The 57,671-nt window shown below is 40.9% G+C and carries 43 protein-coding genes (1 of these 43 running past the window's edge); 37 read left to right on the top strand and 6 right to left on the bottom strand.

The features are described from left to right. From rplL to sdbB, 18 genes are all read left to right on the top strand, one after another. Positions 1 to 136: part of a 50S ribosomal protein L7/L12 coding region (rplL, locus tag RYK49_RS08490; protein WP_314865436.1), annotated on the top strand (this coding region is incomplete at its 5' end). The annotated region extends 166 nt beyond the left edge of the window; the window shows 136 of its 302 annotated nt. 140 nt (positions 137 to 276) lie between these two features. Next, the gene (locus tag RYK49_RS08485) at positions 277 to 2,745 is read left to right on the top strand and encodes a dynamin family protein (protein ID WP_314830485.1); all 2,469 of its coding nucleotides are present in this window, start codon (positions 277 to 279) and stop codon (positions 2,743 to 2,745) included. 27 nt (positions 2,746 to 2,772) lie between these two features. Continuing rightward, positions 2,773 to 6,219 (top strand): ATP-binding protein, encoded by a 3,447-nt coding sequence (locus RYK49_RS08480; protein WP_314830486.1) that lies wholly within the window; start codon positions 2,773 to 2,775, stop codon positions 6,217 to 6,219. Positions 6,220 to 6,221: 2 nt separating this feature from the next. Beyond that, positions 6,222 to 6,866 carry an HNH endonuclease gene (locus RYK49_RS08475; protein ID WP_268701502.1) on the top strand — a complete coding sequence of 215 codons (645 nt, stop codon included), beginning with the start codon at positions 6,222 to 6,224 and terminating at the stop codon, positions 6,864 to 6,866. Next, positions 6,856 to 7,233 carry a hypothetical protein gene (locus tag RYK49_RS08470; protein ID WP_314830487.1) on the top strand — a complete coding sequence of 126 codons (378 nt, stop codon included), beginning with the start codon at positions 6,856 to 6,858 and terminating at the stop codon, positions 7,231 to 7,233. Before RYK49_RS08475 ends, RYK49_RS08470 begins: the two co-directional genes overlap by 11 nt. Positions 7,234 to 7,440: 207 nt before the next feature. Beyond that, positions 7,441 to 12,885, top strand: coding sequence for a ZmpA/ZmpB/ZmpC family metallo-endopeptidase (locus RYK49_RS08465; RefSeq protein ID WP_314865434.1), 5,445 nt, complete (start codon positions 7,441 to 7,443; stop codon positions 12,883 to 12,885). A gap of 374 nt (positions 12,886 to 13,259) precedes the next feature. Then, positions 13,260 to 14,996: an ABC transporter ATP-binding protein gene (locus tag RYK49_RS08460; protein WP_125407285.1), complete on the top strand. Its 1,737-nt coding sequence runs from the start codon at positions 13,260 to 13,262 to the stop codon at positions 14,994 to 14,996. 13 nt (positions 14,997 to 15,009) lie between these two features. Further along, a complete protein-coding gene (locus RYK49_RS08455) occupies positions 15,010 to 16,788 on the top strand; it encodes an ABC transporter ATP-binding protein (protein WP_314830489.1) in 1,779 nt (592 codons plus the stop codon). Positions 16,789 to 16,844: 56 nt separating this feature from the next. Further along, positions 16,845 to 17,399, top strand: a complete 555-nt coding sequence (locus RYK49_RS08450) for a GNAT family N-acetyltransferase (RefSeq protein ID WP_314830490.1) — start codon at positions 16,845 to 16,847, stop codon at positions 17,397 to 17,399. A gap of 413 nt (positions 17,400 to 17,812) precedes the next feature. Beyond that, positions 17,813 to 19,141, top strand: coding sequence for a branched-chain amino acid transport system II carrier protein (brnQ, locus tag RYK49_RS08445; RefSeq protein ID WP_314830491.1), 1,329 nt, complete (start codon positions 17,813 to 17,815; stop codon positions 19,139 to 19,141). Positions 19,142 to 19,298: 157 nt separating this feature from the next. Beyond that, positions 19,299 to 20,009, top strand: a complete 711-nt coding sequence (gene ccdA2 / locus RYK49_RS08440) for a thiol-disulfide oxidoreductase-associated membrane protein CcdA2 (protein ID WP_314830492.1) — start codon at positions 19,299 to 19,301, stop codon at positions 20,007 to 20,009. A gap of 27 nt (positions 20,010 to 20,036) precedes the next feature. Beyond that, positions 20,037 to 20,357 carry a hypothetical protein gene (locus RYK49_RS08435; protein WP_314830493.1) on the top strand — a complete coding sequence of 107 codons (321 nt, stop codon included), beginning with the start codon at positions 20,037 to 20,039 and terminating at the stop codon, positions 20,355 to 20,357. 70 nt (positions 20,358 to 20,427) lie between these two features. After that, on the top strand, positions 20,428 to 20,991 hold the full coding sequence (locus tag RYK49_RS08430; protein WP_314865432.1) for a redoxin family protein: 564 nt from the start codon (positions 20,428 to 20,430) through the stop codon (positions 20,989 to 20,991). 15 nt (positions 20,992 to 21,006) lie between these two features. Next, the gene (gene msrB, locus RYK49_RS08425) at positions 21,007 to 22,116 is read left to right on the top strand and encodes a peptide-methionine (R)-S-oxide reductase MsrB (RefSeq protein ID WP_314865430.1); all 1,110 of its coding nucleotides are present in this window, start codon (positions 21,007 to 21,009) and stop codon (positions 22,114 to 22,116) included. Between the two features lie 59 nt (positions 22,117 to 22,175). Further along, positions 22,176 to 22,910 (top strand): response regulator, encoded by a 735-nt coding sequence (locus RYK49_RS08420; RefSeq protein ID WP_314865428.1) that lies wholly within the window; start codon positions 22,176 to 22,178, stop codon positions 22,908 to 22,910. Continuing rightward, positions 22,907 to 24,610, top strand: a complete 1,704-nt coding sequence (locus tag RYK49_RS08415; protein WP_314865427.1) for a sensor histidine kinase — start codon at positions 22,907 to 22,909, stop codon at positions 24,608 to 24,610. The genes RYK49_RS08420 and RYK49_RS08415 overlap by 4 nt, the downstream gene beginning before the upstream one ends. A gap of 222 nt (positions 24,611 to 24,832) precedes the next feature. Beyond that, positions 24,833 to 25,540, top strand: coding sequence for a thiol-disulfide oxidoreductase-associated membrane protein CcdA2 (ccdA2, locus tag RYK49_RS08410; protein WP_314865425.1), 708 nt, complete (start codon positions 24,833 to 24,835; stop codon positions 25,538 to 25,540). A 14-nt stretch (positions 25,541 to 25,554) separates the two neighbouring features. Then, positions 25,555 to 26,130, top strand: coding sequence for a thiol-disulfide oxidoreductase-associated lipoprotein SdbB (gene sdbB / locus RYK49_RS08405; protein ID WP_314865424.1), 576 nt, complete (start codon positions 25,555 to 25,557; stop codon positions 26,128 to 26,130). A 204-nt stretch (positions 26,131 to 26,334) separates the two neighbouring features. Here the strand turns inward: sdbB and RYK49_RS08400 are convergent, their stop codons facing one another. From RYK49_RS08400 to RYK49_RS08390, 3 genes are all read right to left on the bottom strand, one after another. Next, positions 26,335 to 27,579, bottom strand: a complete 1,245-nt coding sequence (locus tag RYK49_RS08400) for an NAD(P)H-dependent oxidoreductase (protein ID WP_314865422.1) — start codon at positions 27,577 to 27,579, stop codon at positions 26,335 to 26,337. A 17-nt stretch (positions 27,580 to 27,596) separates the two neighbouring features. Next, a complete protein-coding gene (locus RYK49_RS08395; RefSeq protein ID WP_002906610.1) occupies positions 27,597 to 28,202 on the bottom strand; it encodes an NADPH-dependent FMN reductase in 606 nt (201 codons plus the stop codon). 170 nt (positions 28,203 to 28,372) lie between these two features. Beyond that, entirely contained in the window at positions 28,373 to 29,308 is a 936-nt protein-coding gene (locus tag RYK49_RS08390; protein ID WP_314831196.1) for an FAD:protein FMN transferase, read from the bottom strand. A 258-nt stretch (positions 29,309 to 29,566) separates the two neighbouring features. Here RYK49_RS08390 and nox point away from each other — a divergent pair, with 258 nt between their 5' ends. From nox to RYK49_RS08315, 15 genes are all read left to right on the top strand, one after another. Then, positions 29,567 to 30,943: a H2O-forming NADH oxidase gene (gene nox / locus RYK49_RS08385; RefSeq protein WP_314831197.1), complete on the top strand. Its 1,377-nt coding sequence runs from the start codon at positions 29,567 to 29,569 to the stop codon at positions 30,941 to 30,943. 149 nt (positions 30,944 to 31,092) lie between these two features. Continuing rightward, positions 31,093 to 32,649 carry a chloride channel protein gene (locus tag RYK49_RS08380; RefSeq protein ID WP_314865421.1) on the top strand — a complete coding sequence of 519 codons (1,557 nt, stop codon included), beginning with the start codon at positions 31,093 to 31,095 and terminating at the stop codon, positions 32,647 to 32,649. Positions 32,650 to 32,766: 117 nt separating this feature from the next. Next, the gene (efeO, locus tag RYK49_RS08375; protein ID WP_314831199.1) at positions 32,767 to 33,639 is read left to right on the top strand and encodes an iron uptake system protein EfeO; all 873 of its coding nucleotides are present in this window, start codon (positions 32,767 to 32,769) and stop codon (positions 33,637 to 33,639) included. A 4-nt stretch (positions 33,640 to 33,643) separates the two neighbouring features. Then, positions 33,644 to 34,852, top strand: a complete 1,209-nt coding sequence (efeB, locus tag RYK49_RS08370) for an iron uptake transporter deferrochelatase/peroxidase subunit (RefSeq protein ID WP_314831200.1) — start codon at positions 33,644 to 33,646, stop codon at positions 34,850 to 34,852. Next, positions 34,830 to 36,521, top strand: coding sequence for an FTR1 family protein (locus RYK49_RS08365; RefSeq protein WP_314865419.1), 1,692 nt, complete (start codon positions 34,830 to 34,832; stop codon positions 36,519 to 36,521). The genes efeB and RYK49_RS08365 overlap by 23 nt, the downstream gene beginning before the upstream one ends. Before the next feature lies 1 nt (position 36,522). Beyond that, positions 36,523 to 37,239: a twin-arginine translocase subunit TatC gene (gene tatC, locus RYK49_RS08360; RefSeq protein WP_314865417.1), complete on the top strand. Its 717-nt coding sequence runs from the start codon at positions 36,523 to 36,525 to the stop codon at positions 37,237 to 37,239. Then, positions 37,239 to 37,427, top strand: coding sequence for a twin-arginine translocase TatA/TatE family subunit (locus RYK49_RS08355; protein WP_002897604.1), 189 nt, complete (start codon positions 37,239 to 37,241; stop codon positions 37,425 to 37,427). Before tatC ends, RYK49_RS08355 begins: the two co-directional genes overlap by 1 nt. Before the next feature lie 65 nt (positions 37,428 to 37,492). After that, the gene (locus RYK49_RS08350; RefSeq protein WP_314865415.1) at positions 37,493 to 38,074 is read left to right on the top strand and encodes a xanthine phosphoribosyltransferase; all 582 of its coding nucleotides are present in this window, start codon (positions 37,493 to 37,495) and stop codon (positions 38,072 to 38,074) included. 115 nt (positions 38,075 to 38,189) lie between these two features. Next, positions 38,190 to 39,533 carry an MATE family efflux transporter gene (locus tag RYK49_RS08345; protein ID WP_314865414.1) on the top strand — a complete coding sequence of 448 codons (1,344 nt, stop codon included), beginning with the start codon at positions 38,190 to 38,192 and terminating at the stop codon, positions 39,531 to 39,533. A gap of 227 nt (positions 39,534 to 39,760) precedes the next feature. Beyond that, positions 39,761 to 42,004 carry an ATP-dependent Clp protease ATP-binding subunit gene (locus RYK49_RS08340; RefSeq protein WP_314865412.1) on the top strand — a complete coding sequence of 748 codons (2,244 nt, stop codon included), beginning with the start codon at positions 39,761 to 39,763 and terminating at the stop codon, positions 42,002 to 42,004. 207 nt (positions 42,005 to 42,211) lie between these two features. Beyond that, on the top strand, positions 42,212 to 43,552 hold the full coding sequence (gene lpdA, locus RYK49_RS08335; RefSeq protein ID WP_314831206.1) for a dihydrolipoyl dehydrogenase: 1,341 nt from the start codon (positions 42,212 to 42,214) through the stop codon (positions 43,550 to 43,552). Between the two features lie 15 nt (positions 43,553 to 43,567). Continuing rightward, the gene (locus tag RYK49_RS08330) at positions 43,568 to 44,641 is read left to right on the top strand and encodes a thiamine pyrophosphate-dependent dehydrogenase E1 component subunit alpha (protein ID WP_048773414.1); all 1,074 of its coding nucleotides are present in this window, start codon (positions 43,568 to 43,570) and stop codon (positions 44,639 to 44,641) included. Between the two features lie 18 nt (positions 44,642 to 44,659). Then, complete coding sequence (locus tag RYK49_RS08325; RefSeq protein WP_004186958.1) at positions 44,660 to 45,691, top strand: alpha-ketoacid dehydrogenase subunit beta; 1,032 nt, start codon at positions 44,660 to 44,662, stop codon at positions 45,689 to 45,691. Between the two features lie 13 nt (positions 45,692 to 45,704). Next, positions 45,705 to 46,964, top strand: coding sequence for a dihydrolipoamide acetyltransferase family protein (locus RYK49_RS08320; RefSeq protein ID WP_314865410.1), 1,260 nt, complete (start codon positions 45,705 to 45,707; stop codon positions 46,962 to 46,964). A gap of 243 nt (positions 46,965 to 47,207) precedes the next feature. Then, entirely contained in the window at positions 47,208 to 49,808 is a 2,601-nt protein-coding gene (locus RYK49_RS08315; protein ID WP_314865408.1) for a PRD domain-containing protein, read from the top strand. 112 nt (positions 49,809 to 49,920) lie between these two features. Here the strand turns inward: RYK49_RS08315 and RYK49_RS08310 are convergent, their stop codons facing one another. The 3 genes from RYK49_RS08310 to RYK49_RS08300 all read right to left on the bottom strand — a co-directional run bounded on the left by RYK49_RS08310 (position 49,921) and on the right by RYK49_RS08300 (position 53,900). Next, positions 49,921 to 51,306, bottom strand: a complete 1,386-nt coding sequence (locus RYK49_RS08310) for an MATE family efflux transporter (protein WP_314831209.1) — start codon at positions 51,304 to 51,306, stop codon at positions 49,921 to 49,923. A 115-nt stretch (positions 51,307 to 51,421) separates the two neighbouring features. After that, the gene (locus RYK49_RS08305; RefSeq protein WP_314831210.1) at positions 51,422 to 53,383 is read right to left on the bottom strand and encodes a family 20 glycosylhydrolase; all 1,962 of its coding nucleotides are present in this window, start codon (positions 53,381 to 53,383) and stop codon (positions 51,422 to 51,424) included. A 79-nt stretch (positions 53,384 to 53,462) separates the two neighbouring features. Continuing rightward, positions 53,463 to 53,900: a DUF3284 domain-containing protein gene (locus tag RYK49_RS08300; protein WP_046165576.1), complete on the bottom strand. Its 438-nt coding sequence runs from the start codon at positions 53,898 to 53,900 to the stop codon at positions 53,463 to 53,465. Positions 53,901 to 54,272: 372 nt separating this feature from the next. Here RYK49_RS08300 and RYK49_RS08295 point away from each other — a divergent pair, with 372 nt between their 5' ends. From RYK49_RS08295 to RYK49_RS08280, 4 genes are read left to right on the top strand one after another with little or no spacing between them, the layout of a single operon-like run. Further along, positions 54,273 to 54,605, top strand: coding sequence for a PTS lactose/cellobiose transporter subunit IIA (locus tag RYK49_RS08295; protein WP_002915240.1), 333 nt, complete (start codon positions 54,273 to 54,275; stop codon positions 54,603 to 54,605). Then, positions 54,602 to 54,892, top strand: coding sequence for a PTS sugar transporter subunit IIB (locus RYK49_RS08290; protein WP_314831211.1), 291 nt, complete (start codon positions 54,602 to 54,604; stop codon positions 54,890 to 54,892). Before RYK49_RS08295 ends, RYK49_RS08290 begins: the two co-directional genes overlap by 4 nt. A gap of 13 nt (positions 54,893 to 54,905) precedes the next feature. Continuing rightward, entirely contained in the window at positions 54,906 to 56,213 is a 1,308-nt protein-coding gene (locus RYK49_RS08285) for a PTS transporter subunit EIIC (RefSeq protein WP_314831212.1), read from the top strand. Then, positions 56,210 to 57,616 carry a glycoside hydrolase family 1 protein gene (locus RYK49_RS08280; protein ID WP_314831213.1) on the top strand — a complete coding sequence of 469 codons (1,407 nt, stop codon included), beginning with the start codon at positions 56,210 to 56,212 and terminating at the stop codon, positions 57,614 to 57,616. The genes RYK49_RS08285 and RYK49_RS08280 overlap by 4 nt, the downstream gene beginning before the upstream one ends. The last annotated feature ends 55 nt before the right edge of the window (positions 57,617 to 57,671 follow it).

Genomic DNA, 57,671 nt, shown 5'->3' with positions numbered 1-57,671 from the left:
TGGTCTTGGCCTTAAAGAAGCTAAAGAACTTGTTGATGGTGCACCAAACGTTATCAAAGAAGGCGTTGCTGCAGCAGAAGCTGAAGAACTTAAAGCAAAATTGGAAGAAGCTGGTGCTTCAGTTACTCTTAAATAATAGAGTTTCCATCATAGAAATCAACCAAGTCGAAAGACTTGGTTTTTTTGTATTCAAAAATCATTTTTATGTTAAAACGCTAACAAAAAATAGGATTCTATGATATAATTTAGACAGATTATTGCGATTTAGGAGATATTATGAATAAGATAAAAATCGTCAGCAATCCTTATGAAAAAAGGGTTTTATTTGAGCGTTGGAATAATCAGCTGAATTCATGGACATCTATTGACGAGGATAGTAATTCTAATAGCAAACTGATTAGTAGCGAGTATCAAATTGGATTTTTTCCTTTTAAAGTTTATGAGATTATAAATCAAATAATTACTGAATATTCTAATCCCGATGATGTATTGTCTATCTGTTTTTCAGGTAGTGACGATGAGTATCAAGAACTAGAACGTTTGATTACGGATATTAAGTTTGAGAATATTCAACTCGAAAAATCAGAAAATTATTTAGAAAATGCTAGAGATGTTTTGCCTGAAATAAATCGGATTTTTCAAAAATTAGATCCTTTAATAACAAAAAATATTGAGGATAAGAGTGGCGAGATACAGCAGCAATTAAAGAGGTTTTCAGATGCTTCTAACGATATTGTACCAATTTGTGTTTTAGGAACTTATAGTGCCGGTAAGTCAACATTTATTAATTCTTTAATTGGTTCCGAATTATTACCAAGTGCTGAAACACCTGTCACAGCAAAAGTTTACAAAATATCTTCCACACCTTATGATGATAGGGCAAGTGTCAGGATTACATTTAAAGGAAAAGATGCTAAAATTCAATTTCGAGATTATCAGTTAGTCGTGGATGGTTTAACTGATGGGGGAGAATTATTAACATCAATCAAAGAGGCTTTCGATGAGGAGAAGCCAGCTTCAATTATTGAAAAGGTACGTTTAGTTTTAGAGGAATTAAATGATATTTCAGATTCTGAAATAGGGGATTTGATTGAGATAGAAGTACCTTTTGGCAGAAGTACTCTGGATGATATAAATTATAAAATTGCTATTTTTGATACTCCGGGTTCAAATTCTTCTACTAATTTGCAACATTCAGATGTTCTGGATAAGGCTATGAAAGGGATGTCTAACGGTCTTCCTATTTTTGTGACAGATAGCAGTTCGATGGACAGTACAGATAACGATAATTTAAAAGATAAGTTAAAGAAAGTTGCAGGTTTAGACAGTCGTTTTACTATGATTGTGGTGAATAAAGCAGAAACTGCAGATATTAGCTTGAGAAGATTTAAAAAAGAATCTTTTAAACAAAAAATTATGAATCAATCGATACCGCGTGAACTGTACGCTCAAGGTATATTTTATGTTTCATCCATACTTGGTTTAGGGGCTAAACTGGATGGGAATCTTAAGGGAGAATTCTACTCAGAATTATTCAATACTTATAAAGCTAAGTATTCAGATCCAGAAAACGATTATTACAAGCAATTGTTTGATTTTAATATTCTCCCTAGGCAGATGATTTCTTCAATGGTTGAGACTGCAGAATCTAATTCCAATATAATCTATGCAAATAGTGGATTGTTAACAATTGAAGATTCAATTAAGAGTTTTGTAAATAAATATTCGCATTATGATAAGTGCCAACAAGCTAGGGATACTTTGAATCAATTGATTGGTATTACTGATAAAGAAATCGAAGAGAAAAATCAGGAATTGGGTAGTCGCAAGGTAGAGTTACAGAATAAACTTGATTCTCAAAAATCTGAAATTCTTGAAACAATTGATAAAAGCATATCTCGGGAAAGGGAAGACTATACTAGCCGATACCCTGAGGAAATGCTGAGTTATTTACAAAGCTTGACCCAGAATTTAAAAAAGGAAAGAGCAGAATCTCTGTATAAGGATTTCTATGAACATATAGCTCTTGAATATCCTGAAGTGATTGTTGATGATATTCATTCAGGAGCAGATGTCTTTTCAAAATTGAAAGGGCATATAGAAGATTCATTTAATAATTATAAGTTGGGTGAAGATAGACGAAGAAAGATTGAAGAACAGGCTTCAGCAGAAGTTCTTAATGTTATCAAGAAAGAGTTCAGTGAAAATTTGGTTATGGCAAAGGAGCGTTTTAACCAATTTTCAAAAGAATTTTGGGTTAATGCTACATCTGATGTTCGAAAAGAATTGGAGAAGGTTATTTCAGGCGATTTGGATATTCAGCCAGAGAAAAGAAAAGCTATTTCAGAAATCATTATTTCTTATGAAGAAATAGATTTTAATCAATTTGATTTAGGCAAATTTAATAGAGATGAATTAAGTTACATTTTTAGAATTGGTGACTATCGATTAAAATCAAATAAAATAAATATTTCAGGTCTGACTAATACTTATAATAAAGAATTTAAAGCTAAATTGACTGAATTTAGTGAGAGTATTCGCTCAGAACACGAACGTAAATTTAACAATTGGGTACAGGATTTGGGAAGTCTTATCAAAAACAACATTATTGAATTTAGTCCGGAACTGAAGGAATTGGATCAGAGAATTCAAAAGGTTATTAAAGAAATTTACAGCCTTGAAGAACAGCAAAAGCAGATTAAAACTTATGTAAATGAAATCAAGCGGATGATATCTTGGAAATAAGTGGAGATGTAGTTCGAGGGAAAAGTTATGGGAATAAAAAATTTAATCAGTAAAGCGGGAGCTAAAGCTGCAGACAAATTAGCGAAATTATCCGCCTTGAGTCCAGAGCAGCTAAAGGATGTCGAGGAACAAAAGGAAAAATATCTTGCAGATCAACCAGATATTAGTGATGGGGAATTTACTAGCAGACTATTGGCGTCATGTGGCGTTGAGGTGTTTAACTCTTATTTAGAACAGATAAAAGAGCTGTATGTTCCTTTAGAAAATTCTGCTGAATATAACGAAGATTTCAATCCAGCATATAATGTCCGTTATTTTAATATAACGAAATGGGTTACAGATAAGCGAGAAAACAGTCTAGAAAAATTAGTAAATGTCTATGAAGTGCTTTCTAATGAGAGATGTAATATTGCCTTGGTCTTTCATCGCACAGAGAATGATACAAAAGTCTTTCTAGCTGTAATTAATACGGAGAATGCTAGCGATAATGTCAATGTTGACAATTATAAAAAGCGACTTCTAGAAGCTATAAAAGGAAATTTTCCTGGTTCAACAGTCAAAGAAGAGATTGGTCGCGGGCGTATACCTTGCTTGAATAATCAAAAATCATACTCTGTAGCAACAGTATCTAACCTTCCAACTGCGAAATCTGAAAAATTTATTAGCCAAACAATTGAAAAATTGATTGATGGTATCATTCCTGAGGGACCTAGTCAAGATTATAGCTTGATTCTTTTGGCAAGTCCGATTCAGGATGTAGAAAATCGCAAGTTGCGGCTTTCTGAATTATATTCTGCTTTAGCTCCTTTCGAGAAATGGCAGACTAGCTACACTTTCACTGAATCTGACGCAACGACTTCCATGGCAACTTTCGGAGTTAATATTGGAGCTAGTGCTGGGATTCAGCATGGCCAAAGTCAATCGACTAATCAATCCCTAGGGAAGACACAATCTAGCGGAGATTCAACGACAGATTCAAGTGGTCAGACTGACGGAACTAACAGCAGTCATACTAGTGGTAGCAACAAAGGTTCATCAGATTCTTTTGGAGGAGGAGTATCTGCTAGCGGAAATGCAAAGCTCCCTTTTGTAGGTGAAGTAGAGCTTGGTGGTCATACTGACTATAGTCATTCTATTTCTAAAGGCTCTTCTGTTTCCGATTCAACTGGCAAAACCTTCGCTAAGACAGTAGGAAAAGCTGTTACTAAAACTGCTGGTAGAGCTATCTCTGAAACTTTGGGAAAGACTGCGGGAGTTTCTCGGGCGGTCAATTTTGGTTCCAACATCGGAGCAAATTTTGCCCGTGCCTCAAATGTAACAGCTACGGTTGGTAAGAATGAAGGGATTAATCAGTTCTTTATGAACCACAATATTCATCATGCATTATCTGTTTTGGATGAGCAGATGAAACGATTTGAAAAAGGAACTGCTCTGGGTATGTGGGAGTTTGCTGCTTATGTACTTAGCGAAGACCAAAATATCGCTAATAATGTCGCTCATACTTATCTAGCTCTGACTCAGGGAGAAGAGTCCTATATGAGTAAATCATCCGTTAATCTGTGGCGTGGTGATATGGGAGAGAGTAGTGCCGATACTCGAGAAATTGTTCACTATTTGAGGGATTTGCGACATCCAATATTTGCATTGAATCCTAGTATTTTAGAAAATGATGCGACTTATTATGTCTATCCATCTATAGTTACTCCTACTGTTCCTTTGTCTGGTCAAGAATTAGCTTATTCTTTGAATTTTCCTCAAAAATCTATTCCAGGTCTGCCTATTATAGAATGTACAGAATTTGGTCGAAATATTGTTTCTTATGATTTGGATGATAAATCTGAGCAAAACATCCGATTAGGAAATATTTTTCATATGAACCGCGAGGAAAGAGTTTCGGTAGATTTATCTTTGAATTCTTTAACGTCCCATGCTTTTATAACAGGAAGCACAGGATCTGGTAAGAGTAATACTATTTACCAGCTTTTAAGCGAAGCAAGGGAAAATAATGTCAAATTTCTTGTTGTAGAGCCTGCAAAAGGGGAATATAAACATGTCTTTGGCCAGGAAAAGGATGTAGCAGTATATGGCACGAATCCGAAATTAACACCTTTGCTCAGATTGAACCCTTTTAGTTTTTCTAAGGAAATTCATATTTTAGAACATCTAGATCGTTTAATTGAAATTTTCAATGTATGTTGGCCTATGTATGCTGCTATGCCAGCGGTCTTAAAAAAAGCAGTTGAAAAGTCGTACATAGATTGTGGATGGGATTTGCTTCAATCAAGAAATTCTTATGGTACAATTTATCCAACATTTGGAGACGTTGCTGAAAATATAAAAGAAATTATTGACTCAAGTGAGTATGATAGCGAAAATAAAGGCGCTTATAAAGGTTCTTTATTGACTAGAATTGAATCTTTAACAAATGGTATAAATGGAATCATTTTTTCTCAAGATGAACTATCTGAACAGCAATTATTTGATTCAAATGTGATTGTAGACCTAAGTCGGATTGGTTCTAGTGAGACTAAATCATTAATAATGGGAATATTAGTCTTAAAATTGCAAGAATATAGAATGTCTCAAGCAGAGATGAATTCTTCGCTTCGTCACCTAACCGTCTTGGAAGAAGCTCATAATCTATTAAAGAGAACTTCAACTGAACAGTCTTCAGAATCAAGCAACCTTCTTGGAAAAAGTGTTGAGATGCTCGCTAATGCTATTGCAGAAATGCGTACTTATGGAGAAGGTTTTATTATAGCTGATCAAGCACCAGGACTTCTAGATTTATCTGTTATCCGTAATACCAATACTAAAATTGTAATGCGTCTTCCTGATTTCACTGATCGAGATCTAGTTGGTAGATCTGCAAATCTAAATGATGACCAAATTTTGGAATTAGCAAAATTACCAAAAGGTGTTGCAGCAGTTTATCAAAATGAATGGATTCAGCCGGTCTTGTGCAAGGTGGAGAAGTATGATTCATTCGGAACAAATTATAAACCTCAAATAAATGATTTAAAAAATAAATCAATGGATACAATAGAAATAACTCGACTTATGATTGATTGGATATTGAATAAATGTATTTTGAGAGTGGAAAGCGATAAATATTTCTTTGATATAAAAAATCAGGTTTTAAAGTCTAATTTAAAATCAAACTTAAAACGACTATTCCTTAGTTACAGAGGCTCTATATCCGATGATGAGTCTAATGCTATTTTAAGAGAATTATTATATGAACTACTTGGAGCAAAATTAGCTATTGAAAACTCTAAAGGTATCGATAATATTTTTGAGTGGTCTCATTCTGTTGTTGAAGGCTTTAGACCTTATATAAAAGAATATAAATCTGAACAAATTAATTTAATATTATCACTGATTATTGATGAACAATCTCGTAGAGATACAGATTATGAGAATATATTCAAAAGTTTTATAGAAATATATAAAAATAAGGGAAGTGTTTGTTGATTATGGAAACTAAGAAAATAGATTCATTTATTACTGATAAAGTAGAGAATAATAATTTTAGAAAAGTTATGCCAGAAACAGCTATTACTCTAGAAGAAGCAAGAGATTTTACGAAAAATCTATTATCAAAAGATAACGGAAATAAACCATGGAAATTTGAAGAATCTGATATCGGAAAAAATGATACGAGAAAAATCCCCTCTGAAAATGGTAAATGGGAAGGGAAATCAGGTGACTCAAAATGGACCCCTTATGATGATTATGTGCATCCCAATATTCAAACTAATCCTGAAGGAAAAAATTGGGGAGAAATAAAAGAGAAGTATAATTTTGATGGAATTTATTTTAAAGATAGTGAACCTGATTTTTCTAAAGTGAGCAAAGGAACTGTGGAGATTGAATCATTTAGTGATAAAAGGCAAAAAAATTTTGCTAATGCTGATAAAGAACTGGCAAAAAAACAAAACACATCACCAGAAGAAATCAGAGCTTTTAGAAAAGAAAATAAACTAACTTGGCACGAAAGAAGTGATATGAAAACCATGGATTTAGTTCCCAGTGAAATTCATGGAGGAATAATTCATAGTGGAGGTATCGCTAAAATAAAGGCCATAAAGAGAGAAATAGGAGTAAGTAATGTACAATAGAGTGTTTGGTAATATGAAATTTGATTCTGGTTTTGAGATTGAATCTGAAATATGTTTGTTTTTGAAAAAGAAACCAATATGTATAACTGCAGAAGCGTACTGGGAATCAGATGATGTAACTTTAGCTCAAGAGAATGCTTTTTTGGAATTTAATAAGAAAAAGGGTGAATATGTTGCAAGATTGGAAAATCTAATGATTGTTAAATATGGTGTTGAAGCAAAGGAAAGATTTTCAGCTAAGCAAATTCTAATCAGTAGAGAGGGAAAGTTGGCTATTCTCTTTGATGATAGCGAAGATGAAGATGAAGGAATTGCTGTACAAATAATTCCAAACTATCGTATTGAGGAACAATCAACTTATTTATAATCATTTTGAACATTTATAGACTTCGATATTTTAAACGGGTGAACAGGCTATGTTTTTATTTTAAAACATAAGTTATCTAGATATATTATATAGAAGTTCTAGTTTGTATTATTATGAAATTCAGTTGAATGGATGCAATGATTTATCATTGCTCCTTCTCTGTTTAAAAGTTTTTATTCCATTAGGAATAATTTGAAAGGGATTTTAATGAAAAAGTTTTTTGGGGAGAAGCAAACTCGGTTTGCTTTTAGGAAATTAGCTGTCGGGCTTGTTTCGGCTGCTATTTCTAGTTTATTTTTTGTTTCTATCGTTGGGGTTGACTCTGTTCAAGCACAGGAAAAGTTCAATGTTCACTATAAATATGTAACAGATACTGAAATGACTCCGCAAGAAAAGGAGTTGATTGTAAGTGGATTTCCTAAAATGTCAGAAGGCAACGAGGAGACTTACTATCTTGTCTACAGGTTAAACTCAAATACTGGATCAAAAACCTTACCGAATACAGGTGACAATAACAATTCCAATACTATGATGACGGCTGGTCTGTTAACGACGATAGGATTGGTTGTTTTTGTTGTGTCAAAAAGAAAGGTTCAAAGCAAGTTCCTACTGACTGTTTTGGTGGGTGCTGGTGTCAGTGGAGGTTTGATACTATCCGTTGATGCACTGGAAAATGGTATCTTGCTACAGTATAATGCCGAATATCAAGTATCGGCTGGGGAAAGTCTGCCGTCACCGGGTGAGATCTCGGGCTATACCTATGTTGGCTACATAAAAGATGAATCGATTAAGAAATTATTAGACAATAAGATTCTTGATAATCAGCAGAATGCTAATGAGGATAAAGAAGTTTTAAACCAAAATAAGAATCTAGATTATTCTCTTTCTTTTGATAAGAATGGGCTGAAAAATCAAACTCTTGGCGTCAATACAATTGAGCCTCAAGATGAAGTCTTGTCTGGCCGAGTAGCTAAGCCTGAACTATTATACAAAGAAGAGATCGTTGAAACTGAGATAGCCTTTGGAGAACAAATACAGGAAAATCCGGATTTAGCCGAAGGTACTGTAAGAGTAAAACAAGAAGGCAAACCAGGACGTAAAATCGAAGTCGTTCGAATTTTTACGGTAGATAATGCGGAAGTTTCTAGGGAAGTTCTTTCAACAAAAATAGAGGAAGCGACTCCTAAAATAGTGGAAAAAGGGACTAAAAAGGTTGAAGTGCCTAGCGAAAAACCAGTAACTTCTAACTTGGTTCAACCTGAGCAAATTGCTCCCTTACCAGAGTACACAGGTGTCCAATCAGGGGCAATCGTTGAGCCTGAGCAGGTCGCTTCATTACCTGAGTATACAGGTACATTATCTGGAGCCATCGTTGAGCCTGAACAAATTGAACCGGAGATTGGAGGTGTCCAATCTGGGGCAATCGTTGAACCCGAACAAGTCGCACCGTTGCCTGAATATACAGGCGTCCAATCTGGGGCCATAGTAGAACCTGAACAAACGACTTCATTGCCAGAGTATACGGGAACTCAATCCGGTGCAGTAGTAACACCCGAGCAAGTTACACCATTACCGGAATACACAGGCACACAAGCAGGAGCAATCGTAGAACCTGAACAAGTGTCTTCATTACCTGAATACACAGGAACTCAAGCCGGTGCCATAGTTGAGCCTGAGCAGGTAGAGCCTCCGCAAGAGTATACTGGAAACATCGCACCAGCAGCGCCAGAAGCAGAAAATCCTGCTGAAAAAGCTGAGGAGCCGAAAGAGCAGAAGCAAGAACCAGAAAAGAATATCGAGCTAAGAAATGTATCTGATGTAGAGCTATATAGTCTATCTGACGGAAAATACAAGCAGCACGTTTCTCTGGATGCCATTCCAAGCAATCATGAGAATTATTTTGTGAAAGTGAAATCGTCTAAATTTAAAGATGTTTTCTTGCCGATTTCTTCAATACTCGATAGCACGAAAGATGGTCAGCCAGTTTATAAAATTACTGCAAGTGCTGAAAAATTAAAACAGGACATCGACAATAAGTACGAGAACAATTTTACTTTTTATCTAGCTAAAAAGGCAGAGAGAGAAGTCACAAACTTCACTTCCTTTAGTAACTTGGTTCAAGCTATAAATAATGATCTCAATGGAACCTATTATTTAGGTGCTAGTTTGAATGCCAATGAGGTCGAACTAGAAAATGGCGCTAGCAGTTATATAAAGGGTAGATTTACAGGTAAGCTCTTTGGCAGCAAAGACGGAAAAAATTATGCTATTTATAATTTGAAGAAGCCTTTATTTGACACTTTGAGCGCTGCTACTGTAGAAAATCTGGCTCTTAAAGATGTAAATATCTCAGGGAAAACTGATATTGGTGCCCTTGCAAATGAAGCGAATAATGCAACAAGGATTAACAATGTCCATGTAGACGGTGTTCTGGCTGGCGAACGTGGCATTGGTGGCTTGGTCTGGAAGGCTGATAATTCTAAGATTACAAACAGTAGTTTCAAGGGAAGGATTATCAACTCCTATGAAACGAGGGCACCATACAATATTGGAGGATTAGTAGGTCAACTGACTGGCATCAATGCAGTAGTTGATAAGTCAAAAGCTACGATTACCATCTCGTCAAATGCGGATAGCACAAACCAAACTGTCGGCGGCCTTGCAGGTCTTGTCGAGAAAGATGCTCTTATCAGCAATAGTTACGCCGAGGGTGACATTAATAATGTGAAGCGCTTTGGAAGTGTTGCTGGTGTGGCTGGCTACTTGTGGGATAGAGACTCTAACGAAGAGAGACATGCTGGAAGATTGCACAATGTTCTTAGCGATGTCAATGTTATGAATGGGAATGCGATTAGTGGCTATCACTATCGAGGAATGAGAATAACTGACTCATCTAGCAACAAAGACAACAGAGTCTACAAAGTGACTCTTGAAAAGGATGAGGTTGTCACCAAGGAATCTCTCGAAGAGAGGGGAACAATCCTTGATGCTTCTCAAATCGCAAGTAAGAAATCTGAAATTAACTCTCTTTCTGTACCGAAAGTCGAAACTTTGCTGACTGGCACTAATAAAGAAAGTGATTTTTCTAAGGTTGAAGACTATCAAGCCAGTCGAGCTTTAGCATATAAGAATATTGAAAAATTGCTGCCGTTTTATAATAAGGCAACCATTGTCAAATACGGTAATCTGGTAAAAGAAGATAGCGCTTTGTATGAAAAAGAAGTCCTATCTGCAGTCATGATGAAGGATAATGAAGTGATTACAGATATCGCTTCGCATAAAGAGGCAGCTAATAAGCTCTTGATTCATTATAAGGATCATACATCTGAAAAGCTAGATCTCACCTACCAATCTGACTTTAGTAAGTTAGCGGAATATCGTGTGGGCGATACAGGTCTCATCTATACGCCAAATCAATTCTTACAAAATCATAGTTCAATCGTCAATGAAGTTTTGCCTGATTTGAAAGCAGTCGATTATCAGTCAGAGGCTATCAGAAACACCCTAGGTATTTCTTCAGGCGTTTCACTGACGGAATTATACTTAGAAGAGCAGTTTGCTAAAACCAAGGAAAATCTAGCAAATACACTGGAAAAACTGTTGTCTGCCGATGCAGTCATTGCCAGCGAAAATCAAACGATTAATGGTTACGTCGTAGATAAAATCAAACGAAATAAGGAAGCCTTGCTTCTAGGTTTGACCTATTTAGAGCGCTGGTACAACTTTAACTATGGTGATGTGAATATCAAAGACATAGTCATGTATCACATGGATTTCTTTGGTAAGGGCAACGTATCACCGCTAGACACGATCATTGAATTAGGTAAATCAGGCTATAACAATCTTCTGGCCAAGAACAACGTAGATGCCTATAGCATCAGCCTTGCAAATAATAATGCAACAAAAGATTTGTTTAGCACGCTTGCCAATTACCGAAAGGTATTTTTACCAAACAAAACAAATAATCAATGGTTCAAAGAGCAAACCAAGGCTTATATCGTTGAAGAAAAATCAGCTATTGATGAGGTGAGGGTCAAACAAGAGCAGGCTGGCAGCAAATATTCTATCGGGGTGTATGACAGAATTACCAGCGACACTTGGAAGTACCGGAATATGGTTCTACCTTTGCTGACAATGCCTGAAAGATCGGTCTTTGTCATCTCGACTATATCCAGTCTGGGTTTTGGTGCCTATGACAGATATAGAAATAATGAGCATAGAGCAGGAGCAGAACTCAATAAGTTTGTTGAGGATAATGCCCAAGAAACCGCAAAACGTCAACGCGACCATTATGATTATTGGTATAGAATATTAGACGAGCAGAGCCGTGAAAAGCTCTATCGAAATATCTTGGTCTATGACGCCTATAAGTTTGGAGATGATACTACTGTCGGCAAGGCTACAGCGGAGGCGCAATTTGACAGTTCTAATCCAGCTATGAAGTATTTCTTCGGACCAGTTGGAAATAAGGTCGTACACAATAAGCACGGAGCTTACGCTACTGGGGACAGTGTTTACTACATGGGCTATCGGATGTTAGACAAGGACGGAGCCATTACCTATACCCATGAAATGACGCATGATTCTGATAACGAGATCTATTTAGGCGGATATGGAAGAAGAAGCGGTCTTGGTCCTGAATTCTTTGCCAAGGGCTTGTTGCAAGCACCGGATCATCCAGATGATGCGACAATCACAGTCAACTCAATTCTCAAATATGACAAGAATGATGCGTCTGAAAAATCTCGTTTGCAGGTCCTAGACCCAACTAAACGTTTCCAAAATGCGGATGATTTGAAAAACTATGTTCACAACATGTTTGATGTCATTTATATGTTGGAATATCTAGAAGGGATGTCAATCGTTAACCGTCTGTCCGATGTGCAGAAAGTGAACGCGCTGAGAAAAGTCGAGAATAAATATTCCCGAGATGCTGATGGAAATGATGTTTACGCAACGAATGTGATAAAAAATATTACAATGGCGGATGCGCAAAAATTAAACTCATTCGACAGTCTCATTGAAAATGATATTGTTTCGGCGCGTGAGTACAAAAACGGCGACGTTGAAAGAAATGGTTACCATACGATTAAACTCTTCTCTCCGATTTATTCTGCATTAAGCAGTGAAAAAGGAACGCCTGGAGATCTTATGGGACGGCGTATGGCTTATGAGCTTCTGGCAGCCAAAGGCTTCAAAGATGGTATGGTCCCTTATATCTCTAACCAGTATGAAGATGATGCCAAGCAAAACGGGAAAACAATCAGTATCTATGGTAAGACCAGAGGTCTGGTAACAGATGACTTGGTTTTACGCAAGGTCTTCAATGGTCAGTTTAATAATTGGACAGAGTTTAAGAAGGCTATGTATGAAGAACGTAAAAACAAGTTCGACAGCCTGAACAAGGTCACATTTGATGATACGAGACAACCATGGACAAGTTATGCTACTAAGACTATAAGTACTGTAGAAGAGTTGCAAACCTTGATGGATGAAGCCGTACTCAAAGATGCAAATGATAATTGGTATTCTTGGAGCGGCTATAAACCAGAACATGACAGTGCTGTCCACAAGCTTAAAAAAGCAGTCTTCAAAGCTTACCTCGATCAGACCAATGATTTCAGAACATCAATCTTTGAAAACCAGAAGTGATGGATTTGAGCTGTCAAATGGTCGGTAAAGTGGTAAGTCTGACAAATTGGTGCTGGGTAAGAGTTTGAATTACTCTTGGACTCAAATCTGCTTGCAGATAAGAAATTACAAACCTAGTGAAAGCTAGGTTTGTTTTTCTACATAAGTCAAGCAATTAAAACTGTAGTTGGTCTGCTTTCAGGCAGTTTGCTGCTGACAGTCATTTATGAGGCTGATGATAAGCAGAAAAAAGTCTGAAATGACCTTTACCCTACTTCATATTTTTGTTATAATATTTGTATTAAAGCGTGCATTTGCGCGCTCTTTTCTGTGTTTAGAAAGCACTTGGGTGCTTTAGAGTGAGTTATTTTTGAATAGATGGCGAAGGAGGAATTATGTTATACATTTGGTCTTATCTGAAGAGATATCCTAAGTGGCTAGTCTTGGACTTTGTTGCGGCAATCTTTTTTGTAATCGTCAATCTAGGTCTTCCAACTGTGCTGGCTCGGATGATTGATGAGGGAATCAATCCTAAGCAGACAGACCGTCTCTTTTTCTGGGCTTGGGTCATGTTTGGCGTTATTATCTTAGGAGTGCTGGGGCGAATCGTTCTGGCTTATGCGGCTGGGAAGCTAACGACGACCATGGTGCAGGACATGCGCAATGATCTCTATGCTAAGCTGCAAGAGTATTCTCATCATGAGTATGAGCAAATCGGTGTATCCTCTTTAGTCACGCGCTTGACTTCGGATGCTTTTGTACTCATGCAGTTTGCAGAGCAAACCCTGAAAATGGGTGTCATTACTCCCATGATGATGCTGTCCAGTATTCTCATGATTTTTCTGACCAGTCCGTCTCTGGCCTGGATTGTAGCTGTTTCAGTTCCTTTCTTGGCTGTCGTGGTCATTTATGTAGCGGTTAAAACCAAGCCCTTGTCTGAAAAGCAGCAGAAGACTCTTGATAAGATTAATCAGTACGTAAGGGAAAATCTGACTGGTCTGCGCGTTATTCGAGCTTTTGCAAGAGAGGAATTTCAAGAGAAGCGTTTTGCTGATGAAAATGAGGTCTATGCGCAAAACTCCAATAAGCTCTTTAAGCTGACTGGTCTGACAGAGCCACTCTTTGTGCAGATTATTATTGCGATGATTGTGGCCATTGTCTGGTTTGCCCTAGACCCCTTGCGGGATGGCAGTCTTGAAATCGGAAATCTCGTTGCCTTTATCGAATACAGCTTTCACGCGCTGCTGTCCTTCCTCTTCTTGGCCAATCTCTTTACCATGTATCCTCGGACAGCGGTATCGAGCCAGCGGCTCAAGGAAGTCATGGACATGCCCATCTCAATAAATCCTAATGAAGATGGTATAACCGAGACAGATACGCAGGGGTATCTGGAGTTCGACAATGTAACCTTCGCTTATCCGGGTGAGACGGAAAGTCCTGTACTGCATAATATTTCCTTCAAAGCCAAGCCGGGTGAGACTATTGCCTTTATCGGTTCTACTGGTTCTGGGAAGTCAACACTGGTGCAGCTGATTCCGCGCTTTTACGATGTAACACTAGGTAAGATTTTAGTGGACGGTGTGGACGTCCGTGAATACAATCTGAAGGCACTGCGTCAGAAGATTGGCTTTATTCCGCAGAAGGCTCTGCTATTTACCGGAACCATCGCGGAAAACCTACGCTACGGAAAGGAAGAAGCCAGCCAAGAAGAGCTGAGTCAGGCAGCTGAGGTGGCTCAAGCAAAGGACTTCATCGAGAGTCGAGAAGAGCGTTTTGAGACTCATCTGGCCGAGGGAGGCAGCAATCTATCCGGAGGGCAGAAGCAACGGCTCTCTATCGCTCGCGCGGTGGTCAAAAAGCCGGATATTTATATCTTTGATGACTCTTTTTCTGCTCTGGACTATAAGACAGATGCGGTGCTTCGTCGTCGCCTCAAGGAAGTGACAGGTCAGGCAACTGTGTTGATTGTAGCTCAGCGGGTGGGAACTATCATGGACGCTGACCAAATTATCGTTCTGGACCAGGGTGAAATCGTTGGACGCGGGAAGCATGAAGAGCTGATGGAAACCAATGATATCTATCGTGAAATTGCGGATTCGCAGCTGAAAAATCAAGCTTTGACAGAGGAATAGAAAGGAGACTGATATGAAAAACACATCTAGTTTTGCTCGTTTGTGGAGCTATCTAAAAGTTTATAAATTTGCAGTCGCCTTTGCGATCTTCCTCAAAATCCTCAGTGTCGTCATGAGCGTTGTCGAGCCCTTTGTCTTAGGTCTAGCCATTACAGAATTGACAAATAATCTGCTGGATATGGCTAAAGGTGTGGCTGACGCCCAGATTAATGTGTCCTATGTCGGCTGGGTCATGATTTTGTATTTTGTACGGGCGATTTTTTATGAAATCGGTTCTTACTATTCTAATTACTTTATGACTAATGCAGTGCAGGCTACCATTCGAGACTTGCGCGATGAACTTAGTCATAAGATTAATCGTATTCCCGTTTCTTACTTTGACAAGCATCAGTTTGGTGACTTGCTGGGGCGTTTTACCAGCGATGTCGAAGCTGTTTCCAATGCCTTGCAGCAGTCCTTTCTGCAGGTTATCAACGCAGTCTTCACTCTAATCTTGGTCATCGTCATGGTATTGGTACTCAATCTGCAGTTAGGTATCATTGTGGTAATTTCGATTCCGATTACCTACCTTAGTGCTCGCTTTATCGTGAAGAAATCCCAGCCGTACTTTAAACAGCAGGCAGATGCACTGGGAGCTATGAATGGCTTTGTTCAGGAGAATTTGACTGGTTTTAATATCTTGAAGCTCTATGTCAGAGAAGAAAGCTCCCAGGAGGATTTTCGCCAAATTACGCAAAATTTGCAGAAAATAGGTTTTAAGGCTAGCTTTATCTCTGGTTTGATGATGCCTGTTTTGAATGTCATTTCAGATCTGACCTACCTCTTGCTGGCTCTGCTGGGCGGTCTTCAGGTTATCGCTGGGCGCTTGACAGTCGGAAATATGCAAGCTTTTGTTCAGTACGTCTGGCAGATTAACCAGCCCATTCAAAACCTGACTCAGTTAGCAGGTCAGCTGCAGAGTGCCAAGTCTTCTTTAGACCGGATTTTCCAAGTGCTGGACGAAGCAGATGAAGTCAATGATAAGACAGAAAAGCTGGATCAAGATCTGACAGGTCAGGTTAGCTTCAAGGATGTGGACTTCCAGTATGTAGTAGACAAGCTGCTCATTCGGAATTTCAATCTGGAAGTCAAACCTGGAGAAATGGTGGCTATTGTAGGTCCGACTGGTGCTGGTAAAACCACGCTGATTAACTTGCTCATGCGTTTCTACGATGTAACCAAAGGTGCGATTACAGTTGATGGGCATGACATTCGCCATCTGTCCCGTCAGGACTACCGCAAACAGTTCGGTATGGTGCTGCAGGATGCTTGGCTTTATGAAGGAACCATTAAAGAAAATCTTCGCTTTGGCAATCTGCAAGCCACTGATGAAGAAATTGTAGAGGCAGCCAAGGCTGCTAATGTGGATCATTTTATCCGTACCTTGCCAGGCGGCTACAACATGGAAATGAACCAAGAATCAAGCAATATCTCGCTTGGTCAGAAGCAGTTGCTTACGATTGCGAGGGCTCTTTTGGCCAATCCTAAGATTCTGATTTTGGATGAAGCGACCTCATCTGTCGATACACGGCTAGAGCTCTTGATTCAGAAGGCTATGAAGACTCTCATGCAGGGGCGAACCAGTTTTGTCATTGCTCACCGACTGTCGACCATTCAGGAAGCAGATAAGATTTTGGTGCTCAAGGATGGTCAGATTATCGAGCAAGGAAATCATGAGAGCCTCTTGGCTGATAAAGGATTTTATTATGACCTCTATCAGAGCCAATTTTCTAAAAAAGCGGGAGAAGCTTGATAATGCTTGCTAATTTTTTTGACAACTGCTAGAATATTAAGCAAAGTGAGGTAGCAATGTCTTTAACGAGTCAAATTATTACAGCAGATTTTCCCGATTTGGATAAGGTTGAGGCCTTAAATCGCGAGGCTTTTCCTCTAGAAGAAAGAGTACCAATCAGCGAATTCCTTCGCTATACAAACGATGAACAATCCCATTTCTTTGCCTTTTACAATGAAGAAGAGTTTGTGGGCTTTGCTTTTGCAATCTACAATGAAAAATGCTTTTACGTTAGCTTCTTTGCGATTATGCCGCACCTTCGCAGCCATGGCTATGGGGGAGAAATTATTCATAAACTGACAGAGTTTTATCCAAAAACTATGGTTCTAGAGGTAGAACGTGTCGATGAAGAATGTGACAATCTAGAGCAACGTCAAGCACGTATGGACTTCTATAAGCGTAACGGCTTTCGAACGACCAATGCCTTTCTGGAATATGAAGGATTAAGCTTTGAAATCCTGTATTTGGGAGACCATTTTGATGAGGAGGCTTATCGAGATATTTTCCATATGCTGCAAGAGAAGAACTTTTTTGAATTCGAAATTAAGCACAGAAGATTTAGCGATGTGTAAAGATTGCTAAATGATTTATAGCCATTTTTTAAAAGGTTGAGATAAGATGTCTCAACCTTTTTGCTATAAAAAGTCTTTTATAATTTGTTTTTGATCGGAATGTATAATCTTATATTTTTCTCGAATTCAGCAACAGTAGAGTATGTCTGTTTAAAGAAAGTAGACCATCAAAAAAGATAGAGAGATGTTGGTAAAATATACGATTTAAAACAAACTTATTTATATTACTTTAAAATAAGCCTTAAATCTGTGGATAAGTGAGGATTTTGCCCAAAATTTCGGATAAACAATTCGATTTAAATCGGGTATACTCTTTTGATTTGAATCAATATTCTGAAAAATTCAAAAGTCTTGCGGAGCGGGCTTCTTCCGTATATAATGATAAAGCATGAAAAAATTTAAAGGAGATTCCTGTGATTAAAAAAGGTGCCTTGACAGGCTTGCTCTTATTTGGAATATTTTTCGGTGCTGGGAACTTGATTTTCCCGCCTTCACTTGGAACATTATCTGGCCAGTATTTTTGGCCGGCTATTGCAGGATTTGTCCTGTCTGGGGTTGGACTTGCAGTTTTGACTTTGATTATTGGAACACTCAATCCTAAGGGTTACATCTATGAGATTTCTAAGAAGATTGCACCTTGGTTTGCTATTGTCTATCTCGTTGCCTTGTATCTGTCAATCGGGCCCTTCTTTGCTATCCCGCGGACAGCGACAGTAGCTTATGAAGTTGGTATCGCTCCTATGCTGTCTAGAAATATGACAGGTATCGGATTGATTGTTTTCACGACCCTTTACTTTGCAGCGGCTTATCTGATTTCTTTGAATCCATCTAAGATTTTGGATCGGATTGGACGTATTCTGACGCCTGTCTTTGCAGTTTTGATTATTATCTTAGTTATTCTAGGAGCTTTGAAATACGGCTCAACTTCTCCTCAGCAGGCTTCGCAAGCTTATTCTGCGTCAGCTTTTGGGCAAGGGTTCTTGGAAGGTTATAATACTTTGGATGCCTTGGCTTCTGTGGCCTTCAGCGTAATCGCAGTAACAACTCTTAACCAGCTAGGTTTCAAGAATAAAAAAGAGTATGTTTCAACTATCTGGGTTGTTGGTTTGATGGTAGCGTTGGGCTTTAGCGCCATGTATATTGGTTTGGCTTTTCTGGGCAATCATTTTCCAGTTCCAGCTGAGATTATTGCCAAAGGCAATCCAGGTGTTTATGTCCTATCGCAGGCGACACAGGCTATCTTTGGACCTACAGCACAGATTTTCCTTGCAGCTATGGTTACTGTGACTTGCTTTACGACAACAGCTGGACTTATTGTATCGACTGGGGAATTCTTCCATAAAACTTTTCCTAAGCTATCTTACAAAGTGTACGCAACAGTCTTTACTTTGATTGGATTTGCGATTGCCAATCTTGGCCTCAATGCCATTATCCAATATTCTGTTCCAGTCTTGCAAATTCTCTATCCAATTACCATTGTTATCGTACTGATTGTCATTGTCAATAAATTCTTGCCACTGTCCAAAGTCGGTATGCAATTGACGGTGGCAACAGTGACTCTGATTTCCTTTGCGGGTATTCTTGGGCAGCAGTTCCATATTACAAAGGTAAGTGATATGGTAAATGCCCTTCCTTTTGCTCAGGCTTCTTTACCTTGGTTGGTGCCATCTCTAGTTGGAATCCTGCTTTCTCTCTTTTTGCCAAACAAGCAGAAGAGTGAGCGTTTTGAGATGGAAAGCTAATAGATAACATCCGCCACAATGTGGTGGATGTTTTTGCCCAATCCAGAAATCTCAAGCAATATAACATCAAATTCAAGTTTTTTCAAATCTTTCTCCCTATTTTTAGGGAGATTTTTATTTTATACTAGATTCAGAAATTGATAGAGAGGTTTTTGAAATGGCAACAAGTTTTTTGTTCTTTATTTCTGTTTTTCTGGCGGGAATTCTATCTTTTTTCTCGCCCTGTATTTTACCGCTTATGCCAGTCTATGTGGGGATTCTGCTGGATTCTGATCAGCCGAAAACGGTTCGATTTATGGGAAGAGACATTTCCTGGTATGGTCTAGCTAAGACGCTCTGCTTTATAGCTGGCTTATCAACTGTATTCTTGGTTCTAGGCTACGGGGCTGGTGCTCTAGGGCAAGTCCTCTATGCCCCTTGGTTTCGCTACGTTCTGGGCGGGATTGTCATTCTACTGGGAATCCACCAGATGGGGATCATCAATTTCCAGTTGTTACAAAAGCAAAAGAGCATCCAACTTAAAAAGAATAGTAAAAGAAGTGATTTTCTTAACGCTTTTCTCTTGGGTATTACCTTTAGCTTTGGTTGGACGCCCTGTGTGGGACCTGTTCTGAGTTCTGTTTTAGCAATTGCAGCTTCTGGAGGTAACGGCGCTCTTCAGGGAGGTTTGCTTATGTTGCTGTATACACTTGGATTAGCCCTTCCATTTCTAGCTATGGCTTTGGCTTCCGGCTGGGTATTACAGCGCTTTGCGAAACTCAAACCTTATATGGGAACACTTAAGAAAATCGGCGGTGCACTCATCATTCTCATGGGAATTTTGTTAATGCTTGGAAATCTAAACGTTTTAGCATCGTTATTTGGATAAATATTGTATAATTAAAGGAGAAACATCATGAAAAAAATCACTACACTTACAATCGCTGCACTTAGTATCTTTGTCTTAGCAGCCTGCTCTAATCAAAAATCAGATTCTGATATGAAGAAAATGGATGACAGCAGTATGATGAAGAAAGAAGATATGAAAAAAGATGACATGAAGAAAGAAGATATGAAAGACTCTAGCATGTCTGATGATAAAATGAAAAAGGATGATATGAAGGACTCTTCTATGATGTCCGACAGCAAGTCTGACATGAAAGATGATATGAAATCAAGCGATTCAAGCATGAAGGATGACATGAAAGATTCATCCGAAATGTCATCTGACAAATAAGAATTCCACCATAGGAAAGAAAGTCGTCAGTTTTGTCGGCTTTCTCCTTATTTTGAAAGGAAAGAAAACGATGAAGAAGTTATCGATAATGACTATCAGTCTGCTTTGTGTCGGCTTATTGGGAGCCTGTTCAAATCAGAAAATGAACTCGGAAATTTCTAAAAGTGATAAAAGCAATATGGAAACAAAAGCTGATTCTGAGCAATCTACCAAGATGGCTAAGGACTTTAGTCTGCAAGGAGTGGACGGGAAGACCTACAAGCTGTCTGATTTCAAAGGTAAGAAAGTCTATCTAAAATTTTGGGCTTCTTGGTGCTCTATCTGTCTGTCCACCCTTGCAGATACCAATGATTTGGCTAAGGAGCAGTCAGGAAAAGATTATGTTGTCCTGTCGGTGGTGTCTCCGACTTTTAATGGAGAAAAGTCTGCTGATGATTTCAAGGAATGGTACAAATCTTTGGATTACAAAGACTTCCCAGTTCTCATGGACACTAAGGGAGAATTGCTGAAAGAATACGGGATTCGCTCTTATCCATCTGCTCTATTCGTAGGCAGCGACGGTTCTCTTGCCAAGACGCATATTGGCTACATGAGCAAGGAAGATATTGAGAAAACATTGAAAGAAATCAAGTAGAAAGGAGCAATGAACATGGAAGGCAAATGGAAAATTCTTCTGGTTATGCTTGGTTTGCTTGTCTGCTTTGGACTGGTCTATGTGATTGCGGGAAATGGTAAGCAATCTTCTCCTGAGCAAATCAAGAAAGCCTCTATGAGCAAGACAGAAGCAGTAGCCAAACAAAAGCAAGAAGATGTCAAGGAAGAGGATAAGCGGGAAATTTATCTGGCTGGCGGCTGTTTCTGGGGAGTAGAAGAGTACTTTTCTCGCGTGCCAGGTGTACTTGATGCAGTATCAGGCTATGCAAATGGTAAAGGCGACACGACCAAGTATGAATTGGTCTCTCAAACTGGTCACGCTGAGACTGTTCACATCACTTACAATGCCAAGAAAATTTCGCTAAAAGAAATTCTGCTTCACTATTTCCGCATTATTGATCCAACTTCTAAAAATAAACAAGGTAATGATCAAGGTACTCAATATCGGACAGGTGTCTACTATACGGATGAAGCTGATCTTGATACTATTAACCAGGTCTTTGATGAGGTTGCTAAGAAATATGATAAGCCTTTGGCCGTCGAAAAAGAACCTCTAAAAAACTTTATCAAGGCAGAAGATTATCATCAGGATTACCTAAAAAAGAATCCTAATGGATATTGCCATATCGATGTCAATCAAGCTGCTTATCCTGTTATCGAAGCTAGTCGCTATCCTAAGCCTAGCGATGAAGAGATTAAGGCTAAGCTCTCTCCTGAAGAATACGCAGTCACACAAAAGAATGACACAGAGCGAGCTTTTTCTAACCGCTATTGGGATAAGTTCGATGCTGGTATCTATGTGGATGTGGTGACGGGAGAGCCTCTCTTTTCATCAAAGGATAAGTTTGACTCTGGCTGCGGTTGGCCCAGCTTCACCCGTCCAATTAGTCCAGATGTTGCGACTTACAAGGAAGACAAGAGTTTCAATATGACTCGAACGGAAGTTCGTAGCCGAGTTGGAAATTCCCATCTGGGCCATGTTTTCACAGATGGTCCTAAGGACAAGGGTGGCTTGCGCTACTGCATCAATAGTCTGTCAATTAAGTTCATTCCAAAAGCTGAGATGGAGGAGAAGGGTTACGGTTATCTTTTGGATTATGTTTAAGAGCATTTCGATTGGAAATTTGCTATAATGAATCCAGTATAAATAAGGAGTTGAATCTTGTGTATTCAATTATGATTGTAGAGGATGAGTATCTGGTAAGACAGGGGATTGCGTCCTTGGTAGACTATGAACAGTTTGGTATGAAAGTTATTGCCCAGGCTGAAAACGGAATAGAAGCTTGGCAGAAATTTCAGGAAAATCCTGCTGACATCCTGCTGACCGATATCAATATGCCACAGATGAACGGCCTCGCACTGGCCAAGCTAGTCAGAGACCAGGCTCCTGAGTGCCATATCGTTTTTCTGACTGGATATGATGATTTTGACTATGCTCGGACGGCCATTAAGCTAGGTGCAGATGACTATCTTCTCAAGCCATTTTCCAAAGATGATGTTGAGGAGATGTTGGCTAAGGTGCAGACTAAGCTCGATAAAGAACGTAAAAAAGCACAGATTCAAAACTTGGTCGATCAGGGGCAACGCTCTGAGTTGGAAGAGGCTATTCACGAGCGTCTAGCAGATTCAGAATTAAGCCTGAAGAGTTTGGCTTCCCAGCTGGGTTTCAGTCCCTCTTATCTCAGCGTTTTAATCAAAAAAGAACTAGGCTTGCCCTTTCAAGATTATTTGATTCAAGAGCGGATGAAAAAAGCAAAACTCTTACTCCTAACTACAGATTTGAAGATTTATGAAATAGCAGAGCAGGTAGGTTTTGAAGATATGAACTATTTTTCTCAGCGCTTCAAGCAGGTGGTTGGGCTGACACCTCGGCAGTTTAAAAAAGGAGAGGAGAAATGAAACGATATCCGCTTCTTATCCAGTTGATTGTCTATATTTTTCTGCTGGTTCTTTTCCTCTTGGGATTTGTTGGGAGTCTTTACTATCAGACTAGCTCGGGGACTATTCGACAGCTGACAGAGCGGACGACGCGTAATAGCATGGAGCAAAGCGGGCAGTTCATAGCTTCCTATTTGCAAAAATTAAAACAAACCACCTCCACACTGAGTAAGGAAGAAACGATTCGGAAGTTTGCTCAGAATCAAGAAAGCAGCGAAACGGCAGTTCAGTCTTTGATGAAAACCATCATTGAGACAGATCCGGATTTGGTGTCGGCAGTATTGGTTACCAAAGACGGGCGCGTGGTCTCGACAGATTCTCAAATCAGTATGCAGACATCCTCTGATATGATGAATGAAAAGTGGTATCTGGAAGCTGTCCATACCAAAGCCATGCCTGTCTTGACTCCTGCTCGCAAGGAGTCTCTATCATCGGAGAAGGAGAAGTGGGTTGTTTCCGTTACTCAGGAAGTAGTGGATGAAGTGGGACAGAATCTCGGTGTTTTGCGTCTGGATATCGGCTATAAGAGTCTCAAAGCCTATTTGGATCGGCTTCAGCTAGGGAAGAAAGGTTTTAGTTTTATTGTCAATAGCCAGCATGAATTTGTCTATCATCCCAAGAAAAGTGTTTATTCCTCCAGCCAGGAAATGAAAGCTATGCAGCCCTATATCTCGGTCAAGGACGGTTACGCAGACCAGAAACAGGCTTTTGTCTACCAAATTGATATCGCGGAAAGCGACTGGACTTTAATTGGCGTCGCCTCATTAGAGCAATTGCAGATGCTTCAGTCACAGATGCTTTATTCTTTTGTGGGAATGGGCATTTTAGCACTCCTGCTGTGTTTGACTGGTATTTGGTTTGTTCTGCGTTTGTGGATTAAGCCTCTGCAGAATCTACAAGCAGTTATTCTAAAGATTGGCGCAGGTGACTCAAACCTTCGGGCAGAAGCAAAGGGTTCTCCAGAGTTGGTTGACTTGGCTCAGCAGTTCAATAAAATGCTGGACCAAATTGAACAGCTGATGGAAGCTGTCAAGACTGAAGAACAAAATGTCCGCCGCTATGAGCTCCGAGCTCTCTCAGCTCAAATCAACCCCCATTTCCTTTATAACACCTTAGATACGATTGTCTGGATGGCTGAGTTTAACGACAGCAAGCGTGTTGTTGAGGTAACAAAGTCACTCGCTCAGTATTTCCGCTTGGCGCTCAATCAAGGACACGAACAGATTGCTCTTAAAGATGAGATTGATCACGTTCGTCAGTATCTCTTTATCCAGAAGCAGCGCTATGGCGACAAGCTCCAATATGAGATTGAGGAGGATGAATCTATAGCTGATTATAAACTGCCCAAGCTGGTACTTCAGCCTTTGGTCGAAAATGCCATCTACCATGGCATCAAGGAAATTGACCGACAGGGCATGATTCGGGTGACGTCGGCAGCAGAAGAGGGACAGCTGATATTATCTATCTATGATAACGGCCGAGGCTTTGATGTCAACGCCTCTATGGATGCGACTCTCCTTCGCTTAGGTGGTGTTGGTCTGAAAAATGTCGATCAACGCTTAAGATTGCAGTTCGGAGACGACTACCATATGGAAATCCAGTCCGAACCAGATAAATTTACCCAGATTAGTCTTTATTTGCCGCTAGTTACAGATGATTAGGTCTATTAAGTTTTAAAATATTCAAGCCGGTAGAATTCTCTCCGGCTTTTTACTGTTTGAAAAAAATGCACTGGTTGTGCTGTTCATCAAGCGAGTTTTTCTCTTTTCCTAGTCTCATGAGTTTGCAAGAAAATTACCGTAGCGGATTTGTGAAAAATCTATAAGATTCATTTATAATGATAAGTGAATGTATATTCTACGTAAGTAGTTAGAGGAGAGAAAATGGAATCACCTTTATTTTTTGTTTCAGTTTTTTTAGCGGGTGTTTTGTCCTTCTTTTCCCCTTGTATTTTTCCCTTATTGCCGGTTTATATTGGCATTTTATTGGATGACAAGGAGGTCAAGACCCTGAAAGTATTTGGCCGGGAGCTTGCTTGGCAAGGCATGGTTAGAACGCTCTTTTTCATTGCAGGCATCTCAACGGTCTTCTTTTTTCTTGGCTTTGGAGCAGGCTTCCTAGGAACAATTATTTACAGTCCTACCTTTCGTTATGTGATGGGCGGCCTTATCATTCTGCTAGGTCTGCATCAGATGGAGCTTATTAATATTCGCCAGTTACAGATTCAAAAGAGTTTGACTTTCAAAAAGAATGGCCAGAAACATCATTTTTGGTCTGCATTCTTATTAGGTATTACCTTTAGCTTTGGTTGGACTCCTTGCATTGGACCAATCCTCAGCTCAGTCTTGGCCTTAGCAGCTTCGGGTGGGAATGGTGCATTCCAGGGAGCAATTTTGACCTTAATTTACACTTTGGGAATGGCCCTGCCTTTCCTAATCTTGGCTTTGGCATCTAGCTTTGTTATGCAGTATTTTAATAAAATCAAGCCTTATATGGGCCTGATGAAGAAAATTGGCGGAGCCCTGATCATTCTGATGGGGATTCTGCTGATGTTAGGACAGCTCAACGCCCTGTCTGGACTTTTTGGATAAAAGGAGAAAGAAATATGAAAAAAATCGTTACATTATTAGCAACTGTGTCAGCTGTTGCCTTTTTGGCAGCCTGCTCGGAACAGGAAGAGAAGCCTATGACTATGCCTACAACCAGCAGTTCATCAAGTGAGGCCCCTCAGACAAGTACAGTCGCCCAAGCAGCTGTCGGTCAAGAGGCGCCCGACTTTACTTTGCAGTCTATGGATGGAAAAACAGTCAAACTTTCTGACTACAAAGGCAAGAAAGTTTATCTAAAATTCTGGGCTTCTTGGTGTGGACCTTGTAAGAAGAGTATGCCGGAATTGGTCGAATTGGCTGGTAAAACAGATCGTGATTTTGAAATCTTGACAGTTGTAGCACCAGGTCTCCAAGGAGAGAAGTCAGTTGAGGAATTTCCAAAATGGTTTCAAGAACAAGGTTATAAAGATGTACCAGTTCTATTTGACACTTCAGGAGAAATTTTCCAAGCCTATCAGATCCGCAGTATCCCGACTGAAATCCTCATTGACAGTCAAGGGAAAATCGGGAAAATCCAGTTTGGGGCTATCAGTAATACTGATGCAGAAGCAGCTTTCAAGGAAATGAAATAAAGCGAAAAAAGAGGCTGGGACAAAAGTCCTAGCCTCTCGATTGTCTTTGGATTGTCGAGCAAGACGCAGTGGTTGAGTGGGCTCTACTACGCTGATTTCATCAGCTTTTACAGCCCTACTCAACTGTGCGGAGGTGGGACGACGAAATCGAATTCTAACGAATTACCGATTTCTGACCCACTCTCTTTTTAGTTTGTAATGTGATTAAGCGCTAGCACCTGATGTCGCATCGGCTCCTCCGTCTCCATGACCTCCATCGCCTCCAGCATCAGAAGCACCAGAAGTAGCGTCTGCGTCTCCATGACCTCCGGCAGGAGCGAATGGTCCGCTGCCTCCAACCAAACGTTGACCAGTTTCTTTTAAGTACCAGTCGAGCCAAGGTTGGAAATTAAAGACGATCTCATTGATACCTGCGTATGATCCGTCAGGATAGTACATAGCTTGGTAATTGTGGGTATTGATAACTCCTGCAGGTGAACCAGGGACGATTGTACGAACGTATTCTTGGTTTCCGTTGCGAAGTGTTCCGATAACCCACTCTACATTTTTCATCCGAGCTGGTGGAAGAGAGCCGTGAACAGTTGACATGCGGCTACCTGATTGAGGTGGCACACGTTTGGCAAACATGGTGTCTGGGTCTTGGTGGGCGTTGTTGTAGTAGAGGAATTGGTTGTTATCGTCAGCGTATGTCAATTCAAACGGCATAGCTTTCAAGAACATATCAATTTGATTAACAGTCAAGATACCATGGTCAAGTTCGACATAAGTATCACCTGAAACAGCGCCAGTGATTTCAGCGACTTTTTCTACCCATTCTGGATCATCTGGATCAACTTCTGTAATTGTCGTAGCGATTGGCTTTCCGCAGTCTAAGTCTTCAGGTTCAATTGGTTTTGGTTTTTTCAATTTTGAAACGACCTCTACATATTTGATAAAGTTATCTAAGCATGTTTCAAGGAAATTCACAGTTCCTTCGTTGGTGATATTACCATCATTGTCAAAAGCTTCCTTGGCTTTGCCCAGCAAGAACTCATTACCTGGAAGGGTATAAGCATTGACACCAGGAGCATCTAGGATTTTACGCAGGTGAACTTGAGCGCGAGATGTTCCTTGATCGTAGTAAGAAGCACCGACAATCATAACAGGCTTGCTTTCGAAAGGATGAACCTCGTAAGAGAGCCATTCTAAGACACTCTTTAAAGGAGCGCTGATAGTATGATTGTGCTCAGGGGTTGCGATGATGACACCATCTGCACGTGTGATTTTGTTATACAAATAACGCAATTGGAAGCTTTCATCCCATTTTTCATCCTGGTTAAACATTGGGACTTCATCAATTTCTAAGACTTCCAATTCAAATTTAATTTTGAACTGACGGCGGATGAATTCCAATAATTTTCGGTTATATGATTGTTCGTAGTTTGATCCTACAATTCCAACAAATTTCATTCTTTCGGTCTCCTATCTTACAATTTTTCCCAGTTAAATTCTTCAGCATCTTTGCGAAGCAATTCTTGTGCGTTGCGCAATTTTTCAGTGATTTTGACAAAGATACGGAAGTCATCAAAGATAGCATCCAATTTTTTGACAACGTCAAGATCTACCAAGTCTCCGCTTTGGTCAAAGGCTTGAAGAGAATGCGAAAGCAAGAACTCATCTGGAAGGACAGTTGCCTTGATTTCTGGAGCGTTCAAAATTTGACGGAGCTGCAACTGGGCACGAGAGGAGCCAAGTGTACCATAAGAAGCACCAGTGATCATGACTGGCTTGTTCAGCAATGGATAGATTCCGTAAGAAAGCCAAGCTAGGGCGTTCATCAGCACAGCTGGGATAGAATGATCATACTCAGGTGTACCAATAAGTACGCCATCCGCTGCATCGATTTTTTCGGCAATTTCTGATACCAACTCAGGGACGTTTCTGTCAGCAGGTTTATTAAACATTGGGATATCTTTAATCTCAACCAGCTCGATTTCAGCCTTGTCAGCGAAGTGCTTAGACATATATTGAAGAAGTTGCCGGTTTGTAGAACGGTTAGAATTTGTTCCAACAATTGCAATAAGTTTTAACATAAAATTTCCTTTCTGAAATTAAGATACAGAGCCCTCATGTGTGCATTTATTTTTCTTTAGGCAAGTAAAACCTATAAGAAAGAGAGGGTGTTTTTTTAATGAGCATGTTTAAAAAGATAGGGTGATAGATGTGCCGCTTGGTGTGGCAGCAAAGTTATCACTTTTGAAAATTAAGAAGCAGGAATTATCTGCTCTGAAAGGCCTGAGCTACAGAAGAGCTGACTATCCTGAGTGATAATCAATGCTTCAATCCCTGGTTGCTGTTCTATCTGAGACAGAATTGATGTCGGACTTTCACCAAATAGTCGAGTCGTCCAGATTTCGCCATCTACCGACTTGTCTGAAACAATGGTTAGACTAGCCAATTGATTTTCGATAGGATAGCCTGTTTTGCGATCCAGAATGTGATGGTAGTTCTGCCCATCCACTCTAAGAGTTCGCTCGTAGATTCCCGATGTGACCACTGACTGATTGGTGACAGCTAATATAGCTGAGTGATTGCCGCGAGGCTGCTTGGGATTTTGGATGCCAATCCGCCATGCACGCTGGCTGACTGCATTTTGCCCAATGGTTAGTACATTGCCACCAAGATTGATAAGAGCAGAGGTCACTCCCTGACTCAGAAAAAAGTCCTTAATCTTATCAGCGATATAGCCTTTAGCCAAGGCGCCTAGATCCAGCTTCATGCCTTTCTTAGCCAAAAAGACACTGCGGTCTTCTGGATTCAGCTCAAGCAAGTTTGGGTCGGTTAAGCTCAGAGCTTGCTGAATCTCCTCCGTACTTGGGAGATGAGCGTCTGAAAATCCTATCCGCCAGGTCTGGACGAGAGGGCCAATCGTGATATTTAAGTGGCTGCCTTCTGCTAGGCTGTGATATTTTCCCAGCTCAATCAGCTCAAAAAGCTCTGGATGAACTGAGACATTTTTAATTCCTGCCAAATGGTTGATAGTCATAAGTTCTGAGTCTTCATCATTGGCACTGAAGCGATTTTTATAGACATGAAGCAGTTGGACTGCCTCATATAAGAGTATTTCTGCTCGCTCATGACAGAGAGAGAGACAAATTGTACTCCCCATCAAATGAATCGAGCGAGAAGCGAAGTCCACATTATCACAACCTTTCTAAAATTAACCTCTCTGACCTTATTATATCAAAAAGATACCGGTTTCACAATCTTAAAATTGTTATATTTTCAGAAAATTGACTTTCGCACAAAGCTGTATTTTCGAAGCGATGAGACAGCGGTAGTATAGCTTTTTAGGCTGTATAAGAATTTTTGAAAATTTCGAGCAAATTTCTTGTAAACGCTCACAGGAGATGATATACTTGTCTAGTAAATTATAAATTAAGGTAGGACTATTCTTATGAGTAAAATCGTTGTAGTTGGTGCAAACCACGCAGGTACAGCGTGTATTAATACAATGTTGGATAATTATGGTGCAGAAAATGAAGTAGTTATTTTTGACCAAAACTCAAACATTTCATTCTTGGCATGCGGAATGGCCCTTTGGATTGGACAGCAAATCAGCAAGCCAGATGGACTTTTTTATGCAGACAAAGAAACTTTTGAAGCAAAAGGCGCAAAAGTTTATATGAATTCACCAGTTGAGTCAATTGATTATGATGCGAAAAAAGTTACAGCTATTGTAGACGGTAAAGAGCATGTAGAGTCTTATGACAAATTGATTTTAGCTACAGGTTCTCAGCCAATTCTTCCGCCAATCAAAGGTGCTGAGTTAGATCCTAACAGCCGCGAATTTAAGTCAACCTTAGAAAATCTGCAGTTCGTAAAATTGTATCAAAATGCTGCAGATGTTATTGAAAAATTGCAAGACAAGAGCAAACATATCGAACGTGTGGCAGTTGTAGGTGCTGGCTACATTGGGGTTGAGTTGGCAGAAGCCTTCAAACGCCTTGGTAAAGAAGTGATTCTGATTGATGTTGTGGATACTTGCTTGGCAGGTTACTATGACCACGACTTGTCTGATATGATGCGTCAAAACCTTGAAGAAAATGGTGTTCAATTAGCCTTCGGTCAAACTGTTCAAGCTATTGAAGGTGAAAGCAAAGTAGAACGCATTGTAACAGATAAGGCTAGCTACGATGTAGATATGGTTGTCTTGGCAGTTGGCTTCCGTCCAAATACTGGTCTTGGTGCTGGCAAGCTGGAAACATTCCGCAATGGTGCTTTCTTGGTAGATAAGAAGCAAGAAACTAGCATCAAAGATGTTTATGCAATCGGTGACTGTGCGACTGTCTATGACAATTCTATCAATGATACAAACTACATCGCCTTGGCTTCTAATGCCCTGCGCTCTGGTATCGTAGCAGCTCATAATGCTTGCGGACATGAATTGGAGTCTAATGGTGTTCAAGGTTCTAACGGTATCGAAATCTTTGGACTGAAGATGGTTTCAACTGGTCTGACAGAAGAAAAAGCTAAACGCTTTGGTTACAGCCCAGCTGTGGTTGAGTTTAAAGATACTCAAAAACCAACTTTCCTTGAAAAGGTTGAGCATCATGATGTTACAATTAAGATTGTCTATGATAAGGACACACGTGTAGTTCTTGGGGCTCAGATGGTTTCTAGAGAAGATATGTCTATGGGTATTCACATGTTCTCATTGGCCATTCAGGAAAAGGTTACAATTGATAAATTAGCCTTGCTGGATCTCTTCTTCCTGCCGCATTTCAACAAACCATACAACTACATTACTCAAGCAGCTTTGCGCGCTAAATAAGAAAATAATTAAGTCTGGGACAATTCCCGGACTTTTTTGTGTAGAGCCTTTAAAAAGAAAACTGAAATAAGAAATTTATTTTTCGTCTGTTTATCAGGTCTGCTTTGTGCTAGAATAGTGGTAAAGTAACTAGTTAGAGGAGATTGAGAATGGCAAAAAAGTCTATCTCGCATAAGGACGACATCAAGAGAGAATTTAATTTCACAACTTATTCGATTATTTCCCAGGTTTTACGAGGTATTTTAGTTGGGATTTTTGCTGGACTGGTAGTGGGCATTTTTCGCTTTCTGATTGAAAAAATCTTTCATTTAGTGCAGGATGTCTACCATAGGAGTCAGCAGTCTATGCTTTGGTTATTGTCCTTGGTGTTGCTTTATTGTTTCATCGTCTTGCTCAATGCCCACTTGGTAAAGTCGGAGAAAAATATCAAGGGGTCAGGGATTCCGCAGGTTGAAGCAGAGCTGAAAGGCCTGATGTCGCTTTCTTGGTGGAGTGTTCTCTGGAAGAAGTTTGTATTGGGGATTTTAGCCATTTCAAGCGGTCTGATGTTGGGTCGAGAAGGACCAAGTATTCAGCTGGGTGCTATGAGTGGCAAGGGCGTCTCTAAATTTCTGAATTTGAGTGCCGCTGAGGAGAGAGCGCTTATTGCTAGTGGTGCGGCGGCAGGCTTAGCAGCAGCTTTTAATGCACCAATCGCAGGACTGCTTTTCGTAGTAGAAGAAGTTTACCGTCATTTTTCACGCTTTTTCTGGGTCTCTACGCTGGCGGCCAGTCTAGTCGCTAACTTTGTCTCACTCTCCATGTTTGGCTTAACACCAGTGCTGGACATGCCGGATAATATTCCAGTTATGAGACTGGAGCAATATTGGATTTACCTAGTCATGGGTTTGCTGCTTGGTTTGTCAGGCTATATTTATGAGAAAGTCATTTTGAATATTCAGCTAGTTTATCAGTTTTTGGGGCGCTTGTTTAGGATTTCAGAAGCTTATTATCCTATTCTGGCCTTTGTCTTGATTCTTCCAATTGGTTATTTCCTGCCTCGCTTGCTAGGCGGGGGCAATCAGTTGATTTTATCTTTGACCGCTAGTCATTATACTGTGGAAACCTTGCTCTTGTTTTTTGCTATAAGATTTGTCTGGAGCATGCTGAGTTACGGAAGCGGGCTGCCAGGTGGTATTTTCCTGCCTATCCTTGCTCTGGGTTCACTTCTGGGCGGAGCAATGGGGGCAGTCTGTCTGCAGCTAGGTTTGATTTCTCAGGAGCAATTTCCGATTTTCATTATCCTGGGCATGAGTGGCTACTTTGGAGCAATTTCCAAGGCCCCACTGACAGCTATGATTCTGGTCACAGAGATGGTTGGTGACATCCGTAATCTCATGCCGTTGGGAATGGTCACTCTGACTGCTTACATTATCATGGATTTGCTAAAAGGAGCCCCAGTCTATGAAGCCATGCTGGAAAAAATGTTGCCAGATAGTATCGAGGACCAAGGAGATACTACTTTAATTGAAATCCCTGTTTCTGAAAAGATTGCTGGTCGGCAGGTGCATGAGCTAAACCTGCCTGATGGGGTCTTGATTACCATGAATGTCCACAAGGGAAAGACTCAAACGGTCAATGGCAGCACGCGCCTCTATCTAGGAGATACGATTTACTTGGTGCTGAAAAAGACGGAAATCGGAAAAATCAAAGAAGAGCTGCTTTAATGGTCTTAATATATAGTTTTTGATTAAATTGTCAGACAATTTCTTGAAATATGAGAAAAAAAATGGTATAATTTACAGGAAATAATCTCATATCAGAGAGAAAACAAAGGAGTCACCATGAAAAAACTGGGAATCGTCCTATTTTCAACGGCAATTTTACTGACTGGTTGTGCAGCCAACAATTCGACAAACAAGACTGGCTCAAGCAGTCAACCATCCAGCAGCCAAACGGCTGTCAATCAGAAAGAATTGGACAAGGCGACAGCAGACTACAAAACGTTTGTCCAAGGACAAATCGATCAGCTCCTGACAGATACGGAGAAGTTTCGTGACACCCTTAAAGAAGGCAAGCTTGAAGAGGCTAAAAAGCAATATCCGCTTATCCGGATGGCCTACGAGCGCTCAGAGCCGATTGCTGAGAGCTTTGGTGAATCAGATGTTAAAATTGACTTCCGCCTGGTCGACTATGTAGACGAAAACAAGACCGAAGAAGGCTGGTCTGGTTTCCACCGCATCGAAAAAATCATGTGGGAGCAAAATACGACCAAGGGAACGGAAAGTTATGCTGATCAGCTGGTCAACGATATTAAGGAGCTAAAAGCTAAAATCGCAACGGTTGAAGTGACTCCGGATATGATGTTGACGGGCGCTGTTGACTTGCTCAATGAAGTAGCGACCAGCAAGATTACAGGCGAGGAAGAAGTATTCTCCCATACAGATCTCTATGATTTTCGGGCCAATATTGAAGGGGCAGAAAAGATTTTTGAGCTCTTCAAGCCATTGATTCAGGACAAGGATGAGAAGCTTGTCAAGACCTTGGAACTTGAGTTTAAAAACGTAAACAGTCTCCTAGACAAGCACATGACCGACTCTGAAAACTACAAGCTCTATACAGAATTGACAAAAGAAGACACCAAGGAGCTGGCAGAAGCAGTTACCAAACTGGGTGAACCTCTCTCGCAAATGGGTGTCATTCTAGACGGGAAGTAATCATATGACAAACGACGAAAAATGGTTTAATAAAAAGATGGATCGTCGTGAATTTCTTAAAAAAGCAGGGATTGGAGGCGCTGGTCTTGCACTGGGTGTCTCTGGTGCATCTGCTTTTTTCGCTAATCAGTCGAAGGAAGATAAGAAATTCGCTGACGGTGAGGAAGAAATCAGCTTTTACGGGGAGCATCAGGCGGGTATTACAACCCCGATGCAGAAGAATATCTACTTTGTTGTGTTAGATTTGCATACGACGGATAGGGAGACCATTATCCAGCTCTTCAAGGACTGGACAGCCTATAGCGAGAAGCTGGTAGATGGAGAATTGGTCAAAAAAGATAATTCCAATGCTCTTTTGCCGCCAACAGACACTGGAGAAACAGTCGGTCTCAACCCTTATCGACTGACTTTGACCTTTGGGGTCTCAGCCTCTTTTCTGAAAAAAATGGGCTTGTCAGGCAAACGACCTAAAGCTTTTCGGGATTTGCCGCCTTTTCCAAAGGAGCAGCTCAAAGAAAAATATACGGGTGGCGATATTGTCATACAGGCCTGCGCGGATGATGAGCAGGTAGCCTTTCATGCGGTCCGCAATCTGGTCCGCAAGGGCAGAAATGCTATCACTATGAAGTGGAGTCAGTCAGGCTTTGCTGCTATTGGAGACAGGATGTCAACGCCTCGTAATCTCTTTGGATTTAAGGATGGCACGGCCAATGTGACCAAGGAAAAAGATTTTGACAAGGTCATTTGGTGCGACAGCAAGGACTGGATGCAGGGTGGCTCTTACATGGCTGTCCGCCGGATCCAGATGTTCCTTGAGACCTGGGACCGGACCAATCTGCAGGAACAGGAAAACACTTTTGGCCGCTATAAAGATAGCGGAGCGCCTTTTGGCAAGAAAGACGAGTTTGATGAGGTTGACTTAGACTTGCTGCCAGAGGATTCACATGTTCGTCTGGCTAAGGAGGTTGATAAGCCTATATATCGTCGGTCCTACTCGTACTCGGATGGGATTGATGAAACTACTGGGCAGTTTGACACAGGCTTGCTCTTTCTTTCCTTCCAGAAAGATCCAGACAGCTTTGTCAAAGTTCTAACTAATCTAGGCGCTCAAGATAAGATGAATGAATACGTCACACATGTCGGCAGTGGCTTGTTTGCTTGCTTTGGTGGAGTGAAAAAAGGAGAGTACCTTGGTCAAAAATTATTTGAATAAAAGCCTGTTGATATTAGGACTCTTGCTGATCTTTTTGGCTAAGCCGGTTTTAGCGGACGAGAGCTACAGCAGTTTATTCGTCAAAATCACTGATGCCAGCACTGCCGTCAAGCAGAAGGACCAGGAAAAAGCTAAGCAGCTAATCGGAGAAATCAAGACTGACTTTGAAAGGGTGTCTAATCACGACTCTGCAGCGGGACAAGAGGTAAGCAAGGCACTAGACTTATCGGGTAAGATAACTGAGGAGAAGCTGACACAGATTTCTTCTGCCCTATTGAAATTTGAGAAAGAGCAGAATCCAGTCGATTTAGAGGCTGAGAAAAAGAAGCTTCTCAGTAAGCTAGAGCCAAAATTTGAAAATCTACAAAAGGCTATTAGCGCTAAGGATTTAGAAGCGACAAGAGAAGCTTACAAGAAGATGAATAGCACCTGGACTACCAATGAAAGCGTGGTGCGAGACAACAGCACAGCTCATTATGGCAAGGTAGAAACAGCTATTTCATTCCTGCGCAGCGCTATTGAGACGGAGCCTACTGACTTTGACATGATTCAGTCTTCTTTTGATGATTTGAAAACCGCCATTAATAATTTTGTCAAAGGTGAGAAAGTCCAAGAAGCTGCTGGCAATCTGACGCTGAAAGATGGGATTGAGCTGCTAGAGGAGGCTTTGAGTCTCTTCCGAAGCGGAGATGATAAAAAGGCCGCTGCTAAGATGAAAGAATTCATCACCATTTGGCCAACGATAGAAGGAGATGTCAGTGTCAATAATCCTTCGCTTTATACCAAGGTTGAGAGTCAGACACCTGTTATTATGGTCAAGGGGAGCGAAGAGAAGTATCAAAAGCAGCTGGAATCCTTGATTAGTGAGCTGTCACAGATTGACACAACAGCTTACTATCATTTCTTTGATGCTATGCTGATTTTGTTGCGTGAGGGTGTAGAAGCGCTCTTAATTGTCATGGCTTTGATAACGACTCTGAAAGCCTCCAAGATGAAAAAAGGACTCAAATGGGTTTATGCCGGAGCAGCGAGTGGGGTTCTAGCCAGTGCTGTGATTGCAGCTTTGCTGCAGTTTCTTTTCCCAGCAGTTTCTTCTGGATCCAATCGTGAGATTATCGAGGGTGCAGTGGGAATTTTCGCTGTCGCCATGATGATATTGGTTGGTATTTGGCTGCATAGCAAGGCATCTATTGAGAAATGGAATGACTTTATGGAAAGTCAGATGAAGGCTGTAACAGCCACAGGCAGTTTTCTTTCCATGTTTGCTCTTAGCTTTCTGGCGGTTTTCCGTGAAGGCGCTGAGACCATCCTCTTCTATGCGGGAATTCTGCCGCGCATCACTATGACTGATTTTCTTTTGGGAATCGGCTTGGCTGTTCTGGTCTTGGTCTTGCTGGCCTTTATCATGAGCAAGGCTTCAGGTCTTCTCAAGCCACACAGCATTTTCTTCTGGCTGACTTGGTTAATCTATGCTCTGGCCTTTAAAATGCTGGGCGTCAGCATCCATGCCCTTCAGCTGACCAATATCCTACCGACTCACCTAATCAATGGCTTTGTGACAGTAGACTGGATGGGGATTTATCCAAGCCTAGAAGTGGTAGTTAGTCAGGCGCTCTTTATCCTGCTGGTGGTCTATGTTAGCTGGAAAAATCAGAGAAGTGAGCAGTAGCATGGATAAAAAAGAGCAGACTATTATTGAGCATTTGATTGAGTTCAGACGGCGTTTTCTAGCGGTATTGGCTTGCTTCTTCCTGGTTTTTCTGGTTAGCTTGCTCTTTTCAGCCGATATTTACCGATGGCTGACTAGTAATTTTGAGCAGAAGCTGCTGGTGCTGGGGCCGGATGATATCCTTTGGATTTATATCAGTCTGGCTAGTCTGGTCGCTTTTTCCCTAACCTTGCCATTTCTTGTTTATCAGGTCTGGGAGTTTGTCCGACCGGCTTTGCGAGCCAATGAAGCGCGAGCCGTTTTCGCTTATATCCCGGCTACCTTTATCTGCTTTGTTCTGGGGCTGGCTTTCGGCTTTTACTTTGTGACTCCAGCTATTTTGCAGGTCTTACTGTCGCTAGGGGAGGGGCTCTTTGAGACTCGGCTGACAGCACAGAATTATCTTAGTTTCGTCTTTCATACCACTATTCCGATTGCATGCCTTTTTGAGCTGCCAGTTCTTGTGTCCTTTCTGACTTCTATCGGTTTGCTCAATCCGAAATTTTTGGTAAAATATAGACGATACGCTTACTTCATTTTGCTGGTTTTAGCTGTTGTCCTGACACCGGCTGACTTTATCAGCGACTTGTCTATGACAGTGCCTCTGATTTTGCTCTATGAAGTCAGCATCCTGCTCAGTCGCATCATTTATCAAAGAAAATCAACGAGGAGAAATTAATGGGACTTTTAAAAGACATCGGAGTACCTGGGGTAATCATTATTGTTCTGGGGGCTCTGCTTATTTTTGGGCCAAAACGCCTGCCCGAACTAGGACAATCTATCGGTAAAATGTTTTCAGAATTCAAAAAAGCAGTCAATCATGCTGGAGAAGAAGACAAGACCGAGAATAAAAATGAAAAAGAGTAAAGGAAAAGCACGGATAGCCGTGTTTTTCTTCTAGCATCAAGTATAGCTTGTGATAAGGAGTAAAAATGAAAAAATTGGAAGAACGCATTTTCCAAGATGGACAAGTCTTGGGTGAGAATATCCTAAAAGTTGACTCTTTTCTGACCCATCAGGTTGATTTTTCTCTGATGAAAGAGATTGGCCAGGTCTTTGCGGAGGCGGTAAAGGATGCAGGAATTACAAAGGTAGTGACTATTGAAGCTTCTGGTATTGCTCCGGCTGTCTACGTAGCAGAAGCGCTAGGACTACCAATGATTTTCGCTAAGAAGGCCAAAAACATCACGATGACAGAAGGGATTTTGACGGCTGAAGTTTATTCTTTTACCAAGCAAGTGACTTCGACCGTTTCGATTGCTGGGAAATTTCTCAACTCTGACGATAAGGTGCTGATTATTGACGATTTTTTGGCTAATGGTCAGGCAGCCAAGGGCTTAATTACCATTATCGAGCAAGCAGGAGCGCAGATTGAAGCGGTTGGCATTGTCATTGAAAAATCCTTTCAGGATGGCCGTCAACTTTTGGAAACTGCTGGTTATCGTGTCCTTTCTTTGGCTCGCATTGCTGGATTTGAGAAGGGGCAGGTTGTCTTTACTGAGGCAGATATATGATTTCCTTTTCCTTTTGACTATCTGTCTGGCTTATAGTATAGTAAAGATAGTTGATATTTTAAAAATCTAAGCTCGTTGATTTTACTTGGGTAGAAAAAGTTTTTGAGGGATTTCTATGCACCAAACTCATAATTTACAGCAGCGGATGCGGCTCTTTATTTCTATTTTTTTGCCGATTTTGATCTACCAACTGGCCAATTTTTCAGCCTCTTTTGTCGATACGACTATGACTGGCCAATATGACACCTTACATCTGGCTGGTGTTTCCATGGCAACTAGTCTTTGGATTCCATTTTTCGACCTGCTTATAGGGATTGTGTCGGCCTTGGTCCCCATAATCGGGCATCATTTAGGTCAGGGGAAAAAAGAAAAGATTGCTTCTGATTTTTATCAGTTTATTTATCTTTCTTTAGGGCTATCGCTAATTTTATTTGCCTTGGTATTTGTGGGCGCTCCTCTGGTTTTGGCCCATCTTGGCTTAGAGCCCTTGGTAGAAGAAGTGGCTAAGAACTATCTTTGGTATCTGGCGCTTGGCATTATTCCTCTTTTACTCTTTAGCACTATCCGTTCTCTGTTTGATGCTCTAGGGTTGACCAAGCTTTCCATGTATCTCATGCTCTTACTCTTGCCCTTGAACGGTTCTTTTAATTATGCCCTAATCTACGGTGCATTTGGTTTTCCGGAAATGGGCGGAGCCGGAGCCGGACTTGGGACTTCTTTGGCTTATTGGGTTTTGCTCCTCATATCCTTGTTAGTAGCAGTCAAACATCCAAAAGTCCGATTCTATGAGCTTTGGAAGATTCGACCACTGGACAAAAAGAGCTTAATCGAAGGCATTCGACTTGGACTGCCTATCGGCGGAACCTTTTTTGCTGAAGTTGTGATTTTCTCGGTTGTTGGCCTGGTCATGGCTAAGTTTTCGTCACTAATTATTGCCAGCCATCAGGCGGCCATGAATTTTTCAAACTTAATGTATGCCTTTCCTATGAGCATTTCAACCTCAATGTCCATCATTGTTTCTTATGAAATTGGAGCCAATCGTCCTGACGATGTTAAGAAATTCTGTAAACTTGGGCGGCTGACGGCCTTGGGTATTGCTGGATTTACCTTTCTCTTTCTCTATATCTTACGCGACCGAGTAGCTGCTCTCTATGATTCGGATACTGGGTTTATCCGTATGACATCTGTTTTTCTGACCTACAGCCTCTTTTTCCAGTTGGCAGATACTTTTGCGGCTCCTTTGCAGGGCATTCTTCGGGGATACAAGGATACTCAGGTGCCATTTTACTTGGGTTTGATTGCTTATTGGGGAGTTTCGCTGCCCCTAGGACTCTTCTTAGATCATTTTACTAGTTTAGGCCCTTATGGATATTGGATTGGTCTCATTGCTAGTTTGGTGATGAGCGGCATTCTTTTTCAGTGGCGGCTTAATCGTTTGGCTAAAAATATCATAACTTAAAGAGCGCTGGCTTGTCCTTTTAGGATAAGCTATTGTTATTTTTTTCACAAACTTTTATTAAAATTAGATTAAAACGGTAAAACGCTTACATATTTTCTAGTATATTGATTGTGAAAATGATATAATAGTCATAAGATTATCAAGTCAAGTTTTTGTTAAAATAGGTTAATTTTTAAAATATTGTTTGCAGTTGTCTTTGGTTTTCAGAAGAAAAGCGAGGGAACTATATGACTGAACACTATACCCATCTTTTGCAAGAAGTACTAAATGCTGCAAAGGAATTAGCTATTCAAAAACACAATTATCAAGTGGACATTCCGCATGTCTGGACAGTGCTGACCCAGCCTCAGGCTTTTGCCTTGGAATTCTATACCGGTTTGGACCTTGATATTAATGAATTTATTAGTGTCATCAATCAGGAACTAGCCAAGATTCCTGTATTTTCACATACCGATACAAACCGCTATGGACGTCAGTATAGCCAGCGTCTCAAGAATCTTTTGGATGATGCAGAGGCTGAGAGGACGGAACTGAGAGATGAGGTGGTAACAGTAGAACACCTGATTCTCAGTCTATTTCACCAGCAGCGAAATCCGATAACTGTCTTTTTGAAGCAGACAGGGATTGATAAGGAGCTGGTTGCGAAAAAGTTGAATAAGGTTCGTCAAGGCAAACGAGCAGTCTCTTCCAGTCAGGAGATTCGCTATCAAGCCTTGAGCAAATATGCAACTAACTTTAATCAGTGGTTGTCAGACCAGACCGGTAGGAAGGTGATAGGCTGCCAAGAGGAAATCAATGATATTATCCGTGTCCTTTCCAGAAAAGACAAGAGCAATGCCATTCTCATAGGCTTTCCAGGTGTTGGAAAATCCAAAGTAATGGAGGGGTTTGTTGGTAGACTGCTTGCTGATGATGTTCCAGAACATTTACTGGGCAAGGAAGTTTTTAAGTTAAATCTAGGCGGACTGATTGCCGGGACTAAATATAGAGGAGAGTTTGAAGAGCGCTTCAAGGCTGTTTTGGATGAGGTGCTGGCTGCTAAGGGGAAGATTATTCTTTATATTGAGGATATCCATCAAATCGTGACAGCAGGTCGGACAGAGGGGTCTCTAGATGCTGGCAATCTTTTAAAGCCGCTCTTGGCTCAGGGACAGATTAATATCATCGGCACAACGACTTTTGCTGCCTATCGAGAAAGCTTCGAGCTAGATCAAGCTTTGGAGGGGCGCTTCCAGCGCATTCGCATTGAGGAGCCTGATCAAGATAAGGCATTGACAATTCTGCAAGGACTGCGGGAGAATTATCAGGACTTTCACGGAGTTAGGCTGACGGACGAAGCCTTGCAGGCAGCAATCATTCTTTCAATTCGTTATCTATCAGATCGTTATTTGCCTGATAAAGCACTGGACTTGATTGATGAGGCGTGTGCTGTCAAGAAAATCCAGCTATCTCAAGCGGAAACTGAACGACCAGACGTCAGTCGTGAGGATATAGCCAGTATCGTAGAACGTATAACGGGAATCAAAGTGCAGGGAATCATGGACAATGAGCGCGAACACTTGCTAAATCTAGACAAGCTCCTGCGCCAGAGAATTGTAGGGCAAGACCAAGCTGTTCAAAAAGTTTCGGAGGCTATTTTGCGCTCGAGGGCTGGAATTCAAAATCCAAAACGTCCTATTGGTTCATTCCTCTTTCTGGGGCCTACTGGAGTCGGGAAGACTGCTCTGGCAAAAGCCCTTGCTGAGCGGCTGTTTGGCAATGAGTTGGAAATGGTCCGACTGGATATGTCTGAATATATGGAAAAACATGCCGTGGCTCGTTTAGTTGGTCCGCCACCAGGCTACGTAGGATTTGAAGAGGGAGGACAGCTGACAGAAGCTGTTCGTAGGAGGCTCTATTCTATTGTCTTGCTGGATGAGATTGAGAAAGCCCATCCGGATGTATTCAACACTCTGCTGCAAGTCTTGGACGAAGGACGCTTGACAGACTCAAAAGGCCGTACTATTGACTTTAAAAATACTATTTTGATTATGACAAGCAATATTGGTTCCCAGCAGATTTTGGAAAGTCTCAAAAGTGAACAGGGACTGACTGCTGAAACCCAGGAAGAAGTTCTGTCCTTGCTGCAACATAGCTTTAGACCAGAGTTTTTAAATCGGATTGACGAGACGGTTATTTTCAACCCTCTAAGGGCAGAAGATATGATCAATATCGTAAAAATTATGGTTCAGCAACTTCAGGAAAGGTTGAAACATCAGAAGATTCAGCTTCATCTGAGCGAAGAAGTTTATGCTTTTTTAGCCCAGAAAGGTTACCAATCAGAGTTTGGTGCTCGTCCTATTCAAAGAAGCATTATGCGCTATCTCGAAACGCCTTTGGCTCGTTATTTGGTAGAAAATAAGGAAACAAGTGAAATGACAGTTCAAGTCAGTTTGAAGGATAGGCAACTGGATTTTAATTATTTGGTATAAGTATCTTCCAAAAAGGAAGCGCTTACTATGTATGGACAGAGAAAAATACAGAAAGGAGGTTCATAGCTTCTGAGCAGACGCTATCCTGAGATTTTAAAATGAGTCTTAGGTATACGAAAAATAATAAGATACTTTTTGTATCTATAGCCGACAGCAATCATTTTGATTGTTGGAGCACCCTTTGCATTTTATGAAAGGAGGAGTGTTTTGTCTGTTTATGATGTTTTGATTATCGGTGCTGGACCGGGCGGTTATGTGGCTGCTGAAGAAGCAGCTCGTTTAGGTAAGAAAGTCGCCGTAGTAGAAAAGAAGTCTATCGGCGGAACCTGCCTGAATGTAGGATGTATACCGTCTAAGGCCTATCTCCAGTACGGTCATTGGCTGTTGACATTAGAAGATGCCAGACGTTATGGCATTGAGAGCAAGCTTGAAAGGATTGATTTTGAGAAATTGGTAGACCGAAAGAATCAGGTTATTGCCAGTTTGCAATCTGGAATTCATGCTAGCTTTAAGTCTTTAGGTATTGAATATATCCAAGGGCAGGCCAAGTTTGTCAAAGACCGAACTTTCTCCGTCAATGGTAAAGAAATCAGTGGCAAAGATGTGATTTTGGCTACTGGCAGTTATCCTTTTGTGCCTCCTATCAAGGGATTGGAACAGGTTGATTATCTAACGACGGATACGTTTTTTGACTTGAGGGATCTTCCTGAGAAGTTGGTAATTATCGGAGGTGGCGTTATCGCAATTGAGCTAGCTTTCGCTATGGCTCCTCTGGGTGTTGAGGTCACTGTTATCGAGGTTGCGCCGGAAATTCTATTGACTGAAGAAGGAGATGCGCGACATGTGATTCAAAAGAAACTAAAGAAAATGGGGGTGATGATTTACCAAGGAGCGCAGATAAAGGAAGTAACTGCTAATTCTGTCTTACTTGAGAACGAGCAGGTTGCTTTCGACCATCTTTTGGTCGCTACTGGCCGCAAACCAAACCTAGAGCTAGCGCAGGATATGGGTTTAGCCTTGACAGAACGGAATTTTGTCAAGGTAGATCAATACTACGAAACATCCAAAGAGCATGTTTATGCTATCGGTGATCTCTTGGAATCTTATATGCTGGCTCACGTAGCTAGTGCAGAAGGGATAAAGGCTGTAAAAGCTATCTGCCGGAGAGCTGAAGAAGCAGTTGATCCGCTGGGTGTTCCCCGTTCACTCTACACCAATCCTGAAGTAGCTTCTTTTGGTCTCAGCAAGGAAGAGGCTGAGCAGGCCGGCTATGATGTTCTGGTCGAGAAGCTGCCTTTCTCTTATAATGGGCGGGCTATCGCTATAGGTGAGACGGAGGGCTATGTCAAGCTAATCTCAGAAAAGCAATACCATCTTCTGCTAGGTGCAGTCATCGTCGGTCCTCACGGTACGGATCTTCTGCAGCAGTTGATTTTGCTGAGGCAGGCTGAAGCAACGCTGGATCAAGTTCTTGAAACAGTTTTTGCTCATCCTACCACATCAGAACTAATACAAGAAGTCGCTAAAAGACTCGTTCAGGACGATTAATGAGGAGGTAAAAATATGTCAAATTATAAAGATTTACCACAACGATTGACCAAAACAAGAAGCCAAGGGGCTGTATCGGAGCTAGTCGATTTAAAAGTCCATGATGCTACTGAAGTTGAGGTGGAGCAGATTTCCAAAGAAAAAGCCAAGACCATGTATAAAACCATGTGGGATATCCGTAATTTTGAGGAAAATACTCGGCGTTTCTTTGCTGCAGGACAGATTCCTGGCTTTGTTCACCTTTATGCCGGAGAGGAAGCGATTGCTACGGGTGTCTGTGCCAATCTGACAGACCAGGACTATATTACCAGTACTCACCGAGGACACGGTCACTGTGTTGCTAAGGGCGGTGATTTAAAGGGAATGATGGCAGAAATTTTTGGCAAGGAGACTGGACTTGGAAAAGGAAAAGGCGGATCTATGCACATCGCCGATTTGGATAAGGGGATTCTCGGTGCCAATGGTATGGTTGGTGGAGGCTTTGGTCTAGCAACTGGTGCTGCTATGCGCAACAAGTACTTGAAAACAGACAGTGTAGCTGTCTGCTTCTTCGGTGACGGTGCAGCCAATGAAGGAAATTTCCATGAATGTCTCAACATGGCAGCAATTTGGAAACTGCCGGTTATCTTTGTCAATGAAAACAACTTCTTTGCAGAATCGACACCGCAATGGTATTCTTCAGCGTCTGGCACCATTGCTGAGAGAGCGGCTGCTTATAATATGCCCGGCGTTCGGGTTAATGGTAAGGATTTATTCGCTGTCTACCAAGTAGCCAAGGAAGCTGTAGAGCGGGCTCGTAGAGGGGAAGGTCCTACCTTGATTGAGGCTGTAACATATCGCGATCATGGTCACTTTGAAGGGGATGAGCAGAAGTATAAGGCTTTGGAAGGTGAAGAAAAAGACTGGGCTGATGTGGATGCTTTGGACGTCTTCCGTGACTACGCTATCGAGCATGGCCTCTTGACTGAAGATGAACTTGATGCCATCTTAGAAGAGTCTCGAAAGGATGTGGAAGAAGCTATCAAATTTGCTCAAGACAGTCCTATTCCTCGTCCCGACTCTCTGCTGGAAGATGTATTTGCTGATTGATAGAAGGAGGTTGATCAAATGGCTAGACAACTGTTATTTATGAAAGCAATCAATGAAGCACTGGATCAGGCAATGGCAAAAGATGACACCGTAATCCTTCTGGGAGAAGATATTGCTGGCGGTGTAACAATCAAGCACTTGGAAGAAGAAAACGAAGATGCTTGGGGCGGCGTAATGGGTGTAACCAAGGGACTGATGCCAAAATATGGCCGAGAGCGGGTGATTGATACTCCGATTTCTGAGCACGGATATGTATCGGCTTCTGTTGGAATGGCTCTGACTGGCTTGCGGCCAGTACCGGAGCTGATGTTTAATGACTTTATCGGTTTCTGCTTTGATGCCATTCTGGGGCAGGGCTCAAAAATGCGCTATATGTTTGGTGGTAAGGCCAAGGTTCCGATGACAATGCGGACCATGCACGGGGCAGGAGCTTCGGCAGCAGCTCAGCACTCGGGTTCTTATTACGGTCTCTTCGGATCCATTCCCGGCATTAAGGTAGTCGTTCCGGCAACACCTTACGATGCTAAGGGCTTACTGCTGGCTTCTATTGAAGACGACAATATCGTGATTTATTCAGAAGATAAGACTCTCTATGGTATCAAAGGAGAGGTACCAGAAGAATATTATACAGTTCCAATTGGGAAGGCTGCTGTCCGCCGTGAGGGAACTGATCTTACTATCGTCACTATCGGTAAGATGCTCTATGTAGCTTATGAAGTAGCGGATCGCTTGGAAAAAGATGGTGTTTCAGTTGAAGTGATTGACTTGAGAACGGTAGCTCCTTGGGATGAGGAGACTGTCTTTGAATCAGTCAAGAAAACTGGACGGCTGATTATCGTTGATGAATCCAACCCTCACAATAACACAGCGACAGATATTGCAGCAGCAGTGACAGACAAATGCTTTGACTATCTGGACGGCCCGGTGAAATGCGTCTGCGCGCCAAATGTGCCGGTACCATTTGCGGTGAATTTGGAACAGCTCTATATCCCTAATGCTGATAAGGTTCTGACAGTTGCTGCAGAATTGATTGACGATCTGAAGAGATAGAAGGGAGGCAAGTATGGCTACAGAAATTGTAATGCCTAAGCTAGGCTTAACAATGACCGAAGGTCTGATAAATAACTGGCTGGTCAAGGAAGGCGACACCGTAGCTGCTGGTCAGCCTGTCTTGGAAATCAGTTCTGAAAAATTGACCAGCGATGTAGAGGCGCCAAGCGCAGGAGTGATTTTAAAAATTATCAGTCAGGCGGGCGATACTGTCCCGTGCAAGAAAGTAATTGCATGGATTGGTGAAGCAGGAGAAACTCTTCCAGGTATGGAAGCAGAAGAAGCCTCTGCGAATAAATCAGAAAGTGAGAAGGGAGCAGTTGATGCAGCGCCTGAATTAGCTGAAAAAACTGTGGCAGCAAGTTCCAACACTGTTGGAAAAAGTGAACATGGACGTATTTTCATCACTCCTCTTGCCCGCAAGATTGCTAAGGAAAAAGGATATGATATTTCCTTGATTTCAGGAACGGGAGGCAATGGCCGTATTACCCGACGGGATGTGGAAAACTATAAACCAGAGGCGCTTCCAAACCAAACACCTGAAAATAGCTCTGCGATCCTTCAGCCGGCTAGTCAGGCTGACTATGGCGCAGGATTGACAGGCATGCGTAAGTCTATTGCGGAGCGGATGATGACCAGTCTCCAGACATCGGCTCAGGTGACCTTGCACCGTAAGGTGGATATCAGCAAGCTGATGGCCTTTAGACAGGATATGAAGGATAAGGTAGCTTCTCCATTAGAAAATGGTGAAATCAGCATCACGACTCTGCTGACAAAGGCAGTTGCCAAGGCATTGAAAGATCACCCTCAGCTCAACGCTTGGTATTTCAATGGTCAGTATCAGGAAGTAGAAGATATTCATATCGGTATTGCGACTGCGCTTAGTGATGGTCTGGTGGTGCCGGTCATTCGTCACGTGGATAAGCTAACGCTGGCTGACTTGGGCTTAGCTATCAAAACAGAGGCCAATCAAGCTCGTAAAGGCACTTTAGATCCAGCTCTTTACTCAGGTTCAACCTTCAGTATTACCAATCTCGGGGCAGCAGGGATTGAGTATTTCACTCCTATCTTAAATACACCAGAAGTGGCGATTTTAGGAGTTGGTGCCCTGCAAACGGCGCTGGCTCTTGACAGCCAAGGACAGGTCTATGAGCAGAAATTCCTGCCGCTCAGCTTGACTTTCGATCATCAAGTCGTAGATGGTCAGCCGGCAGCGGAATTCTTAGCCAGTCTAGCGGACAAGTTGGAATCTCCTTACGACTTGGTTTTCTGATAAAAGAATGAATAAAGAATTTCATTCCTAAATGATAAAGAGAAAGGCCAGCTGTTTGTATCACTCATTAACAGTTGGCCTTTATGTATTCTATCATTCTCTTGCTTCAAATTTATAATGTTTAGATAAGGAAATGACAGGATGATAGGGAGTAACTTCTAAGGCTCTAAGTAGGTGGATAAAGCTGCAGTATAAGTTAAATTGAATGACGATAATGGGAGAAAAATATCAGTGAGGTAGAATATGAAGGTTGCCAAAACACTAGTCTTAGAATATCTAGAGCAAGAATTACTAAAGAATAATAAGCAAGGTCTTGAAACGAAAGTAATTGCTGCTGCTTTAGGAATGCAACGCTCAAATGTGAGCACTATTTTGAATCAATTGGTAAAAGAAGGGATACTCGTTAAAGGAAATACACGGCCAGTTCAATACAAGTTAAAAGAGGTATTTGTAGAAAATCCTTTGGATTTTCCAAGCATTATAGGTGAAAATGGCAGCTTGCGAACAGCCATCCAGTTAGCGCAGGCAGCTATTTTATACCCAAATTATGCCCTTCCAGTACTCATTTTATCCGAGATTGGCGCTGGTAGAACTCACTTCGTTAATAAAATGATGGAGTTTGCCATTCAAAATCAAGCGATTAGTAAACCTCAGTTGTTTGAAAAAATTAACTGCTTAGACTATATTGATGTTCTGGATGATTTGCTGAAGTTGTTATTTGGATCAGAAGCAACGAAGTCTGTATTTGAGAAAGTAGCAGAAGGAATTTTATTTATAGATAACATACAAGTTTTATCTTCGGCGGATCAAAATAGATTGATTTCCTGGCTGAATCACAGAGAAGGGGAACAAAAGAGACGTCAGAAGAAAGGTTTGGTAATTATCGGAAGTAATGCTAAGCTATCTGAACATTTATCCAATAAACTTCCTGTTGTAATCCAGCTGCCTTCTTATCCGAATCGACCGATTAGTGAAAAGCTAGAGTTACTAAATTACTTTTTAGCTATCGAATCAAAGAATTCTGCGCATGATATTCAAGTGCCGCGTGATGTCATTCATTCCTTCATCCTATCAGCGAATATTAGCAATATAAAAGAATTAGAATATGCAGTTCGAACAGCTTGCGCCAATGCTTTTGTAAGAAGTCTGAGGTCAGAGCTAAAAGATTTAACACTCAGTAATGACGATTTACCCATTCCTTATCAAGGGATTCGTCATTTAGGAAGTCATAATGTAGTTAAAATCGATGAATTGATTGGAAAACGTAAGGTGCTGATTTATGATAAGGAGTTGGGATTGCTGGATTTTCCAGAGCAAGAGTCTGATGATTTATATAACAAAATTAAATCAGAATATTCTCAGTTATCAGAAAGAGGCATTGAGCAGGATGATATTTTTGAGGCAGTGAGAAACTATATTCAAAGCTATATTGAATACAAACCTTTTGTTAAGAAAGAGGATGAGTTGGAAAATCTTAATCAGCTTGAGACGATTGTTTCTGCTGAAGTGATTCAGTTGGTACAAGCCTTTGTTCTATCTGTTCAAAAGGAACTCAATATAGAGCTTAATTCAACGGCATATTACAGCATCAGCCTTCATGTCAATGCGATGATTAAGCAGAAAGGCTCGTTAAATCGGCAGTTGGATAATGATGCTATTGTGAAAGTGATTCGGGATTATCCAATAGAGTATGCACAATGTTCTAAATTTGCTAGGCAACTAGAAACAAGATTTCAACTAGCTGTTCCGATAGATGAAATCGTCATCCTCACTATGTTTATTATTGAATCCGAAAAGAAACAAGATAGTCTACGACCTATCTTGCTCTACGTTCTGCATGGTAAAGGGGTTGCCAAGTCCTTGGCTGAGTCAACCAAGATGCTGACTAAAAATAGCCAAGTGTATGGCTTTGATATTCTATTAGAAGAATCTCTAGAGGAAAGCTATCGTAAATTAAAAGAGCAAATTGAGGAGCTAGACCAAGGTTTAGGGGTCATCGTCCTCTATGATATGGGATCAATTAAGGAAATGCTGGATAAAATTCGAGAAGAAACTCTGATTAAAATCAGAGAATTTGAAATTCCCATTACGATGATTGGTATGGGGATTGCGCGGCGCTGTTTGATAGAAAATGATATTGACAGTGTCTTTCACGCTTTTCATATGGAAATGAATCAGCTTTATAAAAATCGGGATCAAGAAAAAATCATCATCACGCTCTGTTATACCAGCGAAGGAGGTTCTCTTCAGCTCAAGCACTATCTTGATCAGTATTCAAAGCTGGGTTACCGTGTCATTGCTTTGTCAGTTGCTAATAAGGAGATGTTGATTGAGGAAGTGATGACCTTAAGAAAGACCTATCAAGTTCATGCTTTTGTTGGAACTTTTGACCCCCAAATTATGGGTATCCCTTTCATTTCCATTAAAGATGTTTTTGAGCAACCCAAGGAACACTTAGATAAATTATTGATGTTTGTACCGACCTCTGTCAATAGCTACGATTATGAGAAAGTTTACCAATTTTTAGAAGAGCAATTTGTCTATACTTCCTTAGCTAAGATTAAAAAGATTCTTCCTGCTATTTTAGATGAATTTGATTTTTATTATCAGCTGACAGAGGAGCAAACAATAGGCTTGTTTGTTCATATTGCGTGTCTGGTGGAGCGAACCCTTTCAGGAGAATGCCTGAAGAAGGGCAGTAAAGAAATTGCTGGTGTTATCGAAAAATTCCCTGATGACTATAAGCATGTTAGGAAAATCATCCGAACAGTGGAGCGAAGCTTTAAGATTCTTATAGATGACGCAGAGATTAGTGTTTTAATTCAGATGCTGCGCAAGTTATAAAATTGTATGTTAGAGTAGCAAACCAATAAAAAAGCACCTAACTCTCATTACCCTGTTTAATCGGGATTTGCACTTCCGATTTCTGTGGTAATGTTGTGATTTAGATGCTTTTTTACATGCGCTCTTGCACAAGATTATGCAGCCATTTCCCTGAGAAGACACGAGGGATGCCCCAGATTGGCTTGAGAATATCTTCGCCATTTATCACAAGAAAGATTAGCCAAATGGGAGCCTGCAGACTAACCAGAGCATAGCCAAGTGGAATGCTGAAGAGCCAGACAGGTAAAACATCTAGCAGGCAGGCATAGTTGGTATCGCCTCCGCTACGTAAAATCCCGACGATTAAAACAACACTAAAAGCTTTTGGGATAAACAATAGGGCATTTAACTGAATCATCAGGATGGTTAGCTGCTCTGTCTGATTGCTTAAGTTGTAGAGTTTCAGGGCTAAGGGCATGGCCCAGATGAGTAGGATGCTGACGATGAGCCCGATGAGAGGTAACAGAAGTAAGAAGCGCTTGGCATTTTGTAAGGCTTTTTCTACTTGATTCTCCCCGATAGTATTGCCTAGCATAACAGCTACGGCATTTCCCGCACCGCGTACAAAGACAAAACCAATTTGGGCAATGGCGCTAGCAATCTGGGTAGAGGCCACAACTTCAGTACCTAATAGTCCGATAATGGCCAAGCCAATTGATGTTCCAAGAGACCAGGCGCCTTCATTGAAGACGACTGGCAAGGTTTTTTTCAAAAATTGATAAACGAAGTCTTTGTGGAAAGCAAAGAGTTCAGCTATGCTAGCGGCTCCAGCCATCCTTGTTCGATAGACACCAAAGACTAACCAGCAAAGCTCCAGCAATCGAGCAATAAAGGTAGCAATAGCAGCACCAACCAGTCCAAGTTTAGGAAACCCAATCAGCCCAAAAATAAGGACGGCATTGCCAATGATATTGGTCGCCATGGATAGGAGACTAGCAAGAGTTGGTAAGAAAACTTCGTTACTACAGCGGCACATGGTGGCCAAGGAGGTTGTGATAGCTGTCATCAGGTAGGTCCAGGAGACGATAGATAGGTACTGGGCACCCAACTGAATAGCTTCGGTATCATGGATATAAAAGCCAATCAGTTGCTTGGGAAAGAGTAAAGCGACTAAGGTAAAGGAAACGGAGATGATTCCACTCAGCATATAGACTAATCCCAAGGTTTTTCTCATATCAGCAATTCGCTGGGCTCCCCAGTATTGGGCCATGAAGACAGAAGCTCCGCTACCGATACCAAACTGTACAATAGTCAAGAGAAAGAAAATCTGGTTGGCAGCGCCAGCAGCTGCTATTTGTTTTTCCCCTAGCTGTCCAATCATGACAACATCAGCTAGATTGACAGCGCTGGCCAGTAGAAATTGAAGAGAAAACGGTAGGCTGAGACGTAAGAATTGTTTCAGAAATGTTTTCTTTTTACTCACTCTCCCACCTCCCTTCGTTTCAAATAAGATAAGCAATCAGTATGCCCAGTAACCTGATATCTAGAAATTTGTAGTTCCTTTTGAACTGGATGATTCTGATCCCTCATAAACTTCGCTCTTTCTACCTGATAGCTTGAAATAAGCATCAAGTTTAGTGATAATAGGCAATTTGATCAACAAAAATTTGACAATCTTTGTCAGCTTCTGTTTGAACTTCTACATTCTTCAATTCCTTTTCAGGATAAGGGTTTTGAATAGGAAATGCGAAGAAAGTTTGCTGCTCTTTTTGATAAGGTTTGGTGCTAAGAGAGACTTCAAATAATTGCTCGTCTACTTTATAGATAGGTTCACCAGGTAAAGGGTTGGTATTTGTAGACCGATCCCATTTAACACTTGTTTTGCCAATGTTTTCTCCAAAGATAATGGGAAGAGTAAACTCGGTTTGATCAGTATAGGTTAGTAGGATATTTCCGATTTGATAGGTTTCCATTTCAGGGAAGACACCGTCCACAAACCATTGGTATTCTACAAAATAGTCAGTAGCATAGCCGATTTCAATCCAACTGGGATGCGCCAGTGCTTCAAGGCTGCGCGTGTGGTTCTGCAGGTCAGGATAGTGGTAATGGAAGAGATAAGATAAGGTTTTATCACGGATAGTCGCATAGTCTTCATCGCGATAGTCATGATTCCAAAACATCTCGTAAGCATACGCCAATCCGAAGAAAATGACATTTCTCTGCAGGATTACCTCATTCAAGGTGCTCCAGTTGGAGATGATAGCTCCCTTGCTCCCCTTCTTCAAGTGCTCAGCCCAATGTGGAAAGAGATAGCCTTCAAAATTACCATAACGGATGGTAAATCCTTCTTCTAAAACTTCATCTTCCAGTTTTTCATCCAAACTCCAGAGCCAATGAAGAATTTCGACATCTTTGGGAATCTGGTGAATGGCCTGCCAGGTTGCCGGCATGATGCCAACTTTTTTGCCTGTATCTTTTTTGAACTGGGGAGTGTACATGATGATTTCTGCTCCACCAAAAGGCCCTGCATCAGGAACGATAGCGTTTTTCAGAAGCTTGTCTCCCCAAATCATGGTTCGGACATTTTTCTGCTTGAGGTAGTCATAAATCTTGATAATGTCCTCTGCAAAGATATCAGCTCCAGCCTTCCCTTTGCAGCGCTCACACATGGCAATTGAATAGTATTCATCATGTCCGATATTGATGATTTCAGGTTCAAAGACCTCAATGATTTCATCCAGAACATCAAATAGGAGTTCATAAGAGGCAGGATTTGATGGGCAGTAAGTATCCGGATAAGGATCTTCAGGGATTTCTGCGATTTCTGGGTGACCAAGCATCAGGTAGTCACAGTGGCCAAGAGAGGGAACCTCAGGAATCACTTCAAAGAATAGTTCCTTGCAGTAGAGGACCAGATCTTTCACATCATTTTGACTTAGAAACTCCCCGTCACCATTCTCCATGTGAATGGCATTCTTGTACCAAGGGAAGGTATAGTCTTGGATTTCTTTGGTCTTGCCAGAGTATTCAGCCATATCAGCACAATATTTAATCCACTCTTGATTAATTTCAGGGTGTTTTTTATATTCCATAGCACCGCCGATTTCAATCATAATCGTATTGTACTTGAAAAAAGCAAGCATATCTACAAATTGCTTGAAGAAATCCATATTCTTACGAGACGGTAAAAAGACCTTGAGACCACGCTCAGAACAGACGGGTTCGTCGTAGGCCAAGCCATAAGGCAAGTAGCCATCCTGCAACATTTGAATAATTGAAATTGCCCCATAAAATAAGCCGCGTTGGGACAAGGCATAAACGAAAATGCCGTCTTGAGCAATCTTTACGATGTGCGCTTCAGGGTTGGATGGATAGGGAAGTGAAAAGGACTGCATGACCTCTTGTCCGACTTCTCGGGAAATCCCTTCTATGAAATGAATAGCAGGGAAAGCCAGCTGGCCATCATTTCTTGCTTTTGGATGAGCCAGTAAAGTGTCGGTCAAAATAGGAAGTGGGCTAAATATTTGAGTTTCTTTAGTGAAATAGCGACCGTTGTTTTCTTGTTTCCAATATTGAGGTGTGATGCCTTGTTTCATAATCTGCTCCTTGAATTATCTGAATATCTGCAAGTCATAAATTTGGGCACAAAAAGAAGGTATGAATCGAATTTGCCTGTTACTGAGTTTTCTCTTTTCTAGTCTTCTCGATTTCGCCTTGAATCTTATAAAGATTTTCCGAAAGACGACCAAAGTAGAGTAGCTCTCCCATCCACTTGATGAGCTTGCTTTTTGAATTTTTTGTCAATTTATTTTGTTCTTGTTCTAGTGTAACCTCTAGCCCTTTTGCGCAAGGCTTGGTCTTGTAGGAAGTAATCGTTTTTTCACTATGGGACGAGATTTGAATAACGTAGGTTTCATGGCGACGATAGTCCAGAATCTCATAATCAGTCTTAGTATAGACATTGTCTGACAATTTTGAGTAACGAAGTCCTTTCTTTAACCTATCTATCTTTTTTGTTTGATTGTCAGCTTGATTGATTTGATTCAGAAACTCGCTTTCCAAGAAGTCGTAAAATTCGTCTGAAGTGACTTGGAGTTCTCTAATAATCTTCATAAATTAAGTATATAATAAGCCCTTGTGGAAAGTAACCCCTTTAGGGAAATGAGACGGTTTTTAGCGCTTTTTTATACTCTTTAGTTTCGTGTTATACATTATCATAAAAAACGATTAATTTTTATACACTAATTTTACGATAGGTTCTAAAATATATTAAAGGAACTATTTAAAAATAACAGAGTACCAGAGGTAAAGAACGCAAGAAAGTGTTACTTTAAATTTTTTATAATAAATTGAGTATGAATGGCATTTGAAAATGGATACACTAAGATAGAAAACTGTATATCAAGAAAATGTAAACGTTTTTGACAGTGGAATAGAGCTATAGTAAACTGTGGGTAAGAAGTCAACTGGAAAGGAGGAGCTTGTATGGAAGAATGGAATAGTTCAGCGGAGATTATTGCCATGTCCTTAATTGCCAATTCTGGTGCAGCCCGATCCTTAGCTTTTGAAGCACTTAAAAAAGCAAAACTAGCAGAATTTGATGCAGCTAAGGAATTAATGGATGAGGCAAATAGTGTTATTTTAAAGGCCCATCATTCCCAAACAGATTTATTGCAGGAAGAAGCACAAGGAAACGGTCATCAGTTGAGTATACTGCTTGTTCATGCACAAGATCATTTTATGACGAGTCTCTTGGCCATTGACCTTATCACTGAGATGATTGAGCTGTATTCCAATCGAGAAGGAGAAAAACAATGAAAATCTTATTAATATGTGCAGCCGGAATGTCCACGAGCATCCTGATGAAAAAAATGGAGCAATATGCAAGTGAACAAGGTGTTGACCTCGATATCAAAGCGGTCGGATTGATGGACTATCAAGATTATGCTCAGGACTATGACGTAATTTTATTAGGTCCTCAGGTTTCTTATAAACTTGATTCTGTCAAAGAGACAGTTTCAAAACCTGTTGCCACCATCCCAGCTATGGATTATGCAATGGGAGATTGTAAGAATATCTTTCAATTAATTAAAGCAATATCTTAAGGAGGTTTTTCTGATGGAAAAATTCTTTAACAGTAAATTCATGACCAGGCTCCAGGAAATTGGTTATAAACTGGCCAACAATGTGTTTATACAGTCTTTACAAGCTGGATTAGGATCTCTCTTGGGATTGATTACCGTGGGGTCCTTATTTCAAGTTTTAGCTGCAATTGGAAATGAAACTGCTCTAGGTTGGTTCAAAACAGGGGATGCAGTGTATAATACATTGACCTTGCCTTTCCGTTATTCAATGGATTTTATTTCTATCTGGGTTGCTATCTTCTTTGCTTATCATTATGCTAAGAATTTGAAATTGAAATCTCCTATTATGGCAGCTGTCGATACAGCAGTTACTTTCATGCTTGTGGCAGGAGCTTTTGTTGATACTGAAGAATTCTCCGGTCTGCAATTAGACTATCTCGGCTCACAAGGTATGTTTATCAGCTTCTTTATTGTCTTTGTTGTCGTACAGATTGAAAAATTCTGTTATGAAAAAGATATTAAAATAAAGATGCCAGATGTTGTGCCGCAGTTCCTGCAAGATAGTTTCGGCTCTATTCTGCCGGTATTCTTCTCCATCACTCTCTTCCTCTTGCTGAATGTTGGAATTGGATCCTTGACAGCAGGAGCTTATAATGTTCCGTCTGGTTTTATGGCTCTCTTGCGTGCACCGCTTGGCGCTGTATCATCTGTTCCAGGTATTGTGATGCTTTGTATGTTAGCGCTGATTCTTTGGTGCTTCGGTATTCATGGTACCCTCATCATTATTCCAATCATTTCTCCGCTTGGGATTCAAGCGGCAACAACCAATGCTGCTCTTCATGCGAACGGTCAGCCAATGCAATTCTTCCCAGTCTTACTCTACACTTCCATGGCTTTAGTTGGTGGTACAGGGAATACCTGGGCACTAGTCCTGATGGGCTTACGTTCAAAATCTAAACAAATCAGTGCCGTATCAAAGATTTCACTCATTCCTGGGTGGTTTGGTATCAACGAGCCAGTAACATTTGGTATGCCAATTATGTTCAACCCAATTCTTTGTATCCCTTATGTACTCAATGTGCCTATTATGATGATTTTGACTTATTTTGCTTACAAAACAGGCTTTATCATTCCAGCTTGGATTGTTGTCAGCGCTCAGTTGCCAATGGGCTTTAGTAACTATCTGACCACCCTTCGTTGGCAAAACTTTGTTTGGGACTATATCTTGATTTTACCAGCTATGTTAATCTACTATCCATTCTTCAAAAAATACGAAGAGCAATTGGTTAAGCAAGAAGCTGAAATGGAAGCTCTAGAATCCAAAGGAGGTGCAGCAGCTTGATTGATGTAACAAAATTTTCTAGAGACTTCCTCTGGGGATCGGCTTCAGCAGCCTATCAAGTTGAAGGAGCTTGGGATGAAGATGGTAAGAGTCTGTCTATCTGGGACACCTTTGTCCGCCAGCCTAATAGGACCTTTAAAAACACGACAGGCGATGTGGCAGTGGACCATTATCATCACTACAAAGAAGATGTTAAACTGATGGCCGAAATGGGTCTGAAAGCTTATCGATTTTCTATTGCCTGGACCCGTATTTTGCCCGAGGGACGAGGAGAGGTTAACCAGAAAGGGATTGAGTTTTATTCAAATCTGATTGATGAACTTCTCAAATATAATATCGAACCCATTATCACGATCTATCACTGGGATCTGCCTCAGACGCTCCAAGATGAGTATGGAGGCTGGGAATCCAGAAAGATAATCGACGATTTCCTGTATTATGCAGAGATTCTCTTCAAAAACTTTGGAGATCGAGTGAAATATTGGATTGGACTCAATGAGCAAAATGTCTTTGTTGGACTCGGCTACAGAGATGGCTATTTCCCACCAGGAATTAAAGACATCAAGAGGATGCATCAAGTCAATCACATTGTCAATTTGGCCAATGCGACGATTATCAAACGATTCCATGATTTAAAAATAAAAGGTCAAATCGGTCCAAGCTTTGCCTTTCCTGTTCTCTATGCTCTGGATAATCGGCCAGAAAACGTTCTAGCCATGGAGAAATCTTTGGATGTTAATGTTTGGTATTGGATGGATGCTTATTTATTGGGACGTTATCCAAAGACAGCTCTAGCTTATTTGAAAAATCAATTCGGGATAGAATTAGATATCCGAGAAGGGGATTTAGAGATTTTAAAAGCTGGTCGTCCAGATTTCGTTGGTGTCAACTATTACCAATCTCATACTTTTGCTGCTAATGTACCGAATGCTGAAGCTGGAGAGCCGGACCAGTTTAAGCATGTGCCAAATGAACACTTAGAGCGTACTAGCTGGGAGTGGGAAATAGATCCAATTGGTTTGCGGATAGCTTTGCGACGGATTACCAGCAGATATGATATTCCAATTATGATAACTGAAAATGGACTAGGAGAGTATGACACCTTAACAGAAGATAGAAAGATCCACGACCCATATCGGATTGAATACCTCGATAATCATATTACAGCTGTACAAAACGCTATAGAAGATGGTTGCCAAGTCATCGGCTATTGTACGTGGTCTTTCACAGATTTACTTTCATGGCTAAATGGTTATGGCAAGCGCTATGGATTTGTTTATGTAGACCGTGATGAGGAAGAAGGGGGTAGTCTAGAGCGGATTCGAAAAGATAGTTTTTATTGGTATCAAAAATTAATTAAAGAATTTGAGAGCAAAAGAGAAAACAGTAGAAGCCATTCATAGAAAAAAGAGTCTGGGACAATAGTCCCTTATCTCCAAAAAAAGCAACGGTTTTATG

Origin of the sequence: uncultured Streptococcus sp. (assembly GCF_963525625.1) — a bacterium.
Classification (GTDB): domain Bacteria; phylum Bacillota; class Bacilli; order Lactobacillales; family Streptococcaceae; genus Streptococcus.
The sequence above is the reverse complement of the archived record's forward strand: the minus strand, read 5'-3'. Positions and strand labels throughout refer to the sequence as shown.

What these genes read in the sequence shown, in the direction of transcription:
- RYK49_RS08475 (WP_268701502.1), top strand. Translation starts at nt 6,222, where the DNA reads ATGGAAACTAAGAAAATAGATTCATTTATTACTGATAAAGTAGAGAAT.
- RYK49_RS08300 (WP_046165576.1), bottom strand. Translation starts at nt 53,900, where the DNA reads ATGAAGATTATTAGAGAACTCCAAGTCACTTCAGACGAATTTTACGAC.
- RYK49_RS08330 (WP_048773414.1), top strand. Translation starts at nt 43,568, where the DNA reads ATGTCAAATTATAAAGATTTACCACAACGATTGACCAAAACAAGAAGC.
- RYK49_RS08455 (WP_314830489.1), top strand. Translation starts at nt 15,010, where the DNA reads ATGAAAAACACATCTAGTTTTGCTCGTTTGTGGAGCTATCTAAAAGTT.
- efeO (WP_314831199.1), top strand. Translation starts at nt 32,767, where the DNA reads ATGAAAAAACTGGGAATCGTCCTATTTTCAACGGCAATTTTACTGACT.
- RYK49_RS08430 (WP_314865432.1), top strand. Translation starts at nt 20,428, where the DNA reads ATGAAGAAGTTATCGATAATGACTATCAGTCTGCTTTGTGTCGGCTTA.
- RYK49_RS08395 (WP_002906610.1), bottom strand. Translation starts at nt 28,202, where the DNA reads ATGTTAAAACTTATTGCAATTGTTGGAACAAATTCTAACCGTTCTACA.
- RYK49_RS08285 (WP_314831212.1), top strand. Translation starts at nt 54,906, where the DNA reads ATGGAAAAATTCTTTAACAGTAAATTCATGACCAGGCTCCAGGAAATT.
- RYK49_RS08340 (WP_314865412.1), top strand. Translation starts at nt 39,761, where the DNA reads ATGACTGAACACTATACCCATCTTTTGCAAGAAGTACTAAATGCTGCA.
- RYK49_RS08485 (WP_314830485.1), top strand. Translation starts at nt 277, where the DNA reads ATGAATAAGATAAAAATCGTCAGCAATCCTTATGAAAAAAGGGTTTTA.
- RYK49_RS08295 (WP_002915240.1), top strand. Translation starts at nt 54,273, where the DNA reads ATGGAAGAATGGAATAGTTCAGCGGAGATTATTGCCATGTCCTTAATT.
- RYK49_RS08470 (WP_314830487.1), top strand. Translation starts at nt 6,856, where the DNA reads ATGTACAATAGAGTGTTTGGTAATATGAAATTTGATTCTGGTTTTGAG.
- RYK49_RS08435 (WP_314830493.1), top strand. Translation starts at nt 20,037, where the DNA reads ATGAAAAAAATCACTACACTTACAATCGCTGCACTTAGTATCTTTGTC.
- RYK49_RS08345 (WP_314865414.1), top strand. Translation starts at nt 38,190, where the DNA reads ATGCACCAAACTCATAATTTACAGCAGCGGATGCGGCTCTTTATTTCT.
- msrB (WP_314865430.1), top strand. Translation starts at nt 21,007, where the DNA reads ATGGAAGGCAAATGGAAAATTCTTCTGGTTATGCTTGGTTTGCTTGTC.
- nox (WP_314831197.1), top strand. Translation starts at nt 29,567, where the DNA reads ATGAGTAAAATCGTTGTAGTTGGTGCAAACCACGCAGGTACAGCGTGT.
- RYK49_RS08400 (WP_314865422.1), bottom strand. Translation starts at nt 27,579, where the DNA reads ATGAAATTTGTTGGAATTGTAGGATCAAACTACGAACAATCATATAAC.
- RYK49_RS08290 (WP_314831211.1), top strand. Translation starts at nt 54,602, where the DNA reads ATGAAAATCTTATTAATATGTGCAGCCGGAATGTCCACGAGCATCCTG.
- RYK49_RS08315 (WP_314865408.1), top strand. Translation starts at nt 47,208, where the DNA reads ATGAAGGTTGCCAAAACACTAGTCTTAGAATATCTAGAGCAAGAATTA.
- RYK49_RS08415 (WP_314865427.1), top strand. Translation starts at nt 22,907, where the DNA reads ATGAAACGATATCCGCTTCTTATCCAGTTGATTGTCTATATTTTTCTG.
- RYK49_RS08480 (WP_314830486.1), top strand. Translation starts at nt 2,773, where the DNA reads ATGGGAATAAAAAATTTAATCAGTAAAGCGGGAGCTAAAGCTGCAGAC.
- ccdA2 (WP_314865425.1), top strand. Translation starts at nt 24,833, where the DNA reads ATGGAATCACCTTTATTTTTTGTTTCAGTTTTTTTAGCGGGTGTTTTG.
- RYK49_RS08460 (WP_125407285.1), top strand. Translation starts at nt 13,260, where the DNA reads ATGTTATACATTTGGTCTTATCTGAAGAGATATCCTAAGTGGCTAGTC.
- RYK49_RS08450 (WP_314830490.1), top strand. Translation starts at nt 16,845, where the DNA reads ATGTCTTTAACGAGTCAAATTATTACAGCAGATTTTCCCGATTTGGAT.
- RYK49_RS08465 (WP_314865434.1), top strand. Translation starts at nt 7,441, where the DNA reads ATGAAAAAGTTTTTTGGGGAGAAGCAAACTCGGTTTGCTTTTAGGAAA.
- RYK49_RS08355 (WP_002897604.1), top strand. Translation starts at nt 37,239, where the DNA reads ATGGGACTTTTAAAAGACATCGGAGTACCTGGGGTAATCATTATTGTT.
- ccdA2 (WP_314830492.1), top strand. Translation starts at nt 19,299, where the DNA reads ATGGCAACAAGTTTTTTGTTCTTTATTTCTGTTTTTCTGGCGGGAATT.
- sdbB (WP_314865424.1), top strand. Translation starts at nt 25,555, where the DNA reads ATGAAAAAAATCGTTACATTATTAGCAACTGTGTCAGCTGTTGCCTTT.
- tatC (WP_314865417.1), top strand. Translation starts at nt 36,523, where the DNA reads ATGGATAAAAAAGAGCAGACTATTATTGAGCATTTGATTGAGTTCAGA.
- RYK49_RS08325 (WP_004186958.1), top strand. Translation starts at nt 44,660, where the DNA reads ATGGCTAGACAACTGTTATTTATGAAAGCAATCAATGAAGCACTGGAT.
- RYK49_RS08320 (WP_314865410.1), top strand. Translation starts at nt 45,705, where the DNA reads ATGGCTACAGAAATTGTAATGCCTAAGCTAGGCTTAACAATGACCGAA.
- RYK49_RS08350 (WP_314865415.1), top strand. Translation starts at nt 37,493, where the DNA reads ATGAAAAAATTGGAAGAACGCATTTTCCAAGATGGACAAGTCTTGGGT.
- RYK49_RS08305 (WP_314831210.1), bottom strand. Translation starts at nt 53,383, where the DNA reads ATGAAACAAGGCATCACACCTCAATATTGGAAACAAGAAAACAACGGT.
- RYK49_RS08380 (WP_314865421.1), top strand. Translation starts at nt 31,093, where the DNA reads ATGGCAAAAAAGTCTATCTCGCATAAGGACGACATCAAGAGAGAATTT.
- efeB (WP_314831200.1), top strand. Translation starts at nt 33,644, where the DNA reads ATGACAAACGACGAAAAATGGTTTAATAAAAAGATGGATCGTCGTGAA.